Source organism: Microcoleus sp. N9_B4 (assembly GCF_036701635.1).
Lineage (GTDB): Bacteria > Cyanobacteriota > Cyanobacteriia > Cyanobacteriales > Microcoleaceae > Microcoleus.
In genome coordinates, this window is record NZ_JAUBRC010000022.1 from 1 (window position 1) to 57671 (window position 57671).

Sequence of the window (57671 nt, forward strand, 5' to 3'; positions counted from 1 at the left end):
TTACTCTCAAAGGTCACAGCAGTTCGGTATATGCAGTAGCCGTCACTGCGGATGGCAAGCGGGCGATTTCTGGTTCAGATGACAATACCCTCAAAGTTTGGGATTTAACAACTCGAAAGGAACAGTTTACTCTCAACGATCACATCAGTTCGGTAAATGCAGTAGCTGTCACTGCTGATGGCAAGCGGGCGATTTCTGGTTCAGATGACAAAACCCTCAAAGTTTGGGATTTAACAACTGGAAAGGAACAGTTTACTCTCAATAGTTGGGTAAATGCAGTAGCTGTCACTGCTGATGGCAAGCGGGCGATTTCTGGTTCAAGAAACACAACCCTCAAAGTTTGGGATTTAACAACTGGAAAGGAACAGTTTACTCTCATTGGTCACACCAGTTCGGTATATGCAGTAGCCGTCACTGCTGATGGCAAGCGGGTGATTTCTGCTTCATATGATGATACCCTAAAAGCGTGGGATTTAACAACTGGAGAGCAAGAGTTTAGTCTCAAATGTTATAACAACCTGGAAAATGCAGTAGCAGTCACTACTGATGGCAAGAGAGCAATTTATGCTTCCAATTACAACACCCTCAAAGTCTGGGATTTGTTGAGTGGAAATGTCATTGCCAGTTTCACCGGTGAAAGTTCGATCGCCTCTTGCGCCATTGCACCCGATGGAGTCACAATTGTCGCAGGCGACGAATCCGGCCGCGTATATTTCCTGCGACTAGAAGGGGTGGAGGCACTAACATGAATTCCTCACCTCTCTCAACTCCCATCTCTACCGCTGCTTACCCAAAAGAATTTCAGCAACTCCTGCGAGAAAAAACCGAGAATTTTGCAGGGCGCAAGTTTGTTTTTTCTGCCATATCCGACTTTCTGAACTCCCACAGCCGCGGTTATTTCACAATTGTCGGCACTCCTGGCTGCGGCAAAAGTTCCATCCTCGCCCAATATGTCACGGCCCATCCTCGCAGTATCTATTACAACGCTGCAGTTGAGGGCAAAAATCGAGCTGAAGATTTTCTCGCTTCTGTCTGCACTCAACTGATTGACAAATACCTTGCCGCCAATGGGGAAACAGCCGAAATCCTCAATCTCCGATCTCAACTTCAAAATCTCGAATCCCATGATGGGAGTTGGTTTCTGTCTTTGTTGCTTCAGCAAATTAGCGATAAATTAGCCGATCGCCAACGGTTGATAATAGTCATTGATTCTGTAGACGCGATCGCCCGCACCAGTCAGCCTCCCAGCACCAATCTGTTTTATCTGCCGAGATATTTGGGCGATCGTACTTATTTTATCCTCGCCCGCCGCCCGTTTTTGAGAGAGAAATCCGGTTTGTTAATTGAGACGCCCTCTCAAACTCTCGATTTAAGAGATTATCCCGCCCAAAATCGCGAAGATGCCCTTAACTACATTCAGCAATACCTATCAACCGCACCGGATTTGACTCAACCCGAATTCTGCCAACAACTCGCAACTGTCAGCGAAAACAATTTCATGTATCTGAGTCAGATGTTACCTGCCATTAAGGGTAATTCGCACCCCGATGCTAATCTGGGGGAGTCCTCACTTGTCTCTGAACTTCCTCCCGGTTTAGCAGCGTATTATCAAAACCACTGGCTGCGGATGAGAGGTGATGGTTTATCGGCCGTTGACTTGTCTGTGCTGAATGTTTTGGTACAATCAACATCAAGTTTGTCTGTAAGTGCGATATCCAATATAATTGATCAGGATGAATACGATGTTGAAAAAGTGTTAGACAATTGGATCGAGTTCTTAAATAAACAAGAAATTGGAGGAGAAATTTGCTATAGTTTGTATCATAATAGTTTTCGCGAATGGCTGGGAAAACAATCTATTTTAGAATGATGATGAGGACACGGCAGTGTCCATTGGAGTCAACTTAACGTTACACCGATAGTCCGACAGGGGTTGAAACCCCTGCCTCAAAGGGCTCTCCTGAACTTATGGTTATAAGTTTATCTAATCAGAAAAGCAAGCTAATACGCGATTCCTAAAATTATTAAAATTAAAAAAACCATACCCTTGCCGCATTATCAACTTAATCCGATTGTTGATTCCTGACATGACTCCACTTGTGGTGCGATGAAGAAAGTAGTTGCAAATACCCTCAAAATGATTCTCAATTGTTGATGCAGATTCTCTAAAAAATACTTGTGCATGATTTAGCCATTTTTTGATTTTTTTTCTGCCCTTTTTTGATCTTTGGAGGCCGATACTTTATGGGAAATAGAATTTTTTCTTAGTTCAGTGGCCTCCCCAGCATAGAAGTGAATAAAAATGGGTGTCAGAAAGCGTATGTGACAGTTGAGGGTGCGGAAGGTGGGATCAAACGGCAATGACTAACAATTTTAAAAAAAATAGGTTGGGTTTAACACAAGTAAACCCAACCTATTAATTAAATGAGACTTAAGAGTTTAGCCTTGATTCACCACAGTCGGTTTTAAAATTTCCTGTGACTTCGATCGATCTAAACCATTTTGAACTTCCACAGATTCCTTAATCGGTTTCCGGGCTTCAATTAAACTCAAAGCTTTGTTGACACCTTCAGGTAAAATCACTACCAAACTGCCGGCCGGCGCCTCATCTAAAGCTTTGTTAACGGCTGTTGTTTCGTCGAGAATCAACTCGTATTCAACTTTAGATTTGTCTACGGTTCCTGCAGAAATAGCCTCGGCAATTCCCTGACAAATTAATTTGGCCACCGTACCGGGTTCTCGCCCGCGCCTGTCAATATCTTCTTTGACAATAATACGATCGAACATCTCGGCCGAAAGTTTGCCCAGCGTGACAAAATCTTCATCTCGCCGGTCTCCGGGGGCACCTACTACCCCGATCCGCCGTCCCGGCCAATTCAGCACGAAACTGCCCAAAGCTTTGTAGCTGTGGGGGTTGTGGGCGTAGTCGAGCAAAGTGTGATAGCTGCCCAAATTAAACAGATTCATCCTTCCGGGAGTTTGACCGACGGATGCTTGGAAGCTTGACAAAGCCGATCGAATATCTTCTATTTTCAATCCTTGGGCAAAAGCCGCCAAACAAGCTGCTAAAGCATTGGCAATCATAAACGGCGCGCGCCCGCCCATCGTCAGCGGCACGTTCACAGCCTGCTCAATTCGCAGCGTCCAATCGCCTTTTAAGATCGACAAGTAGCCATTTTCGTAAATCGCTGCCAGCCCGCCCGCAGCGGTATGTTTGGCAACCAGTTCGTTATCCGGGTTCATGGAAAAATATGCAATTTGAGCCTTGACACGCTGCGCCATTTGTGATACCAGCGGGTCGTCTGCATTCAAAACTGCATAGCCTTTGGGCATTACCGACTCGACGAGGACGCTCTTGAGTTTGGCAAGTTGTTCCACGGTGTCGATGTCGCCAATTCCCAAGTGATCGGCTGCGACGTTCAAGACGACGCCGACATCGCACTGATCGAAGCCGAGGCCCGATCGCAAAATCCCACCTCTAGCCGTTTCCAGCACCGCCACTTCTACCGTTGGGTCAGACAAAATCAACTGAGCACTCTGCGGCCCGGTATTGTCTCCGCTTTCGACCAAATAATCGCCGATGTAAGTGCCGTCGGTAGTCGTGTAGCCAGTAATCTGACCTGTCTGCTTGACAATGTGAGCGAGTAGGCGAGTGGTTGTCGTTTTGCCGTTGGTTCCCGTTACCGCTAAAATTGGCACCCGGCTGGGTTGAGGCGAGGGGAAGAGCATATCGAAGACGGCGCCGGCGACGTTGCGGGGTAAACCTTGACTCGGGGCGACGTGCATTCTGAAACCCGGTGCTGCGTTGACTTCGACGATGACGCCGTTGACATCGCGCAGGGGTTGGGAGATATCGGGAGTTACTACGTCAATGCCGGCGATGTCCAAACCGATAATTTTGGCGACTCTGGAAAACAGCCAGACGTTTTCTGGGTGGATTTCGTCGGTGCGATCGACTGCAATTCCACCGGTACTCAAGTTTGCTGTCGCGCGCAAAAATACTCTTTCGCCGACGGGCACTACGGAGTCCATCGCGTATCCTTGTTTTTCCAGCAAATCCAGGGACAATTTGTCGATCGTGATCCGGGTGAGCACGTTGTCGTGTCCGTCTCCTCGCTGCGGGTCGCGGTTTACTTCTTCAATAAGCTGTTCTACTGTAGACCTGCCGTTACCCACGACGTTAGCGGGGACTCGTTCTGCAACTGCTATGACTTGCCCGTTGACTACCAATACTCTGTGGTCACGGCCGACGTAATAGCGCTCGACTATCACACTTTTTGTTTTTGATGCCGCGCTGGCTAAGTCGTAGGCTTCTTCTGCTGCTTCCCAGGAATTGATGTCGATCGTAATGCCGCGGCCGTGGTTGCCGTCTAGGGGTTTGAGGACGATCGGATAACCGCCGACATCTTCGATCGCCCCACGCAATTCGTCCAAATAATTAATCACCGTCCCTCTGGGAACCGGTACGCCGGCGCTGGCGAGGATATTTTTGGTACCTTCCTTGTCACAGGCAAGTTCTACCCCCAAAACTCCCGTGCGGTTGCTCAGAGTTGCCTGAATCCGCTTTTGGTGAACCCCGTAGCCGAGTTGAATCATAAACCGGGCGCTCAAAGGTATCCAAGGAATGCCGCGCGCTTCTGCTTCCTTAATCAGTGTTTCCGTGCTCGGCCCCAGGGCCGCCGACGCAGCAAACTCTCTCAGGTCTCTCAAATCTTGGACTAATTCTGCTGCTGGATAAGTGCCTGTCTCGGCAATGCTTTGGCACATCCGCACACCCGCCCGGGCTGCATAGCGACCTGCTTGTTCGTTTTGATACTCGATTACTACTTGGTAAATACCTGGGGTCGCCGTCTCGCGGGTACGGCCAAACCCGACTGGCATTCCTGCCATTTGCTGAAGTTCTAGGGCGACGTGTTCGATTACGTGTCCCATCATTGTGCCTTCTCTGACCCGTTGCAGGAATCCTCCCTGATGGCCTGGAGAACAGTGATGGTCGTTCAAACTCGGAAGTGCGGCGATCAACCCTTCATAGAAGCCAGGAATTTCCGATGTGGTTTTATCTGCCCACTCCTCTAAATCCAGACGCATCAGAACGAGTTTCTGGCGTCGGATGCTCCAGTAGTTGGGGCCGCGTAAGGTCTGAATTTTAAGTATTTTCATGGCAGTTAGAGGGGTATGGGGCGCGAAATCTTATAGATAATTGGAGCATTTATTCAATTTCGATCTAGATTGCTCGATCGACTGTTCGCTGCGAACAGTTTGGGAGTGAATTTCCAGTTATGGGCTACCCAATTGAAAATTCATGTCCATGCGATCGGCTAAAAACAAGTACAGGTCAATGGCTAGCAAAAACTCAAAGCCCGAAGCTAGAATTTTCTGTGCTTCTGCTTCCTGGCGTCAGTCCGTAGCTGCTTCGGAATCTATTCTATTGTGGTATCCATGATTCGGCCGGAATGCCGCCTAATTTCTGCCGAATCAATGACAAGAGATGTTCTACGTTAGTTGGCTGTGCGGCATTCGGGGGGCCAGCCAGACTCGGAACACGCTCCCGATGGCATTGGTTTGCCTAGGGGCATATTGTAGCAATCTCCGTGACACAGAACGTGCAAGCGCATATTGAACAGACTTAAGGGTTCTGTCGCTCCTACCATAGACTCATTGGTATAAAAATTTTCCCTAGAATCAACAATAGTCACAGTGCCTTTACCGAGAATTTTCATAGTATCGTCTCCCTCAAACAAGGCGCAAGTGTCTTCATCAATACCAATAGCGATGCGATCGGGATGGCAAGCCACAGCCGACAGCAAGCGAGCCATGCGGTTGCGGTTGTGAAAATGCTGGTCTACGATGATCTCAGGAATAATGTTAAGTCCGTTTGCCATGTCTACTAAAGAGCGGTTTGGCGGGGCGCCACTCCCACCGCCTGCAATCATGTGATATCCCATTACCGCAGCACCCGCGCTGGTGCCAGCGAGTGTAATCTTGCCTTCGAGGGTTTCTTTGCGAATTTTCTCCATCAGCGGGGTGTCCGCCAGCAGCCCACAAAGTCGCAGTTGGTCGCCGCCTGTAATGAATACGCCCGTACAGTCTTCTAAGTAATCTTTCCAGACGGGGTTTTCGCCTTGTTCGCGTTCGCGGATGTCCACTACCTTGACGGCACTAACGCCCATTTCGTCAAATATGGTGCGGTAGCGGTTGCTAATTCCTTCGGGATCTCGCGAAGCGCACGGAACGATCGCCAGCCGAGCGTTTGCACCCCCAGCACGGCAAAAAAAGGTATTCAGAATCTCTCGCCCGTGAACTTTGTCTTCGGCTCCCCCGATGACCATAATCGAGGTTTTTGTGCGCGGGGGAATATTGTGTTCAAGGGCTTGAGATGTCAACTGCTGCATGGTGTGTCTTCCTCTGTTGGATGTGAAATTCAATTTTGCCGTGGCTGTGGGTACAATAGGGCTTTTTAAGAATAAATATTTGTTTGTGGGAGGGAGGTGCGATCGCCGATCGCGCGATCCCGCAGTTGTTTGGCGGTGAGTTTACTTGCAGTCGCTGTCATGAAAAACTGATTATTGTTGTACAAAACCGGCCCGCCGACACAGGAAGAGAATTTAACTTGCAAAAATTCTCAGAAATTATAAGAAATTATAAAGAATAAAGCAATTACTGAAAACTGAACTCCCTCTAAAGGTCAAACTAGAGATGATGTATCAATGAAATTCCAATAATTGTGCGATTTGACGTTGTTACCCTATTTCCAGAATTTTTCCGGGCTCCCCTAGAGTCGGGACTGATGGGCAAAGCCTTAGCTAAAAAGATTGCCGAGGTGAATTTTGTCAATCCCCGCGATTTTACCACAGACAAGCACCAGCGAGTCGATGATGAGCCTTACGGGGGCGGAGTGGGGATGCTGATGAAGCCGGAACCGATTTTTGCTGCGGTGGAGTCGCTGCCTGTTTTGCCACGGCGGGAGGTGATTTTGCTGACTCCCCAGGGGGAACCGATGCAGCAGCCGATGTTTCGGGAGTTGGCGGCCGATCGCGATCAGTTGGTGTTGATTTGCGGTCATTATGAGGGTGTGGACGATCGAGTGCTGCATTTGGTAACTCGCGAGGTGTCTTTGGGGGATTTTGTGCTCACGGGGGGCGAAATTCCGGCTTTGGCTTTAATTAATGGGGTTTTGCGATTGCTGCGGGGAACTGTGGCGAAGGAAGATTCGCTGAAGTTTGAGAGTTTTGAGGACGGACTTTTGGATTATCCGCAGTACACTAGACCGGCGGATTTTCGAGGATTGAAGGTGCCCGACGTGTTGCTGTCTGGTAATCACGCAGAAATTGCTCGCTGGCGCAGGGAACAGCAAATTGAAAAAACTCGATCGCGCCGATCGGATTTGTATGAAGTTTGGTTGCAAGAGAGGGAAGAATAGGAGAAAGGGCGATCGCACGAGTGGTCAATCGATTTTAGATTTTAGATTTTAGATTTTCGATTGACCCCAAGGATAAATGCGGGGGCTTGAGGAGTTTCCATTTTCGATTTTGGATTGATTCCACGGATAAATCACGTGGCGGGTACCATCAAGAAATTCCTGGTCAGAAACCGGGTTTTTTGCGGTAATACTTCGTTGTAGTCCACAGATTCGGTAAAAAACCCGGTTTCTTTGGTCTTGATGCGTAAATCCCGTATATTTAAGAGCCTAATAAATTTTGGATTCGCGTTTGTAAGTCTTGGAGTTCAGGAGAGCGATCGAGAAGTCCGCGATAATTTTCTAGCGTTTCCAGCATTAACGGTTCTCTCCCCCCTCCAACAGCTTTAGGATTGCCATAACTGCTGAGGAAAGCAGCAAAAAAAAATCTTTAACACTCGGATCGGCATTAAAAGATAAATTCACTTATCTCCCTGAAAATATGAAATAATTGTCCTCTACTATACTTCCAAAACCTAAATTTTACATGAACATCCGCATCGGCAACGGTTACGACATTCACTGCTTAGTTCCAGAACGCCCCCTCATCCTCGGCGGCGTCCACATTCCCCACGAATTAGGCTTATTAGGACACAGCGACGCAGACGTACTTACCCACGCTATCATGGATGCCATGCTCGGAGCTCTCAGTTTAGGAGATATCGGGCTGTATTTCCCGCCGACTGACCCGAAATGGAAAGGTGCTGATAGTCTCGTATTGCTGGCACAAGTCAATCAGTTAATATTAGATAAAGGCTGGGAAATCGGCAATATTGATTCGGTGGTGGTGGCAGAACGTCCAAAGCTGAAACCGCATATTGAGCAAATGCGCGATCGGCTTTCTTCCATCCTCAAACTCAACCCAGACCAAATCGGCATCAAAGCCACCACCAACGAAAAGCTAGGCCCCGTTGGGAGAGAAGAAGGAATCGCAGCTTACGCTGTAGTTTTGTTAGTGCTAAAATAGAACTTTAATCTACGTTTTAGGAAGACCAAAACCATGCAAACTGAAACCTTGGATTTAGAGTTACCCATTGACGCGGATATTATCGCATTGGATAAGGACGATCGGGTAGTCGTGCTAATCGAAGTTAAAATTATTGAAGCTCAAGAACCTGCAGCAAAGCAAAGGATTGCTGACTACATGATATCTTGGATGAAAGCTGCGTTAGCGAAGATGTCCGAGCAGCGCACACTCATTCCCTATGCGATGTTTGTTGACACCGAACAAATTCTGATTTTCAAATGGGACGGAGTAAACTTATCTGAACCTGTTTGTTCTCTAAACACTGGTGAAATACTTCGCCATTATGAGCCGGAATTTGGCAGCAAACGGATCTTTAAGCGATACCTAACTAGACTGGTTGAAGCATGGCTGCGCGACTTAGCTTATAATTGGAAGTCTGAGATTCCCACCGCGTCAGAACAGATAGCAAAAATCGGCTTGCTGCCGCTGCTAGCAGGTGGGACGACAAAATCAGGGGTAGAAATTGGTGGCAATTTTATATATCGAGACTAACTTTCTGATGAGCATTGCTACGGGACGCGATCCAGACGCTAACAACTTGTTGGTGAGTGTACCGACATCAGTCAACATAGCAATACCAAGTATTTGCTGCATGGAATCACTTTCGGCTTTAGAAGACGAAATCAAGCGACGAAACCGTTTTTTAGGTGAAATGGAAAAACAAATCAGTCAGCTAAAGCGAGATAAAACTTCACCCTCGGCCCAGTCTCTTGTCTTCCACTTAGAGGAATCTCTCAATGAGAATGAGGTGTTGCTCAATGATATTAATGCACGTCTTTTTGCTGCTCTTGATTTGTTGGCTATAAAGATAGAAATGCTCCCATTAACAGCAGGCATACTTCGAGAAAGTTTGAATTCAATTTTTATTGAAGAAGACCCGACAGACAATTTAATTCTCCACTGCATCTTGAACCACGCACAGTTACATCCTAATGAAGTCAAGGTATTTTTGAGCAATAATACAAAAGAATTTGGTCTGCCGAAAGTTCGAGATGCTTTGCGGGAAGTAGGAATAATGAAGTATTTCTCGGTCACGGAAGATTTTCTCGGTTGGCTACAGTCTCAGTCGTAGTTGCACTGAAATGGTATAGTTAAAAATTATGAAAATTTCTATGATGGTACATTCAAGACTGCGCTGGCTCGTGATTTTACTGGCCGCAATTGCCACTATAACTATGTCTGCGTGCACTCCGGTGCGATCGAACTTAGTAAACAGACTCATCGTTCCCACCCCCAGCGGCCCAGCCACCTTTAACTACCCGCTAAATCAATCTGCATACAGCGTTTTTGGCTATATGTACGAGGGATTGATCAACGAAAACGGCTTGACATCGGAGTTAGAACCCGGTTTAGCCGAGTCCTGGGAAGTTTCTAAAGATGGCAAAAAGATTGTCTTCACCCTGCGAGAGGGATTGAAATGGTCGGACGGCCAACCTCTGACTACTGATGACATTATCTTCAGCTATGAAAAGATTTATTTCAATGACAAAATTCCTAGCGGTTTGAAAGATATTCTGAGGGTTGGCATCAGCGGCCAATTTCCAAAACTTAAAAAAATTGACAGCCGCCGCGTTGAATTTTCCGTTGCAGAACCCTTTGCTCCATTTATTAGATATGCTGGGGGAATCCCGATTTTACCAGCTCATATTTTACAGGAAGCTGCCGAAAATACAGATGCAGACGGCCAGCCTAAATTCCTGAGTACTTGGGCAACAGATACTGACCCTAAAAAAATTGTGGGGAATGGTCAATATCGAATGCTGAGCTACACTCCCAATCAGCGCGTGGTTTTGGAACGAAATCCGTATTTTTGGCGCAAAGATGCTGAGGGAAATGTCCAGCCTTACATCCAGCAAATTGTTTGGCAAATTATCGAAAATACTGATAATCAACTGCTGAATTTTCGATCGGGCGATTTGGATACTCTGAACGTGGAGCCGGAAGTGTTTCCGCTGCTGAAACGGGAGGAAAAACGCGGCAAATATACGGTCTTTAACGGCGGGCCCGATACTGGTAGCGTGTTTATGTGTTTCAATCTGAATAAGGGGCGCAATGCTCAAAATCAGCCGTTTGTAGACCCAATTAAATCTCGCTGGTTCGCGACTAAGGAATTTCGGCAGGCGATCGCCTATGGCATCAACCGATCCGCCATGACTAACAATATTTATCGCGGACTTGGCGCGCCGCTGCATTCCCCAATTCCGGCGCAAAGTCCGTTCTACCTGTCCCCAGAAGAGGGATTGAAAACTTACAGTTACGATCGGCAAAAAGCCAAAGAGTTACTGTTAAGTGCTGGCTTCAAGTACAATTCTAACGGCGAATTGTTGGATGCAGAGGGCAACAAAGTGCGATTTACTTTGTTGATGGCTGCAGGTAAAAAAGTTCGGGAACAAATGGGAACGCAAATTAAGCAAGACTTGGGCAAACTGGGAATGCAAATTGATACACAGTTCCTCAGTTTTAACACCTATGTGGAAAAGCTGCGCCTGACGCGGAATTGGGATACTTACCTCGGCGGTTTTACGGGAGGCACTGAACCGCACAGCGGCTACAATATTTGGTCTGTTAACGGCACGCTGCACAGTTTCAACCAGGGCCCGCAATCCGGAGAACCCCCGATTAAAGGTTGGGAAGTGTACGACTGGGAGCAGAAAATCGATGACCTTTACGTGAAGGCTTCCCAGGAGCTTGATGAGGCGAAGCGCAAGGAAATTTATGCTGAAACGCAGCGGATTATAGCGGAACAAGTTCCTTTTGTTTATATGGTAAATCCGCTGACTTTTGAGGCGGTGCGCGATCGCGTTTCGGGAATTCGCTACAGTGCCCTCGGCGGTGCTTTCTGGAATTTGTACGATCTGAAAATTGCAGAATAGTCAGTTGTGAGTTGTTATTGGCTATTTGTTAGTTGTTATTAGTTATTTGTTACTAATGACAACTGACAACTGACAACTGACAACTGACAACTAACAACTGACAACTGACAACTAACAACTGACTAATATTTATGGAACCTAAAATTTTACAGAAGTTACTCGAATCTGTGGCTACCGGCGATATTAGCCCGATCGCAGCTTTGGATAAATTAAAGCATTTTGACTTTGAACAAGTCGGGGATTTTGCCAAAATTGACCACCACCGCACTTTAAGAACGGGTTTTCCTGAAGTAATTTGGGGCCCAGGGAAAACGCCCGACCAAATTGTTGAGATTATCGAGGCGATGCGCGGGCGAAATTCTGCGGTGATGGCCACGCGAATCGAACCGGAAGTTTTCGAGCAATTGCAACAAAAAATACCCGATTTGTGCTACTACCAAAAGGCCCGAATTTGTGCAATTTCTCCTAATTCCCCAAGTCCCCAGCATCCGGGTACTGTGACTATTATCAGTGCGGGAACGGCGGATTTGTCTGTAGCGGAAGAGGCGGCAATTACTGCGGAACTTTGCGGTTTTCAGGTGCGACGTTTGTGGGATGTCGGAGTTGCCGGCATTCACCGCTTGCTGAGCAACCGGCACGTGATTGCTGATGCTGATGTGTTGATTGCGGTTGCGGGTATGGAAGGTGCTTTGGCGAGTGTGGTTGCGGGTTTGGCAGATTGTCCGGTGATTGCTGTGCCGACGAGTGTGGGTTACGGGGCGAGTTTTGGCGGGATTGCTCCTCTTTTAACTATGCTCAATTCTTGTGCGGCTGGTGTGGGTGTGGTGAATATTGATAACGGGTTTGGGGCGGCGATTTTGGCTTGTCAAATTCTCAGAAGTGCTGGCAGAGTGGGGAAAATGAAAGAGGGGGAGAAAGGGAGAGAGGGGGAATAGTTAGAAACCCCCTCGATTAGATAAGACTAAGCCCAACTGTCACACGACGATCGATTTTTAGGGTGCATCTTGCACCATTCTCAAGAACAGGCATCTTGCCTGTTCCACAAAGAGTGAGTTTTCTTGTGGGGAGTAGCGGTTGGGCATCCTGCCCGCCCGTAAAAAACCTAATTGAAAATGGTGCAACATCTCAGGTGCGTCAGACTCCGTTCTAGAAAGATTATTGAAGATTTCCGGTAGTAAGTAGTAGTTCTGAATTAATTACACAATATTTCTACTGAAACCCTTGCCTAGCAAGGAGTCTTTATGTAATTAATTTTGTGTGGTTACTTAGAGCACCTTACTATATATGCCAGTGGCGTCCAGGATTGCCAGACTCGGCGGTTGAAACCCCGTCTCAACTTGCTTTTCCTCCCAGCAGAGGAGGACTAAAGAATACAGGAGGTATTATTGCCGGATTTGATCTTACTTGCTGCCCAGCCAAATCGGATAAGCAGAAGAATCCTCAGCTTTCAACTTTTGCGCCTGATAACTCTTGCTAGTCCAACTAGCAACTGTTTCCAGGCTTTCTGTCAAACAACTTTCGCTGCCAAAAGCTTCAAATCCCAAAGTCCACCACGCGCTGCCGTTAATGTTCAACTGAGTAAGTTCCACGGTGCAACCTTGGGGAATTGGGGCTTCCACAGGCACAGACATCAGGACACCAGGGGCCGAAACTTGATAAAGACGCTGCGCTCGCTTTTTCTTGACTCCCACCCACTTTCCTGTCGCCAAAATATCCGCCGGTATCGGCGCCATCGTGTCCGCACAAACCCACTTCAGCCACTTTTCGGCTTTGCCTTCCCAGCGGTTGCCGAACTGCATTGTCCCCAACTCTCCCTGACGCCACTTTACCTCCAAGGTTTTCCCGCGCAGCTTCACTCCCAAGTAGTCGCAGCTTGGTACTAGCAAATATATGTCTTCCCGCTCTTCAGGAGGCGAAAGATACCCGCCGAGACTCTCGCTTCCAAACCATTGATTGATCGATTTTGGCAGTGCACCGCTATAAAACCACCGCATTTCCAGACTGGCCCGCATAAATTTTTCCTCCGTTCCACAATTTTTGTCAAACCCAGACTGGATTTGCCATACACCATCGACTTTTGTGCCTCTCCACTCTATCCTCCCCCCTCTGGGGCCCAGAGTCTACCCACAGTCATAACCATTTTAGATTTTAGATTTTAGATTTTAGATTTTAGATTTGGGAATGACTGACTATATAAGGGTTTAGAGCTTGCCTACAGTTGCATTTTTTTTTAACTGGTGTCAGAGCGAGGTCTTTTAAAAAAATTTCTCACAATCCTTTACATATCTTCACAAGTCTGTTACATTTATTTACAGTACACTAAAAACCATTTAGGAAAAAAAACATGAGTAACCGAGGCTTAATGCTGGACGACCAAGGCAAAATGAACAATTTTGCGATCGAGCCGCAAGTATACATCGATGACGAACCCCGCACCGGCTTTACCCCCTACGCAGAACGCTTAAACGGCCGCCTTGCCATGATTGGCTTTGTTTCTCTCTTGGCTTTAGAAGTTTCGACCAAGCACGGGCTGATTAGCTGGCTGACTCACCTGTAATGATTTTGTTAACAATTAAACTATATGGCTATGGATCGCTGGCGGTACACAAACCGCGATCCATAGCTTAACTATTTTGAGGGGCAAGGTTTGGTGAGACAATTAAAATTAAATATTTTTGTTTTACTCTACCCGTAAAAAGAATGCTCAAACGAATTGCGGCAATACTTCTGGTGGTTCTAAGCCTCACGTTGACCGGTTGTGTGTCTAAAGTCACCGGACTCAAAAGCTACGTTGATACTGGCGATGGCTATCAATTTCTCTATCCTAACGGCTGGCTGCCGATCGCGGTTTCTAACGGGCCCGATGTGGTGTTCCGCGATTTGATTCAGCAAACCGAGAACGTCAGCGTGGTAATCAGTCCAGTCGCCAAGGACAAAACTCTGGCGGATTTGGGATCGCCGACGGATGTGGGATACAAGCTCAGCAAAAGTGCGATCGCCCCGGCTGATTCCGGCCGCGAAGCTGAATTAGTCAATGCAGAAGCTCGTGAATCGCGATCGAAAAACTATTACATTTTAGAATACGCCGTTAAGTTGCCAAACCAAGAACGCCACAACTTAGCGAGTGTAGCCGTCAGCCGCGGCAAACTTTTTACGCTTAACGTTTCCACTACCGAAGAACGCTGGCCCAAGGTAAAAGAAGCTTTTGAGAAAGTGGTTAAATCTTTCTCTGTTTATTAGAGCATGGGGCATGGGGCTTGGGGCATTAGTTGTTAGTCATTAGTCAGCAGTCATTAGTCATTAGCTAAGAGTTAAGGATTGAGAACTAAGAAATACAGAAATTATTAGCTTTTAATTAAAACGTTAGTTGCTAACAACTAAATACCAATGACCAATGACCAATGACCAATGACCAATGACTAATGACTTATTAACTTATGAAAATTCCAACTTTTGTATTAGCTTCAGCTTCTCCAGCACGCCGCCGCCTGCTAGAAAATGCCGGCATTCAAGCTGTGATTTGCCCCAGCGACTTTGATGAAGGGCAAATACAAATGAAAGATGCCACTAATTTAGTGCAGGTTTTAGCAGAGGGAAAAGCTGAGGCTGTAGCTAAGTTTTTACTAGCTAATTCTCACCCGCAAATCTCTAATCCCAAAGCGTGTTTGGTGTTGGGATGCGATTCTATTTTGCTCATAGATGGCGAAATTCACGGCAAACCCAAGGATGCGGAGGAAGCAATATCGCGCTGGCAGAAAATGCGCGGTAAGGTGGGCGAACTCTATACGGGTCATGCTTTAATTGATACTAGATTCGATGACTTTGATCAGGCAATGTCGCGATCGAGCATTCGCTGCCAAGTTACAAAAGTTCATTTTGCGGAAGTTACCTCGCGCCAAATAGCGGCTTACGTCGCTACCGGAGAGCCCCTCGCCTGTGCAGGCTGTTTTGCACTCGAAGGTAAAGGCGGCTTTTTTGTGGAACAAATCGAAGGATGTCACACAAATGTGATCGGTTTGAGCTTACCTCTGCTGCGGCAAATGCTCACCGAAATGGGATATGATGTGGCCGATTTCTGGCAATCTTAAATATTGTTGAATTTATGTCAGGAATCGAGAGGCAGAGCCTCGCTGATATGCCTTCCCAGGCAGAGCCTGGGAACGAGGATTGATAGCCTTGGTGTTGTGGGATGGGCGTCCCGCCCGTCCGTGTTCTGCTTCTTAGCAGCAATGTGTACCGATTTGAATTAACCTAGATCGCCCCGTCAGACACAGAGGTAAACTGAAGTTGACTCGGCAAAACATCCTTCACCAAACCCAAGATATTGCCGGTACTAGCTTCCCGAATCACCGTCGCCTTAGTATTTAAAATTCTAAAATCAGCAGTGCGAGGAATTCCCGGAGGAAAAGGGCCACTGCTGTCATAATCTCTGGCATCACCAATTGTTAAAAACCTTTCGCTCAAAACAATATCATCTCGCGTCAATCCAGACGCCAATCCAATTACATCACCTTCAGCCGGATTGTAATCGAGAATAAAATCGGCAGGCACTTCATCGACATCAAAATTGCCACTAGGAGGCGGTTGAAGCGAACCAATTTCCCCCGAAGTTGATCCCACTTCTGTGCGGAGGACAAACAAATCTGCGCCTTCACTTCCCCAAAGTCTATCAATTCCAGCATCACCGATTATAGTATCATTTCCACTCTCTCCTACTAAAGCATCATTCCCTTTACCGCCGCGAATAAAGTCATTTGCCGTGCCTCCATAAACGTAGTCATCACCTTGATCTCCGCTGACAAAATCGCTGCCACATTCTCCATAAAGAATGTCAAAATCTTGGCCGCCGCGAATTGTATCGCTGCCACAACCTCCGATTAAAGTATCTGTGCCGCTGTTACCGTTCATCAGTTCCGCACCACCGGAACCTCTGACAAAATCGTTGCCAGCTAAGGCCCGCAAACCTCCGGGAGTGTTCCGCAGAATTCCATTTGCTAATTGAAATGCGTCGTCATTGGGAGTTAAGTCAAAAAAGTTGGGGTCGCTGGCTGGATTTGGCAATGGCCCTGTGAGTAATTTGATGTTTGGGGGATCAGCAATAATTGGGTCTGGATTTTCAGCTAATGCTCTAATTTCTCCGAGATTTGTTTCTAACATCCTAGGTTTCTCCTTTTTTGATTGACTTTGTTGATATTCTGATTTTAACAAAGATTCCAATTAAGAAATCTGCGGCAATCAGGGGTTAAAAAAATCAAATTACTGTCAAAATTGCCGTAGATCCTTATTCAACAAGCCTCACTTATTGACACCAATCTGCTCGTCCAAATCCGCAAATATTTTGAACTGTGCACCAATAATTCTGGGGATCGCGTAATCTATTACCCGTCAGCAGTCAGCGTGGGAAAACCCAGAGACTGCTAATTGTCATGAAACCTTGAGTTAAGTCAGGAATAATTAATATGCTAGACACTGCGATCGAATCTATTCAAGCCAGAGAAATCCTCGACTCCCGTGGCCGCCCCACCATTGAAGCTGAAGTTTACCTAGCCAACGGTGTTGTGGGGATCGCCCAAGTCCCCAGCGGTGCCTCTACAGGCTCTTTTGAAGCCCACGAACTCCGCGACGACGACAAAAGCCGTTATGGTGGCAAAGGAGTCCTAAAAGCCGTCGCTAACGTCGAACACAAAATTGCCCCCGCTTTGGCTAATCTAGATGCGATCGACCAAGCGCTGGTAGACAAAACCATGATTGACTTGGACGGTTCCCCGAACAAATCCCACCTCGGCGCAAATGCCATTCTCGGAGTCTCCTTAGCCACAGCAAAGGCGGCCGCCGAAACTTTAGGACTCCCCCTTTACCGCTACTTGGGCGGGCCTTTGGCGAACGTTTTACCCGTGCCTTTGATGAACGTGATCAACGGCGGCTCTCACGCTAACAATAATGTGGACATTCAAGAATTTATGATTGTCCCTGTGGGCGCGCCTTCTTTTAAAGAAGCTTTACGCTGGGGTGCAGAGGTATTTGAATCCTTGAGTAAAGTCTTAAAAGCTGAGGGTTTGCTGACTGGTGTGGGTGATGAAGGCGGTTTTGCACCTAATCTTAAATCCAATCAAGCAGCTTTAGATTTGTTAATTGCAGCTATTGAAAAAGCTGGCTACAAACCGGGTGAACAAGTTGCTTTAGCTTTGGATGTTGCTGCTAGCGAATTTTACAAAGATGGGCAGTACACTTACGACGGTGTGGCTCATTCGCCGGCAGAATTAATCGATTATTTGGATGGTTTGGTGAGTCAATATCCCATTGTTTCCATTGAAGATGGTTTGCACGAAGATGATTGGGACAGTTGGGTAGCGCTGACTGAGAAAATGGGCAGCAAAGTTCAATTGGTGGGCGACGATTTGTTTGTTACTAATCGCACGCGGCTGCAAAAAGGAATTGATTTGAAAGCTAGCAATTCGATTTTGATTAAGCTGAATCAAATTGGTTCTTTGACAGAGACTTTGGATACGATCGACCTGGGCAAACGGAACAGCTATCGAGCCGTCATCAGCCACCGTTCCGGTGAAACTGAAGATACCACAATTGCCGATTTAGCCGTAGCGACTCGCGCCGGTCAAATCAAGACTGGTTCTTTGTGTCGCAGCGAACGAGTGGCCAAGTATAACCGTTTATTGCGGATTGAGGACCAATTGGGCGATCGGGCAATTTATGCAGGCTCGATCGGTTACGGGCCAAAATAACACTCGATAACCGGGCATGGGGCATCGGGAATCGGCAATTTACATCCTGTAGGGGCGGGTTTTACCAGAAATAATTGCCTAAAACCAACAATCTCGTAAACCCGCCCCCACCCATCACCCATCACCAATGCCCAATGCCCAATGCCCGATGCCCAATTACCAATTAAGGATAGAAAGCCAATTGTGGCAAACCCAAAGTTTCTTCCCAGCCCATCATCAAGTTCATGCACTGGATGCCTTGGCCGGCTTGTCCCTTAATTAAATTGTCGATCGCCGACAGCACAATCACCCTGTCAGTACGCGGATCGACTTCCACACCGATGTAACACAAATTTGTGCCGCAAGCCCATTTTGTTTGCGGATAAACTCCAGCCGGTAACACTTTTACCCAAGGACAATTGCGATAAAAAGCAGTGAAAATTGTGATTAAATCTTCCCGTACCAAACCCGGATCGCGCAAAGTTGCGTACACAGTCGCCAGAATTCCCCGCACCATTGGAATTAGGTGAGGAGTAAACTGAACTTTAATATCATGTCCCGCTAAATCGCTGCAAATTTGCTCGATTTCTGGCGTGTGGCGGTGGCGGCCAACGCCGTAAGCGCCCAGAGAACCCTCTGCTTCAGCCAACAAGAGATTAACTTCGGCTTTGCGGCCCCCTCCCGAAGCACCGGATTTGGCGTCGATAATTGCTGTTTCTGGCACGATGAGACCTTGTTTGAGCAAAGGTGCCAGGGCTAATAAACTAGCAGTGACGTAGCAGCCGGCACAGCCTACTAACTGAGCGTCTTTAATTCGATCGCGATACAATTCTGGCAAACCGTAAACAGCCGTTGCAGCTAAAGCAGAGTCCGATCGCTCGCCGCCATACCAAGCTTTGTAAGTGTCCAGATTTTCAAATCTGTAGTCAGCCGACAAATCCAAGACTTTGCAGCCTTTTTCTATCAGCGTCGGTGCCATTTTGCAAGCTAAACCGTTCGGCAGCGACAGAAACACAACTTCGCATTTTGCCGCTATTTTGTCTAGGTCGATCGCCTCGACTGTCAAATCAATGCAGTTAGTCAGATGCGGGTAAAGGCTGGAATAAGGTTTTCCCGCACTGCTATCCCCGCCCAAATAAACTACTTCAGCCGCCGGGTGGTCCGCCAGCAGTCGCACAAGTTGCACGCCGCCGTACCCTGAAGCGCCGATAATTCCTACAGGCACACGTCCAACATCTCCCATTTTCCTTTATCCCCTCAGCCGTTGAAGTCAAAAACGCTTGAACTTTTGCTGCATTGTAGTACCAAACGCCAACTTTGGTGATAAAGAATTGTGTTGTTTTGTTTTGGAGGTGCATTTTTGTTAATTTTGGGCTGTTTGACACCGCCCAAAACCCATACAAAGCCCTGGAACTCCCAAAATTTTAGACCAAAGTTCCATCTTCCAGATTCCAAGCTGCAAGTAAATCTAAAATCTAAAATCTAAAATCTAAAATCTAAAATCTAAAATCGACTGACCGATCGCCAAAACCCTAAAATTAACAAACGGATGTGCGATCGTGCTATAAAAAAAACTTACCTTAACCCATCCACAAACCGGAGATTAACATTTTTCCCTCTTGCCTCTTGCCTCTTGCTTCCTGTATCCTGCCTCTTCCCTCTTCCCTCTTCCCTCTTCCTTCTTCCTACCTATGGGCATAGTTGTAGAAAACGTATCAAAACAGTTTGGCACTTTCCAAGCACTCGATCGAGTCAGCTTAGAAATTGAATCGGGTTCCCTAGTCGCATTGCTGGGCCCGTCTGGTTCCGGCAAGTCTACGCTGCTGCGACTGATTGCAGGTTTAGAAATGCCCGACTCCGGGAAAATCTGGCTGACAGGCCAAGATGCCACCAATACTAGCGTCCAAGACCGCAATATTGGGTTTGTGTTTCAGCACTATGCGCTATTCAAGCACATGACAGTGCGAAAAAACATCGCTTTCGGCATGGAAATTCAGAAAACACCACCCGCGAAAGTCAAATCGCGGGTAGAAGAATTGTTGAATTTAGTGCAATTGGCAGGATTGGGCGATAGATACCCGTCGCAACTTTCAGGGGGCCAGCGGCAGCGGGTGGCCCTCGCCAGAGCCCTGGCTGTGGAACCGAAAGTGTTACTGCTAGACGAACCTTTTGGAGCTCTTGATGCCAAAGTTCGCAAAGATTTGCGCGCTTGGTTGCGGCGACTGCACGACGAAGTTCACGTTACCACAGTCTTTGTGACGCACGATCAAGAAGAAGCGATGGAAGTTGCCGATCACATTACAGTAATGAATAAAGGTAAAATCGAACAAGTCGGCACACCCGCAGAAATTTACGACCATCCCGCTAGTGCTTTCGTAATGAGTTTTATCGGCCCAGTCAATGTATTGCCCAGCAGTTCAAGACTGTTTCAAGACAACGGCTTTGACTCAGCCAACCCAGAGATTTTCTTGCGCCCTCACGACGTAGTAATTGAAACTACAGAAAATAGTGCAACAGTGCCTGCAAGAATCAGTCGCTTGATTCATTTGGGATGGGAAATTCAGGTAGAATTAACCTTAGATGACGGTCAAGTAGTAAACGCTAATTTGACTAGAGAAAGATTCGATAGCTTGCAGTTACAGCCCCAGCAAAGAGTGTTCGTAAAGCCAAAAGATGCCAAGTCCTTTCCACTTTTTTATTCTATCTGATACCAATTCTCAAAACTGGAGCTAACTTTAAAACATAAAATATCTGGGTAAGGACGCGGCAATGGCGTCTCTACCCAGATATTTGCAGGGACACCGCCTTGCCGTGTCCCTACTCTTTGATACTGAAAACTGCGCGCTGAGTTAGTCTTTGATTTTGCTGACAGCTTTTTTGACTTGTTGCTCAAAGGATGTAGCTTTTGTATTGGAAGGATTTTTCATTTTTTCAATGTCAGCGTCTCCCTGAACTTCGTTGGGTCCTTTGCTCGCTTTGTCTTGAGTTTCTTCTAAGGACATCGGATTATCACCGGCAACTTTTTGAGCTTCTTTCTCAATTCCCAAAAGTTTATCTTCACCTTTGGTCGGGCTGCTAGTAACTGCAAAAGCCGGGAAAGCATTAGAAACAAACATCAAAGCACAAAAACAAACAGCTATTAAAGTGCGGACTAAACGCTTGGCAGGGAAGTTAAAGCTGATAAAAGACATACAAAATTTCTCCGTTTTTAGAAGTTTTGATCGCTAAGATTGTTAACAGGCTGAAGCTCACTCATATTCTGCACAATCTTTAACTCAAGTTTGAGAAAAGCAACCGTTGCTCTCTGTCAAATTGAGCTAATATATAATTTTTAGCTGAAAAAGCTGGTATTTGAAATCCTTCTCAGGGAATATTTCTAGATGACTGGCGTCGATCGCCCCAAGACATTTATGTAGAAGGATATGTAGAAGGCACTTGTGGAGAATCAAAAAAATTCTCTATAAGTGCCTTCGGATGGGCCTCACATAGCAGTATCAATGTCCGTAACTGGTTTTATCGTGGGGTGGGGGCGGGTTTATCAAAGGAGTTGGGTCTAAAAGCCCGTCCTTTTAGGACGGCTTTAATTTATTCCTAAGACTTCTGGCAATTCCAGTAATCGTGGTAGACTGCAATAGTCGAGGTTAAACTCCTTTGCCATCGTGAAACGGGACATGAGACACACTTTTAGGCATAAACCGGGGGGCAAAGAGCGGCGAAAACTCTTTAAACAGCTAGAGGCTTAACACAGTCTCAAAACCAGAAAAACCAACTATTCTAGTCTTGTTAAGTAGGGTGGGGCACACCCAAACTCTAGGTCAGTATCCTAGTAAGCTTTTGGAGATAGACCCTCTGGGGTGGCTGCGAATCAGGCTCGTTAATTGGTGGAATTCCCACGGTTAAAAGGTTTGAGTATTGCCGAAAGGACGTAACACTTAAAGGTCAGTCGCTGAATTAAGAATCCCCTCGCCTTTAGGCAGGGGAGTGTCAATTAGCCTGTTTGCAATGTGAGAGGGCGCTGGAGTGAACCCGCAGAGCGGTTTGTTGAAAATGTTGCAAGATATGAGATGCGCCCGACTATCCACTGACTAATGACTAATAACTAATGGCTGCTGCTGTCGCACGGGAACTTGACATTTTGCTAGATAAGTTTTAATTTCTCCTACACTGAGTTGCCCGTAATGCAGCAGGGAAGCCAGCAGGGCGGCTTCTGCTTTGCCCTCAGTCACGGCTTCGTAGATGTGGTGACAGTTGCCTGCGCCACCGGAAGCAATGACGGGAATTTCGACAATTTCGGCGATGCTTCGGGTTAATTCCAAGTCGTAACCTGCTTGAGTGCCGTCAGAGTCCATGCTTGTCACCAGAATTTCGCCTGCGCCGCGCTGTTCGGCTTCTTTGGCCCAGGCGATCGCATCTTTGCCGGTATTTTCTCGCCCTCCGCGCACGTAAACGTCCCAACCCGGATTATCTGCGTCTTGCCGTTTGCGGGCGTCGATCGCCACTACAATGCACTGATTACCAAATCGATCGCTGGCTTTGTCAATTAAACTCGGATCGCGCACCGCCGCCGAATTAATACTCACCTTATCAGCGCCCGCCCTCAACAAACTTTTAATTGTGTCTAAGGATTGGATGCCGCCGCCCACCGTCAAAGGGATAAATACTCGATCGGCCGTTCGGTACACCACATCGATCATAATATTCCGGTCTTCGTGAGTCGCCGTAATGTCCAGAAACACCAACTCATCAGCACCCGCATCATTGTAAACCTGAGCCATTTCTACCGGATCGCCAGCATCCTGAAGGTTGACAAAATTGACACCTTTGACCACGCGACCGGCTTTCACATCCAGACAAGGTAAAATTCTTTTCGACAACATACAATTCTCTTCCAATTTAACTTACTCGGCGGGAAGCGCCCCGCTATAACTGTACTCATCTTAGCGGTGCGATGAAAGCCAGGGTTGTTTTTTGCCGTCCTGTTTGTGGTCTTCACTCCTAGCTGGAGAACGAGTTGGACAGCCAAGAAATAACCAATCTCTCAGCTATCACAAGACGGTAACAATAAATAAAATTCGTTTTAAAAAATTGATAAATCATCATAAATGTCGCAAGGATTGCCACAACTAAGCCCTCAAAAGCGAGATATAGCCATCCTAAATCATTTGTAAATTTCTTACTCCCTCCCCTTAATAAGGGGAGGGTTGGGGTGGGGTCAAAAATTTACGACTCCTGCAAGGATTGCTATATATGGCATTTAGCAGCTTACTCTAGCATAGATGATTTTTACTCTTAGTGGTTCCCTACGCTCCTTACCAACAGTTAATCTCAGAACAACATACCTTAATCAGTCTGATTCGGACCCGGCTATAATTATTAAAATTATTCAAAACGTTTCTGCTGGAATAAACTTTGACACGCCACAGCTTCTTGCTGTTTTACCCGATTTGTTAAAAATCGCTGATGGTCATAAGAATGGGGGATGTCACATAGGCACTTTTCTAAAAATTGTTTTTTATAGTGCAAGTATGAAGACTGGTTTTACTTTGGGAGTATCACTTCTGCTGGCAGTATAAGAGTAAAAGTAGATCCCTTACCAACCTCGCTTTCCACCAACGTATCTCCACCCATAATCCGAGACAAATTTCTAGTAATGGCTAACCCTAATCCAGTACCCCCATACTGTCGTGTAGTTGAAGCATCAGCCTGGGTGAATGGTTGAAACAGTTTTTCCATTCGTTCTGGAGGTATGCCAACGCCAGTATCACTTATCTTAAATAAAATATAGGGAATGGCTGATTTCTGTTCTTCTCCATCGGCCCTTCCAGAATTTCTATATTTCTTTTCTACCTTAATAGTAATTATGCCTTTTTTTGTAAATTTGCTGGCATTACTAAGCAAATTAAATAAGCTCTGACGTACCTTAGTTAAATCCGTTTTCATATCTCCCAAATTCGTTTCACACTTAACTATCAATATATTAGCATTCTTATCCACCAGTGGCTTAATCATCATGATGACTTCCCTAATTAAATCTGAGATATTAACGGTTTCTAAGTAAAGTTCAACCTTCCCAGATTCAATTTTGGACAAGTCAAGAATGTCGTTAATTAGTCCAAGTAAATGTGTGCCTGCACCCTTAATTTTTTTCAGATCTGGGATAAAAAAATTTTGATCTAAATCTTCGGCTTCTTCTTGCAACATTTCGCTATAGCCGATAATCGCATTGAGAGGGGTGCGGAGTTCATGGCTCATGTTAGCGAGAAACTGGCTTTTGGCAATGTTGGCTGCTTCGGCTGCTTCTTTAGCTGCTAATAATTCCACAGTCCGTAATTCAACTTTTTCTTCTAGCAGTTGCTTCTGTTGTTCTAGTTTTTTAGTTAGATTATATAATTTTAAATGAATTCTAATCCTCGCTAAAACTTCTTCACTTTGGAAAGGCTTAGAAATATAATCTACGGCTCCTACAGATAATCCATTGACTTTATTATGTGAATCAGATAAAGCACTTAAAAAAATTATTGGAATTTCGCAGGTTAAGGGATTAGCTTTCAATCGTCGGCAAGTCTCAAAGCCATCAATACCGGGCGGCATCATTATATCTAATAAAATTAGTTCGGGCGGATGATATTCTACTTGTTCAATCGCAGTTTCACCATCAATAGCCACGGAAACTTGATAACCCACGTCGGTCAATATGTGGGCTAGAACTTCTAGGTTATTGGGATTATCATCTACAATCAAAATAGATTGATTGTCTGAGTTTTCAGTCATACATAATTTACTGGGGATGGGATACATAAATTTACAAAATTTTTGGACCTAGGGAGTATTTAGGTATTGCTCTATGTAAGTTCGCACCTGTTTAAGCTTGAAACCTTTAGCAAATTCGCGCAGCTCTTGAACAAAAGGGATAAACTCATGGTTTATTAGTTCAATTCTCGTCAACTCTTGTAGTAAATCCTTAATCAATCCCTTACGACTAAGATTATACAATATTAGCAAGTCATCATGCGAAGGTGGCACAATCTCAACCACTTGTGTTGTCAATTCTCTTGTGCTTTGCGGTTGTAATTTCTCTTCATAGATCCATTCTAATTTCAGGAGAGATTTGATCGTATTTAACAGGCTATCAGCTTCTATAGGTTTTGGCAAAAATTCATTAGCTCCAATCTCTATACTTTTTTGGAGATCTGACTCGAATACACTGGCTGAAGACACGATAACTGCCAAATTAGCAGATAATGCTAATTTTCGCAAACTTTTAACCATTTCATAGCCATCCATAATCGGCATAACAATATCAGTAATAACCAGATCGGGTTGAACCTCAGTAATTTTATCCAGTCCTTCTTGGCCATTTTCAGCCTCAAAAAGTATAAATCCAATAGGGCGGAGTAAATTGACAATAACAGAACGGTTTTCCCAATGGTCATCTACTACTAGAACTTTGGGCTTATCGCCATTAAAACCAATAATAACACCCTGCTCCGAAGTTTTAGAATTTTTTGCCCATTCCTTAGCTTCGGGTAAATCTATCTCAAACCAGAAAACACTACCTTTTCCTAATTCACTTTCAACTTCCAAGGTACTGCCCATCATATCAACAATCTTTTTGCTGATAGCTAATCCTAGTCCAGTCCCTTCTGATTGCTTCTTCATATTACCAGACTGCTCAAATGGCAAAAATATATTTTTAACATGATCGCTCGATATCCCAATTCCCGTATCTTCAACTTGGAAAATAATTCGATATAAAGGTAGTTCCCTGAACTCATCTTCCAATAGTTTTGATGTAATTATAAATTTCACGCTACCTTGTTCCGTAAACTTAATAGCATTGCCTAATAAGTTGATCAATACCTGTCGCAATCGTTTTTCATCCGCAAAAAGGCCAACTGGGAGTTGACCTTCGATGGTAGAGATAAAATCAATTCCCTTTTGATCTGCCCTAATCCGACAAATTTCAATTACTGCTTGCAGAAAAGCGGGAAAATGAAAATCTGTAGCATATATTTCCATTTTCTGGGCCTCGATTTTTGAAAAATCAAGGATATCGTTAATCAGAGTCAGTAGGTGGGAGCCACATTGGTTAATAATATTAATTCCTTTTTTATCTGACTCAACTATGTGTTTCGAGCGCTGGAGAATTTGGGCATATCCTAAGATACCATTGAGAGGTGTCCGCAGTTCGTGGCTCATATTAGCTAGAAACTCGCTCTTAGCACGGTTAGCAGTATCGGCAACTTCTTTCGCGTGTTTAAGCTCTACAGTTCTATCTTCAACTCGCAGTTCCAATTCCTCATTAGTTTTCGCAAGCGCGGCAAAAGATTCGCGGAGTTGCTGAGCCATTTTGTTAAATAAATATCCCAAACGACCCAATTCATTTTGGCGGTTTACATTAACTTGGACATCAAGATTTCCAGCAGCAATACTCTCAGTTGCAGCCATTAATTTATTGAGTGGTGTAGAAATTTCTCGCCTTAAAATTAAGAACACAATAATAATTTCAATCAGTAATGCACTTAGCCCTAGCACTAGAATCATGCGAGCAGTAGCTAAGGCTTCTTGGGTCAGCAGAGATTTGGGGAAAACTGTGACCAAGTACCAATTTGGCTCATCAATTCTAGTCACACCCAAGTATTCATCATAGTCAGGATTGTCAATAATCATATTTTCCTGTTTATGAGTTATGACTAATTCATAAATGCGCCGGAGATGAGCATCTCCTGATTGGGCGATGGAGAATTGTCCATTTCCCTTTTGAATACTTTGCATAAGTTCTGGGTGAGCTACTAGCCGCCCATCGGCTCGAAAAATCATGTTGTATGTGCCTTTCAGTCCTTCATTAATAGTCCGTTTCTGCAAATCATCTATTAAAATATCATGACCGATTGTAGCAATATGCTTGCCATCTACATCTAATGGTGTCACACAGGATGCCATCCAAGCTACAGCTACTTGGTCGTAATAAATGCCTGTCCAGACTGTTTTGCGTTCGGGATCGTAGATAGGGCGGGTAATTTGGAATGACTCATCATCTGTGACGCGGAACGAGTCACTAGAAGGTGCTTTTAGCGACCAGGGATACTGGTGCATATACATGATCATACCATTCTCAGGAATTTGCGTATAGGTGTTAGCAAACCGATTGCGCCATGCTGGGCCATAAGCATTTATTGTTTTATAGAAAGCAACTATTCGTCGCTGCATCTCAGTATCAACATTGACATTTTTTCCTAGGAATAAACCCCCGGTCTTGTCGATTTCAAACAGTTCAGGGCGATTGCGAATTGAGCCATCTGGATATTTGACAAAGTTTTGATCGAATTCAGCTTTTGGATCGCGATCTGCTTCTGCTTTGAGTTGATCTAATAAAGCTTGCTTGAGCAACTTATGGTTATCTTCAGCTAAGGTAAATATTGCTCTTTCGCGTTTGGAGCGTAATTTTATGTATTGCTCTAACTGCGTGAGTGAATTAGCAGTAATCCGTGAGATTATTTGGAAATAGCTAATAGCAGTGGAGGCGACAACAACCATGCCCATGCCAAAAGCTATCTTTAAGAGTGTTTGTTTTGTCAGCGATTCTTGGGAGCTATTTTTTTTATTACGAGTTTGGGAGATGATAGAGTTAGATAATTTTAATTTTTGGATCAAATTTATTTTCATTTTTATTTATGAGAAAATTAAATTTAGCTCTGTCAAACTATTTTTCTGCCTATTATTTTCTAATCATTTTTAATTAATTGTGAGCTTTTTGTAGGGTAATTACCCTGTAGTTTACCCCATGAATGGGTAGGCACAGATCGCTACCCTACAATATTTGCACAAATCATTTAGTTTTACTACATCACAAAAAACTTTGACGACGGAAATAGGATAAATAAGCCTTTAATACGGAATCATTAATGGGAGGACAGAGAATATCAGTACCTACCAGTCCATCCTGAGTGTTGCGGTCATCAAACTTTTGACAGACAAAAGACGTTGTCTCGATAAAAGTTTTTTGGCTATTAGATATTTTCTTGACAAATAGAGAAGCCATCGGAGTTAAAGCATTATCGGGAGACATATTGAGTAGTTTGGCCTGCCACTGCGGGTAAGGAATAGAAGGGAGGATATAACCAAGCGTATTAAGATTCAGGATAAGTTCGTTCATGGGTAATACATGGGGGCTTAATACATGAAATGTCTTGTTAAGAGACTCTGGTTGATGCGATAAATACCGAATCGCCTGAACTATATAATCCACAGGAGCGAGACTCATCTTGATATCTAATTCAGGGCCATACCCTAATTGAATCAAGCCCTTGATTATCAAACAAATCGTATTACTGAGTTGAAAAGCACCTGTTTTGCTATGGCCTGTCACCATTCCCAAGCGATAGATCGAAACTGGTAAACCGCGCTCGCGGGCAGCCATAACTAATTTTTCTGCCGCCCATTTACTTTGAGAATAACCATCTGAATATCCTTCAGCACTAAGTAAATCGTCTGTTTCGGCAATTAATTTCATACCATCATAGTTCGACGCTTGAAAGACATCCAGAGTAGAAATATAGTGGACAGGTGTAATGTTAGTCATGGTGGCTAGACGCAATATCTCCTTTGTCCCGCCCACATTGGCATCCCGTAACGCAGTGTAGGGATAAACCAAATTGACATAAGCACCACAGTGATAAATCACATCAACGACATCTGCTAATTCACTAAAATTTGGTGTCGATAGTCCCAAAAATTGCTTTGATAAATCTCCAACTATGGGGATAATTCTCCTACTAAATTCTTCTTCCCAAATTTCGTAATTTTGTAGAGTGCTACGCAGTCGAAAGGTCGCGGATTCCAAATCATCAGCACGAACTAAACAATAAATAGTCGCTTGGGGATTATGCAGCAACAATTCATGCAATAGAAAAGCACCAACAAAACCCGTTGCCCCTGTTAAGAAAATATGCTTCGGTCTAAATCTGGTAATTGTCAATGGGTGAATAGTTTCATCTAAGACTGCATCAGCCGATAAGTCAGCAATATTTGTTTCAAAAATCGCCGTAGATCCCGAAGACTGCACAGCCTCAATTACTTCAGCTAATCCAGCAATTGTCGGAGATTTGAACAGGCAATCTAAAGACAATTCCACTGGGAAGGCTTGCGATACTCGATTTAGTAATAAGGCGGCGCGTAATGAATTTCCGCCTGACTCAAAAAAGTTTTGATGGATGCCAATTTGCACTCCTAAAACCGAAGTCCAAATTTCAACCAATTGTTTCTCTATTTCCGTGCGTGGAGCAACAAATTTTTCAACATTATCAAGAGTTGGTGCCGGTAGTGCCTGCCGATCTACTTTACAATTAGGTGTTAATGGCAAAGCATCCATAAAGACCACAAGCGCAGGAATCATGTAGTCAGGCAATTTTTCTTTTAGCATTGCTCGGAAGCCTGCTGAGCTCTGCTTTAATACTTGTGAATTCAACACCACATAAGCAACTAAGTAATCGTGTCCATGAGCATCATTACTAACAACCACTACCACATCCTTCACCGCAGGATTATCGAAACAGGCTGCTTCAACATCTTTTAATTCAATTCGGTGTCCCTGAATTTTTACTTGGTAATCACTGCGCCCAATAATGGCAATATTACCGTCTGGAAGATAACGACCTAAGTCACCTGTTTTATAAAGACGACCGCCCGGTTCATTGTTAAAATTATCATCAATAAACCTTTCCTCAGTTATCTCTGGACGGTTAAGATAACCTCTCGCTATTCCCATACCACCAATGTAAATCTCTCCATCAGATCCATCAGTAACAAGCTCAAGATTATCGTTGTGAGAATGGCGTGGATACTTGAACAGATAAATTTGAGTATTTAAAATGGGGCGACCAATTGGTATGGTTTCCTCACCAGATTCTACTTGATGAATGGTTGACCAAATAGTTGTTTCAGTCGGCCCGTACATATTCCAAAGGGAGGAACTTCGCTCTAGCAATTGATTAGCTAAGTGTCGATTGAGAGGTTCTCCTCCACAAAGAATTTTTAAATTGCGATCGCCTTGCCAATTAACTGCTAATAGCATTTTCCAGGTTGCAGGAGTTGCCTGCAAGACTGTAGCGCCAGATTCAGTGATCGTTTTAGATAACTTCATTGGATCGATGGCGACTGCGCGACTAACGATCACAACGCGAGCACCAACTATCAACGGTAAGAAAAGTTCTAAAACAGCAATATCAAAGGAGATGGTAGTTACTGCTAGTAGTACATCTCGCTCTGTCAATCCTGGTTCTTGTTTCATCGAGAGCAGAAGATTGACTACAGCACGGTGAATAATTTGCACGCCTTTTGGTTTACCCGTTGAACCCGAGGTGTATATTGTATAGGCTAAATCATCAGGTGTGACTTCGCTATCTAAATTATCTTGGCTGAATTGCTCAATTTTTTGCCAATCTGAATCTAAACATACCACTCGCATACCATTTCTTTTAGGTAGGGAGCTGAGAAGATGGGTTTGGCTAAGTAGTAGCGGAAGCTGGGAGTCTTCCAACATAAAAGCTAACCGGTCTTCGGGATAAGTTGGGTCAAGAGGGACGTAAGCACTACCGGCTTTTAAGACTCCCAGAAGTCCGATTAACATATTCAGCGATCGATCAACGCATACTCCAATAAGCGTCTCTGAATTAACCCCTAAGCTTTTCAGATAATGTGCTAATTGATTGGCTTTATTATTTAATTCTTGATAAGTTATTTGCTCTGCTTTAAAAATAGCAGCAATAGCATTTGGTGTTTGCCTTACTTGGAATTCTACTAACTTATGAATGCAGAAGTTTTCGGGGGTTCTCATTACAAACCTTGATAAATAAGTTGTTACGAACCTAGCTCACGACGCTCTGTAGGCTTTTAAGCATTGATTAGGTAGCCATTGCTGGTGCTTTACCGTCTTTATTTTGCTTGCAAAGCCAGTAATCAATGACTTGCTTGCAAAGCCAGTAATCAATGACACCAAACTTTCGGGTCGTGGCATAGATTTACATAATTTACTAGAGCTAACTATGTTCATCCGGAATAAAAAAAAAATTTAGGTAAATTTATAATTCCATTCCGCACCCTCAACTGTCACATCGGTTATTTCGAGTTGATGGCGGTGGCTCAATCTCTGATTCTTAAGTAAAAATACTGAGAGAATTAGTTATTTTAGAATGATTATTACTCGCGGCAAGAATAGCGCTCATTATGATCGGACAATGCACAGTAAAAGATATCAGCTCAGAGAGGGTTCGCTTAAACAATTGCCTGCTAAGTTTTCCACCTTGCTTGTTACCCCGCTAGCTCAGTTTTGCTTCATAAAGTGCTATTTACCAGAGGCGATCGCCCTGTCACCCATAACTGCATGAGTTGAGTTCACTAAACCTATGCAGAGCATTCATCAACTTCTTTGAAGGACGGGCATCTTTCCCGAAGTTCTAGTCAACGCATGACAAGCAATCAATTCATTACCCCCCAAAAAGTACAAATTGTTGGTGAGAAATTCCTCAATTTTCCTGGTAAGATGGGGATTATTTTTGCTACAATACACCAGAAAATCTCACACAAAATATAAACCGTAAGCAGCATAAACTATCTCGCAAACATCAAGGTTAAAATCGTCGCCATATAGCCAGTATAGTGGTCATGGCTCACGAAAAGATGGCAAACGCTCGTGAGAAATTCCAGGAAAAACAATCTCCCAAATTGGTGCAGGAAAACTAAGTCATCGTTGTTGAAAATCTGGCAGTTAATAACATGGTAAAAAATCATTAGCTAGCAAAATAAATGAGCCATTGCGGATGGTCAAAATTGACCCTACCGTTGAAATACAAGGCTGAAAGAGACGGTAAAAATTACCTAGACATGGGTCGGTTTTTTGCACCATCGAGTAAGAGTTGCTACGTAGGTCTGAATCAGGTGGGTAGCCTGCCGTTGGAAGTGCGTAGCTGAAGTTGTTCCAACTGCAAAACTAAGCACGATAGAGATGTGAATTCTGCTATCATTATTGGCGATGAAGGGCTTGGATTATTAGCGTTAGGAACTAGCACTACTGCCCATGGACGGAATGTAAGTCTGATGGTTGCAAGGAAATCTTCGGTACGATCGGCTGTTCCGGTTGAAATTGGAAGCTTACACCAGAGGGAGTAGTGCACAGAACTCTGGATCGGCATACCAGACCACACGCCCTACCCCCCCCGCCTAGCTCTACCGTGTACAGACAAGTTGCTCGCTGACCCATATTGTAGAAACTCTGTTTCCTAGAATCTTGATTTCTCGTTTGGCCGAATCAATAACTTAAAATTCATGAAAATAAGCTTCCTTTCTGAGATTCATGCGAAACTTGGGTTTCAGGAATTGTGTTGCAAGATTTCGGACTTGTGTGTACACGGTAGCTGCCTAGCCAGAGATCCATTTTCCCACTTTTTTCTGGCCCATCAAAATAAATAAAAGTTGTCTCCGCTCCGGGGCAGGCAGTATTATCAGGTACAATCTTGGTAGACAGTCTGTTTTTACTGGCTGCTTTGGTAGATTGAATCATAAATACCTTCGCTAGCTCGATCGAATTTATGGTTCACAAATCCTACAGGGGCTAGGTGCATCGACGATGGACTAAAAAATCTAAAATCTGAAGTCTCAAATTTCAAATCGGTTAATTTTGTGTCGTTTCTAGGACTGTTGTGACGAGTGCAACCCAATCCACATATGGTACTTCGCACAGAAGGCGGCAATCGCTACTTGCCGCTCTCCGGCAGCAATTGCTGGACAGTAGGGCGGAGCGATGACAATAATTTTGTACTGACAGATCGCTGGATTTCCCGTAATCACGCGATGTTACAACAAATGGAGACAGGAGAGTTCTACCTGATCGACTTGGGCAGCCGCAATGGTTCCTTTGTCAACGGGCGACGGGTCAGTATTCCTGTCACTCTCAGAAATGGCGATCGGATTATTTTCGGTCAAACCGAATTGGACTTCTACAACCCAACGGCCGGCCACCGGCACGATCCAATACACGAGACAGACTCTGAAGATTTTACGGCGACTTTGACGGTACGTAGCCTGATTAGCGTCATGGTAATGGACATCCGAGACTTTACTGTTTTGACTAGGCAGCTAGACGAAACCCTCCTATCGGAAGTCATCGGCAATTGGTTCCGCAAAGCAGGACAGATCATTCGCGAACACGGCAGTTGGGTGGACAAATACATCGGCGATGCGATTATGGCCGTCTGGTTCCACAAAACCAGCGGTGTCAGCAGCGAGGAAATGATGCGGATTTGCCAAGCTTTGAGCGAATTGCACAAGGCAACAGACGAACTCAGCAGCCGTTACCCCCTACCTTTTCCTTTGCGAGTCGGGGCCGGAATCAATACTGGTTATGCAATGGTGGGAAATTCTGGCAGCAGCGACCGATCGGACTATACCGCCTTGGGAGATACTGTAAACGCAGCATTTCGCCTGGAATCTTGCACCAAGCAACTCGGCAAGGATATCGCTGTGGGAGAAACGACCTACAAATACCTGACACAATTGGGGGCCCAGGGCGCTTTCGAGCAGCACACCGTTGCTTTGAAGGGTTACGACCATCCTAGCGTGGCTTACGGCGGTACTTATGCTGACTTGAATGCTTTTCTCAAAACGAAAGGAAAGAGTTCTCTATAGGTAGAAAATTGGGTGCAGGGCAAGAATTAACCTTTTAAAATGGCAGTCCGAGTTTTTAATTGGGAGTGCCTTTGATAAACTTGCCTGCGATGCTTAAAAGTTGGTCAATATCATATATCGTCAGCGTTGTCAATACCCTAATGTAAAGTTTATAACAGCCCTTTACCTATTGCGGATTTATCTGAAAAACTGCATAAGCAAAATGGTAGTCTCTACATAAATGCTGTGTATGAAATTGGGAGACAAAACTTCATGAAACGATTGGGTCGTCTATTGGCAGTATTGGGCTTAGTGCTGGGCTGCTTTGCATGGGCTGGAGACCAAAGCGCGATCGCGGCATCATTCAGCCGTATCGTCTTGCCATCATCCTCGCTCCTAGCTGTTGAAGCTCCGGCTAGAACCAATCGCGCCGATGAGAAGCTTGCCACAGAATACGGCAAAAAACTTGATTTGAACAACAGCGCCGTCCGGGACTTTCGGGAATTTCGAGGGTTGTATCCCACTTTAGCTCGACTAATTATTAAGAATGCTCCTTACGAAAATGTTGAGGACGTACTCAATATTTCAGACTTGACGGAAGCTCAGAAAAAAGTGCTGCAAGCTAACATGGACAAATTCACCGTAACTGATGTTGAATCAGTCTTTATTGAAGGAGACAACCGGTTGAATAATGGTCTCTACGACTAGGTAGCAGCGGGTCTCTTTTGAAGGCATTCGCAATTGGGCAGAAGGCATTCGGCAGAAAGAAAAGATTTTTTTCTACAGGCTGATGACTTCTGCCTTTAATTTCTCAAGACTTACTTTCAACCACCATTCGGCAAAAGCCGACCCAAATTCGCTAGATTGAAATAAGCGGGTTCCCCTCATTCATCTAAAATCTAAAATCCCTTGACTGACATTAGTTCAAGTCTCCAGATTCATCTGTAGACTCAATTCTAAAATCTAAAATCTAAAATCTAAAATCTAAAATTGACTGGCGGCCGACTTATGACTGACAAATTTGACGTATTGGTAATAGGTGCTGGCGCGGCCGGTTTGTACACGGCACTTTGCCTCCCAGAACATTTGCAGGTGGGCTTGATCAATAAAAATATGCTGCCTGTTTCTGCAAGCGATTGGGCTCAAGGAGGGATTGCCGCGGCGATCGCCCCTGAAGATTCAGTAGCGTTACACGTTCAGGATACACTGGCTGCAGGAGCCGGTCTTTGCGATTTGGATGCGGTGAAATTTTTAGTCGAGGAAGCTTCAGCCTGCATTGACTCCCTAGTGAAAATGGGCGTTGCATTCGATCGCACCGGCCCAGATTTAGCCCTCACCCTAGAAGCAGCCCACTCCCGCCGCCGAGTTCTCCACGCCGCCGACACTACGGGCAAAGCTGTTATCAGTACGCTGACAGCAAAAGTATTGAGCCGCAAAAACATTCAACTCGTATCCCCTGCCTTTGCTTTGAGTCTGTGGCTAGACGAAACCGGGCGCTGTCAGGGGATTAGCTCGATTTGCGGCTCACAAGTCAAGTGGCTGCAGGCCAAAGCCGTGGTGCTGGCGACAGGTGGCGGCGGACAGGTTTTTGCTCAAACGACCAATCCGTCGGTAAGTACCGGCGACGGGGTGGCAATTGCGTGGCGCGCCGGGGCGCTGCTGCGAGATTTAGAATTTGTGCAGTTTCACCCGACGGCGCTGAGTACAGCGGGCGCGCCGAGGTTTCTCATTAGCGAAGCGGTGCGGGGAGAAGGAGCTCATTTGGTTGACAGTAAGGGATATCGCTTTGCTTTTGACTCTCACCCCAGCGGGGAACTCGCGCCTCGGGATGTTGTCAGCCGCGCTATTTTCCGCCACTTGCAGAAGACGGGGGAACCTCATGTTTGGCTGGATTTGCGCCCGATTGCGGTCGATCGACTGCGCTACAGGTTTCCCAATATTATTCAAGTGTGCGCTGATTGGGGAATTGATATTTTTTCCGAACCGGTACCGGTGACGCCCGCCGCCCATTACTGGATGGGAGGAATTGTCGCTGACAAGTTTAACCAAACTTCGATTCCGGGTTTGTACGCGGTGGGAGAAACTGCGAGCACGGGAGTACACGGCGCTAATCGGTTGGCGAGCAATTCGCTGCTGGAATGTCTGGTTTTTGGGGCGCAGATGGGACTTTTGCAGCTAGAAGGTGAAACGCCCGAGGCATTCGCCGATCAGTTCGAGGCGGGGGAAATCTGGGAAAAATCGATTTCTGAACAGGACATTGAGGCGATCGAAAGGTTGCGGGTTGAATTGCGGAATTTGGTGTGGCAGAGTGCGGGAATTTGCCGAGGACAACGCGATTTGGAAAGTGCGATCGTCCAACTTGAGATTTGGCGACAAGAATTTGCTTCTTTGCCTTTGAGTCAAACGCTTGATAATTTACAGCCAGGACAAATTATTAATTTTTCCCCTGCTGAGGCGGAGAATAGCTCAATTTTGCGAAATTGGGGAGAAGTTGGGAATTTATTGGATATCGGCTATTTAATTGTCAAAAGTGCTGCGTTTCGCACTGAAAGTCGCGGCGGTCATTACCGGGTGGACTATCCTCTCACCGATCCGGATTGGTGCAGCCATACTTTAATTAACCAATCCAATTGGTACAAATCTCCGCAAATAAAAGATTGAAAATTTATTGAAAATTTGGGGTCAGCGCGTTCCCGTACCGTCACTTTTGGGGTTCCCGTTCGGGTCTGGTTGGTATTCTTGGGGATTTCCAAACCTAGAGGTTGGTGTAACTGTCCAAACTCTGGGGGTCGATGGCGTCGGGTTCTCGCCGGTGCTACGGGCTTTTGTTAAGTTGCTAGTTGAGTTGCTGGCAAGTCGAGCCGCATTTGCGGTGCCGACTATATTCACTTGCAGGCAGGCCGCCAGGGTTGCCGTTGTTGTGAGCTGAATCAAAGTACGCATAGTATTCACAGCCTTATTCCAATCACCGAAATAGATCCACGTCTGTACCACCTATTATATCTATCAATTTCCGTATTTCCACTGATATATTTACATTTACTTTAATTAACTTTCGTAAGTTTACATATTTTTTTATATTAAAGCTTTTTGGCGATTTGAATTTGGTTTCAGGTTGTGATTTATTTTAATGTTTTGTAACATTTAGATGAGACGGCAAGTTGCTCTCATAAGTTTTATATTTTGCTAAATCTATCTAATGACAGATGACAAATTAGAGAATTTTAAATTATGTGATTTGAGATTTGAGATTTCACTACTTTGGGCATTTTTTTGAACGGTTTCAAAAAGCTTAGAGGGCTTACGGTTTAAGAATCGATCAAGCTATTTTTTTGAAGTTAGCTGCACAGGAGACGCCTGAAAATAATATCTCCCTCACTGCCCAATTAGGATTTGAGGTCTAAAAATTGCTCAAATTTTGTCCGAAATATTGAGATTTTAGATAAAAAAATTAAATAATTATAAATGACTTATCAAGCTAGGGGTGGGAGTTTACCTATACTTTTATTAGGTTTTTCACGGGTATTAATTAATAAAAGTGACATTGATTTTTCCCGCGTTCCTTAGCACGATACATCGCCACATCGGCATTCTTAACTAAAATCTCTGGTTCTTGAGCGTCAATGGGATATAAACTAATGCCAATACTTGTAGTTACAGAAACTGTATGTTCTTCTAAAATAAAAGGCTGCATGATGGCGTCGCAAATTTTTTCAGCTACTTTCGCAGCTTCTTCACGACCTGGAATTGCCGGCAAAATGACTGTGAATTCGTCGCCACCCAACCGCGAGATAGTATCGCTGCCACGCAAGCATTTTTTGAGCCGACTGGCAACTGTTTTTAAGAGTAAATCGCCCACATTGTGTCCGAGAGTGTCGTTGATTGACTTAAATCCATCTAAATCTAAAAACAGTAAAGCCACCAATTCTTGAGTGCTGGAGGCTATTTCTAGAGACCGATGCAAGCATTCGTAGAACATTTGGCGGTTAGGCAAACCGGTCAGAGCATCGTGATAAGCTTGGTGGCTGAGCTCAGCATTTTTTTGTTCAAGGGCATTTGCCCGAAGTTGGCGCTCGGTAATATCTCTGATTGCTCCGACTAAAAATAGGTTGCCGGCAGCATCTTTATGCAGGGATCTTTTAGTCGCAATCAGATGCGTAATTCCGTGAGCGTCAGTAAAATATTCTTCATTTTCTCGCGGCTGGTGAGTTTGAAATACTAATTCGTTTTGCTGCCAAAATATCTCCGCTTCGGCTTGGGGAAATAACTCGTAATCGGTTCGGCAAGTTAAAATTTCTAAAGGATAGCCAATAAACCGACAATATGCCTGATTCAAAACTACGCAGCGGTGATTTCGATCTTTGACAAAAATCGGGTCGGGAATTGTATCGATTAGCGATTGTAAAAATTCTTTAGACCGTTTTAATTCTTCTTGCAAGTGAGCCAGATAACCCACAACAGCAGCACCAGAACCCAAAAGACTGAGGAGTGGGGGAATTAACGGCAGCCACCAACCGGCTAAAAAGGCTAAGTATAAACTGGCACTCAGACATAGACAGATACTTAATAAACAATAAGCCGATCGACCGAGCGATCGCAAATTCCAACTCACATTTGCTCCCGCCCAAGACCACAGTAAAATCCACAGTAACTCCGCAGCCTCTGGCCAGACATTGATACCCCCGCGCCCGTCGAGGGCCGCACTCAAAATTTGGCTCAAGAAATGAGCCTGAAACTCGACTCCCGGTATTTGCTGGGGAGAACCAAACCAACCGGAACTGTAAGCATTTTGGTAAAAGTCTCTGAGGCTGGGGGCATTTGAGCCGATCAAGACAACGCGCGATCGTACAAAATCAGCAGGTACTGTGCCAGAGAGCACATCGCTCATTGATGCAGTGCGAAAACTGCCTCGCGGGCCGCGCAGGTTGGTCAAAATTTGATAGCCGCGGCTGTCCGATCGAACGTAAGCACCGTCATTCGGTTGAAAAGGCCGAAAAACCCCCTTGCCTAACTGCAAGTATTTAGGATTGACTCTTGCTGGTTGAGGCGAAATTCCTTCGCTTTTGAGGTAAAGCAAAGCCAGTCTGAGTGCGAAGCTTTGATGAGTTTTTCCGTCTCCGGGCCAAGCGTAGAGCAAAGTTCGCCGCACTTTTGAGTCAGCGTCGATGACAACGTTGTTGAAACCGATTCGATCGAGCTTGTCAAGTACCGGAGGCGGGCGAACTCCGAAGCGGGTTTCGTCTGGCATCAACTCAATGCCGATTAAGTTGGGAATAGTTTTAAAAGTTTTGAGCAGTTCGGCGTTACCCGGTTGAGTTGGCAAATCTCGGTAAACGTCGAGGCCGATCGCCCGCGGCTTGCCAGCGTGCAATTTTTGCAGCAATTGGGCCAAGGCAGCATCCGAAATTGGGTAGCCGTATTTTTGCAAGTCAGCTTCCTTAATTTCTACAATGACGATCCGCGAGTCAAGGGGTTCGGCCGGCCGCCAGCGCACAAACTGATCGAAAGCAGCCCATTCCCACACCTGAAAACATCCGAACCAGCGCATTACAATGACCGTACTAGCAACGGCACTCGCAGTAATCAATACTCGGCGTTCTTGATCGACCCATTTTTTGATAGTTTCTAGCATATTTGGGGATGTGGCCCTCGCTCTGTGAGCATCTAAACTACTACTACGTATAGGTTTTACCTCTCCGGGGCGAGTCGATTTTAGATTTTAGATTTTAGATTTTAGATTTTAGATTATCCAATTTTTTGGTTTTTCGGTGCGGGCGAGTCGATTTTAGATTTTAGATTATCCAATTTTTTGGTTTTTCGGTGCGGGCGAGTTGATTTTAGATTTTAGATTTTAGATTATCCAATTTTTTGGTTTTTCGGTGCGGGCGAGTCGATTTTAGATTTTAGATTTTAAATTATCCAATTTTTTGGTTTTTCGGTGCGGGCGAGTCGATTTTAGATTTTAGATTTTAGATTATCCAATTTTTTGGTTTTTCGGTGCGATCGGGCTGCAACAGCAGAAACCGGGTTTGGCAACCCAAATATGTCATTTCAACAATCATTCTGGAACCAAAAACCCGGTTTCTTGCATTTTTATGTAAAAGTTTTAGTAGTAATTCATCGATCTAAATACTAGAAACCAACCACTTGTTTTAAAAATTTTTCTTTTCACTGATTCTTACTATTTTTTATTTATTATAGATGCGAGATTTTAGATTAATTTCGCAGCACGAGCCAACGATAAAGTAAGTTAAAAAGCAGGATGTTTCCTGCCCATTAATCTAAAATCTGTCATCTATAATATCCAACTTTCCTGTCAGTTTTGAAAGTTGCGCGGGCCGGTGTAACCCGATAAATCAGCGAGTTTATCCAAAGATTGCGTCCCCGAATAAAACTGGCCATTAATTTCCCAAGTCGGGAAACCTTTAACATTCGCAGCAGCAGCTTGGCAAATTTCAGCGCGGGAATTTTGCCCCCTGGGATCGCATTCAAAATAATCAATTATTTTGGCTGCTTCTTTGCCGAACAGCATTTTTTGGTCGTGGCAGTGGGGACACCAGTAAGCGCCGTACTCTTTAGCGCCAATTTGTCGGAGGTGGCGGGCCAAAGCAATTTGTGCCGGGCCGGAGGTTGTAGTGACGGCAGGGGGTACAATTCCGGGGGTAGAGACAGTAGGACCAGGTGAGTTGACACTGTTATAAAGTCCCAAGGCACCGATCGAACTCACCATTGCCACCAAAATGCCTGTAAACACCAACTGTCCGATATCTTCCCACTCGCGCCCGACTAGCACCAGCACAAACAGCGACAGCGAAAATAAGGCGGAAGTGACGCAGTAAATGCACAGTTCCTGAATTTCAAAAGCCATCAAATACATCAAATAGCTGCTGAAAATTACCATCGCAGCGGTGATGATAAATAGCGCTTGCCAAGTTTTGTTTTCTAGTTGAGAGTGCAGTCCTTTCTTGGTGTCGGGATTTACAGCTTTGGGAGCCAATGCCAGGATTGCTATGCTCAGGTAAGCCAGACCGCCTAACAAACTTAAAGGCACTGTGCCAAAGACTGTAGCGTAGGGACTGTTGAGAACTTGGTCGCAGCCGCTGGTGGGACAAATGACCGAGCCTGTCGTGAATTTAGCGATCGTGAGATAGGCCGTTTCTACGACGCCTATGGCTGCGATCGCTGCCATCAGAGTCCTAGACCAGCGATGAATCCAAGGGGTTGAACGTCGGCGAATCATTTTTTGATTTGGTAATTTGGGAATTGTTGACTGTTGACTGTTGACTGTTGACTGTTGACTGTTGACTGTTAACTGTTAACTGTTGACTGTTGACTGTTGACTGATGACTGATGACTGATGACTGATGACTGATGACTACTGCCAACAGTCAACAGTCAACAATTCCCATTTTACGTTTTACTTGTGACTTTGCCCGGTTCCGGTGTTGGCCCTCTTGAGCCATTAGCATCTCTATTTTCCTGTTCGCGCTCTTTCTGTGACAAGCTGCGGCGGGCGGCTTCTACAAACTGACTGACGCGGATCGGATCGATGGGCTGCTCGATGCGGCCGTTTCGTTTCAGGGAACTCGATACGATTACGCCGTCAGCGGCCTGCATGAGGGTGGAAATGTTTTCCCACGAGGCGCCACTGCCGATGAAAACTGGAATTCCCGCTGCTGCTGCACTCGCGAGTTCTAAGTCTTCGAGATTGGGAGGGCTACCAGTTGTCCAGCCGGAAAGGATTACGGCGTCGGCTAAAGCTCGCCCGATCGTCTCTTGGACGGCTGTGGTCAAGTTGGGGCTGCCTAGGGGTCGCCCGTGCTTGACTAACACGTCTGCTAATATTTTGACATCGCTGCCCAATTCCCGGCGGTAGCGCAGTAGCTGGTGAGCTTGGCCTTCAATTAAGCCTTGGTCTGTAGCCATGATGCCGTTGAGGACGTTGACGCGGATGAATTGAGCTCCTGTGCAGGAGGCGATGGCGATCGCGCTGTGGGCGTCGTTTCGCAGCACGTTAACGCCGATCGGCAGCGTCACGAGATTTGTTAGCCTCTCAACTACCAGAGTCATGGCACTTACCACAGCCGGATCTACGCTGTCTTTGGCAAAAGGAGCGTCGAAAAAGTTCTCGACTATGATACCGTTTGCGCCACCAGAAGCCAGCGCTGTAGCCTCTTGCTCGGCTCTTCCGATAATAGCTTTGAGGTTTCCGCCCCAGCGGGGAGAAGTTGGCAAAGGCTGTAAATGTACGACACCGATTATGGGATTCGGCGTTTTGAATATTTGTTTTAAGTCCACGGATTTTCCTGAAACCACCAAGTTCACTGACGGCTGACGGCGGATTTTGACGGTATATTCTAGAATTCTATATCGACGGGGGCGATTCGGTTGACTTAATCGGGTCGCCAAGTTGCTCAAAGCCCGCAGCCATAACATTTTAGATTTTAGATTTTAGATTTTAGATTTTCCAAGGGCGACCTACTGATTTCACTCAAAGACGGAGACTTGCTTCAAGACAGGAATCCTGGAGAGCAAAAAAGTTGAGATTTTAGGGAGATATCCCAGATTCATCTGTGGAGTCAATGCTTTAATCTTTAATCTTTAATCTTTAATCGACTGACTACAATCGGGGTTGAAAGCTTGACTGCAGTTGCATTCTTTTTTATACCTTGGTGTCGGCAGGGGTTTTTCCTTCTCTATCGAGGTTAAGTGGTGGAAGTTGTTCTCATAATTTTGGCTGTCACCGCAGGATTGGGGGCAGCAATCGAAGTGCTGCTGCGGGTGCTGCTGGGTTTTGGTAATCCCTTGATTTATATTGCCGATGCCGAGTGCGGCTATTTGTTGGCGCCTAACCAGAAGGTGCGTCGCTTGGGCAACCGGATTGAGATTAACGAGTATTCGATGCGTAGCGGAGCGATCGCCCCGATCGCCCCTCCAGAAACTCTGCGCGTCTTGCTGTTGGGAGATTCTGTCGCCAACGGCGGTTGGTGGACACATCAGACAGATACGATCTCGGAAATTATGGCTCGGAATTTGAGACTGCAAGTACAGAATCTGGCGAGCTATGCACAATTAGGTTCGCAAGTCAACTATTCAAATTTTGAAGTTCTCAATGCCTCAGCCAATTCTTGGGGGCCGAGGAATCAACTTGCTTACGCCAAGCGGTTCGGTGTTTTTGGGGCAAGGGCTTTGGTTTTACTGCTCAATACGGACGATTTGTTTGCATCGGCTCCTTGTGATCTGGTTGTGGGGCGCGATCGATCTTACCCGGCTCACAAACCCCGATCGGCCACGCTAGAGTTATTGAGCCGCTACCTGCTACCTGTAGTGCCGACTACGCAATTGGCTGCACCCGGAGCCACAAGCGGCGATGTCGTAGGCTCCAACTTAGAAGCTATTCGCCACATCCAGAAAATAGCTGTATCAGCCAAAATCGAGTTTTTGCTAGCCATCACGCCCAGGCGGGGCGAACTCGGCGGCCCGGGCCCTCGCGACTGGGAAGTCAAAGCTAGAGCGCGTCTCGCCGAACTCGTAGAAACAGAGAAAATTACTTACATAGATTTTCTTCCCATTTTCAATTGTGCGGCCGAAATTCCAACGTTGTATCGAGACAGCATTCACCTCAGTCCTCAAGGAAATCAGCTAGTTAGCAAAACCATCATTCGTCAAATAGTCGCTCTTTTTTTGCATAAATCGTGACCTCACCTAAAAACGTATACTTGCCCACGACTTCTGTTGTCGAGAGCAAAAAAGTTGAAACCTTAGTTCAAGCCCCCAGATTCATCTGCAGAGTCAATCTAAGATCTAAAATCGTTCGACTGAGCGCAACTCGACGCTCGCACTCGCCGAACTTCTCACGCCGAATTGTCCAATCTCAAATCGACTGACATCGAATCCGGTTGCATGGGAACAGTTACCCTCTTCAACAAACAACAAACCCAAACTGTAAAAGCACCCGGAAACGACACGATTTGTCTTGATTTAGCTAACTTGCAAAGTAGACTCTAGCTCTTGCGGATACCAAGCTTGACCGTCGAGAGCCATTTGCTCAATCAAACTCGCAAGCCGCAGAGCTTTGAGAGCTTGTTCTCCTCCCACAGAAGGCTGATTTCCACCCCGCACGCAATTAATAAAATGCTCCAATTCTGCGTGGAGCGGTTCAATATTGCTGGTGTAAACTTTCTCGATCAACCCATCTTGACGGTAAAGCACCTGACCGTAATCCGTCACGTAATTGGCGGTTGTTTGTCGGTGAATCAAGATTTCGTTGTTGAGAAAATCTGCCTCTGTCAGAGAATTCTTGCAGTGAGCCACGATTGAACGGAGTTTGCGGTGCGTCACCTTACTGGCAGTCAGGGTGGCGACAATGCCGTTAGCAAAGTTCAACGTCGCTGTCACGTAGTCTAAATAACCTGAATCTGATGCCCTGCTGCCGCTGGCCGTCAGCTTCACCACTTGGGAATCTGCCAATTCCAAAAGCAAGTCGATGTCGTGGATCATTAAATCCAAAACTACCGATACGTCGTTAGCCCGCTGGGAATAGGGACTCATCCGGTGAGCTTCCAATGCCAGTAACTCTTCAGTTTTCAGCACTTTGCCGAGTTCCTGAAAAGCTGGATTGAAGCGCTCGATGTGACCCACTTGTAAAATCCGGTGGGCCTCAGCAGCCGCGTTGACCAAAGATTCGGCTTCGGCAATGCTAGCCGCGATCGGCTTTTCAATTAAAACGTGAACACCCGCTTGGAGACAAGACATCCCCACAGGGTGATGCAGGCGAGTTGGAACGGCGACGCAAACTGCATCTACGTGGGCGAGCAAATCTCGGTAGTCTTCAAAGAAGCGAACCCGGTATTTGCTTGCTACATCTATTCCCCGCTCTACATTTATGTCTGCAACACCCACGAGTTCGATATCTTTTAGCAAGCTCAGAACTCGCGTGTGATGCTGGCCCATATTGCCAACCCCAATCACCCCAATGCGGAGGGGTTCGGGTTGACTTCGCTGGGCGAAAACGTTTGCGTATCCCAATGACATCCTATCTAGCACTCCTGGATTCTCCTCCACCACCACAGGAATCAAGCCCCTTGGCTTCCCTCAGCTACTCACAGCCATCCAGATAGTACCACAGTCAAACTATTTGTGAAGAATTTCTAAGTTCAGTTGCGATTATCGCATCAGGCAATTAAGCAGAAGCGAATCCTATACAAGGGCAGAATACTGGGGTACAATGCCAGGAAATTGCGTATTGACAAAAGTTGGTAAGTGTGTATACACATTGGGACGATCGTCAGCAGCATCGCAACAACACAAACCCGTCGGAATATTTGGCGATTACGATCAAACATTTTTCTGGTTTCTGTTCAAAAGTAATAGTGAAAGTCATAAATTATACAAAAAAACAGATAACTCATCAGTATTACTGCGGTTATTTACATTCCGCAATCTTTGAATTCAAAAAAATTTACTTTAAGAATGCGGATAATTACGGGCGATCGCTCACTACCATAAACTAGACTTACCTAAAGCCTAATAAAAAAAACAATGTGTCAAAAACTAAGACCCAGATTAGGAAGTGCGATCGCTAGCACAATTTTAAGTTTGTTTTCAGCCGTGTCATTGGTAGGAATAGACAAAGCACAAGCCGCCGTACTCACCTACAATTTGGATATTTACAATGGTGGAGGTAGCGGTTTTTTGAAGGTGGATAACTCCTCGGTTAACCCAATACTTTTTCAACTAATTCCTGTAAGCGAGGGAAGATTATACACTCCTCTCATTCTTGACTCTTTTGGACTAGGAGGCAAAGAATACTACAATTTGGCAGGGGCTATAGCTATATTTTATGAAGGGGTGCTTCGCGGACTGCAAGCAGGCGGCTCCGACACACGGACGAGAGAATTAATCGTTCCTCCAGACGAACCAGGAGGACCTGATTACATCAATATCAGGGGCTACGCATCTTGGTCTATCGACACCTACGTGCAGCATTATAGGGGTATTAGTTTTATTGGGGGATCTTGGTTGTTAGGGTATAAGGAGGTATATATTACGCCCATGAACAGTATGCCATATGTAGATAGACAGACGATCGACTCTGCCGGTGTTGTTTTCACCCTAGTGAATACCGAACCCGAACCAGTTCCCGAACCTCTCACCGTTGGGGGGACAGCTTTAGCATTGGCAGGTTTAAGCTGGTTAAAACAAAAGAAAAAAATGGCAGCTTGAGGAGCCCTGGCATCTCAACAATTAAGCACTCAGAAGTCACTTTTCCAAGAATATTCGAGTTGCAAAATTTTGCTCTCGATTCGGAGACAGAGCTCTGGCTTTCAAAATCGCGGCTACTAAAAACGCATAGGACAAAACTCCCACCAACGCCAGCAAAAGTACGCTGGCTGCTCCCGACGCATTCCACAAAGCGTGAAGTGCGGAAGCACTGAAATAGCCTACGCCCAAAATTTGCCAGCGCTTCCTGGGTTTGAGGGCGCTCAAACCAATAAAATATCCCAAATAGCCGCTGTAAGCCATGTGTCCGGCGGCGGAACCCAAAATGCGGGGAATTAGCAACTGCAATCCTACTAATTGTCCGGCGTCCGGCCCTGCTTGCAGGGTGACATTTTGGATGACATTGGGAACGTACTGCCCCAGAGTTTCTAACAGTGTAAAGCCGACTGCTGAGGCGCTTCCTAACAGAATTCCGTCTAAAGGTTCCCAAACGCCGATTCGATCGCGCCACGGATTTTTTAGCCAATTTCCCAGCAACATCGCTCCCAAAACGGGCAGGGCTTTCAGCAATTCTTCCATCAGACCCGCCCCGAAAAACATTCTGGTCAAAAAAGGCAAAAAACTGATTGTTTCGCCTTCGGTTGGCAGGCGGCCGGGCAAAATTTCTCTAAATACTAATATAAATCCAATTAATAAGGGGCTGATCACAATCAGGACTGTAGCTAAAGCCGAACCAAGCAATACCCACCAAGGCTTATGTTTGCCGCACAGTTGATAGATAAAGTAGTAAGCCGCACCAGCGAGGTAAGCTGACAGCAGCAAGTTGAATGCTGCGGAATTTCCAACCGCGACAAACATCGATACGACAACAATAACTGTGGCAATACCTGGATATAAGTAAGCTTTTTGGCTTAATTGTTTGCCCGTCGAGGCGATCGGGAATAATTGAGTTAAAGTGAGAGCGTCTTTTTCGCTACCAGCAAAATTGCCCCTTTGTGGTGCTCTTAATCCGGGTTGATTTTGGTAAGGGGTTACGGGAGATTCAAATATAAATTCAGGGCCGTCAAGGCCGAGACTGATGCGATCGCCTGTTTCTAAAGTTTGGCAGCCAGAGAGCTTTTTTCCGTTGATATAAGTTCCGTTAGCGCTGTTGAGGTCGCAAATTTCCCATCTTGTCAAAGTACCCTGAGTCAGGGGACGGACTGTGGCGTGGCGGCGGGAAACCATGCCGTGGGCGATCGACTCTAAAGCTATTTGACAATTGCGATCGCGTCCGATGACCAATTCCCCTTCTTCACAAAGTTGGTACTTGGATACTGGGGTTCCCACAGCGTCTTTGGCTGGCAATTGTCGCAGAAATCCGATTTCATTAGTCATGAGTTATGAGTCATTAGTCATTAGTCATTAGTCATTGGTCATGAGCTCGCGATCTGTTAGCTGATGTTATTTTTGAGCAGTCTTTATTCCACAGTTATTGGTTGTTAGCTGCTGACTAATTACTAATTACTAATTACTAATAACTGCTGACTAATGACTAATGACTAATAACTCTGCTTATAGATTTGCCCTGGCATCCTGAACGGCTGCATAGAAAAATATGCCAGTTAGCGGTACGCTCAGGGCGAGAATGATGCCCGTGACTAAATTGCCAAGTTGAGCTTCTCCCGAGGACAGCTCAAAAATTGAGCCGACTGCCGCGATCGCAGTGATGCACGAAAGAGCTAAGAGTAAACCACTTTTCGGAGTTCCTGCCATCATACTGATTTTACTGCCTTTGGCGAAAATTTCTGCTTGACTAATGCTTCATTCAGTGCCAGCTTGTTTTCAACTCTGTCTACAAACAGCACTCCGTTGAGGTGATCCATTTCGTGCTGAATTGCCCTCGACAGTAAGTCTGTTGCTATCAGGGTTTGTGGGCGGCCGTATTCGTCGCGGTAGGAGACTTCAATGACTTCCGGGCGTTTGACTTCTAAATAAACTCCCGGAATGCTCAAACACCCTTCTTGCAAGATGCAGATATCGCCGCTGCTACTTTTGATGGTGGGATTGATCAAAACGATTGGGGGTGTAGCGGGATTTTCCGGGTCACAGTCGAGGACAATTACTTGTTTGTGGACTCCGACTTGGGGGGCGGCCAAACCGATGCCATCGGCACTGTACATGGTTTGCAGCATTTCTCGGACTAGCTGCCGAATTTCTGCATCGATGCTTTTGACCCGCTTCGCTGGCTGCCGCAGAACGCGATCGCCTAATGTGTGTATTGTTAGGGGCGGTTTTTCTAACTTTTTCTTTTCAATCAAGACCTGAGCCGTCATAGAACCTCGTGGGATGTTTGGAAACCCCCAACGAAAGCTGTTGGGGAATGGAATTGGAACCAATACTATTATTTTCAATATTAATCTAATTTTCAGTAGCCATGACTGGAAACGCACCAAACCAACGGCCGGTTATTTCTCTGGGGCTTTCGCCCGTTTTAGTGGCGGTAGAGCTTTTAGCTGCGATCGCGCTTTTGCTGGCTGTTTTGCTCATCGTCAAGTTTTGGGCGGTTTTGCCCGATCGAATTCCGATTCATTTCGGCTTAGGGGGGCTGGCTGATGCTTGGGGCGACAAGGTGACGATTTGGATCGTGCCGGCGGTTGCGGCCATTATTTTTGGGGTTTTAACTGCGGTATCGCGCTATCCCCATACTTTTAATTATCCGGTACGGATTACTTCTGAAAACGCTCGCCGGCAATATCTGTTGGGGCGAGGTCTTTTGGTTTGGCTGAAGGCAGAGATTTGCTGGCTGTTGGCGTTTGTGGTGCGGCAGCAAATTCTTGTCGCTTTGGGCAATGCTCAAAGGTTTAGTATCGAGTTATTTTTAGGGTTAGTTGTTTTGATATGTGGGACGGTTAGCGTGTATTTGCTCAAGGCTTATTCTGCTCGCTAGATGTAGGGCAAAAATCTTACATATACCTAAAAACCAAGTTTTTGGGTCGATTTTTAAGGGCAGTTAATAATATCTAACCTCTCCAAAATAAAGAAACTTACTTTGTAAGCAGGAATAAAATCATAAAAACTTTATGAGGAGTTTAGTCCTCACGACCAACATTTTTGATGGCGGGTAATTGACTGGAGATGAGAGAAATCACAGGCGAGAGGTTTGTGTTACGCTAAACGCCTCTCAACTAACCCATCAGATATGTTTGCTGATTGTTCATCGGCAATACTCGCAACTGTCGATTTTTCAAATCTGGTTCTAAGCCTAGTTCTTCCATTGGAATCACGCCCAACAAAACAGCAGAAACGCCTTCGGGCAATTCTAAACAATCAAATCTGCCTTCTCTCCCCTCTACAATAATTTGAGCGTCGGCAAAAATTCGACCCTTTTTTATGCCCGCTGATGTTTCTACATCTCTTTCTCCTACTTGTATTAAGCCTAACTGGCTAATAATGCGAGCTGGCAAGGAAAGCAGAGTTGCTCCGGTATCGACAACAACGTTATCGAGGATAACAGAGCGAACTTCCTCAGCAGAAATAAATCCCCGTTCAGCCATAACTCGATCGATGCGATTCGTGACGGTGATTGTAGTGATTACTTGACCCATTTGTTTTTCTTGCAGATTGGGGAGTACCAGGGCCATAGTATGTTACCTGTTTGAGTGTAATTAGTGGAGATTTATATTGTAATATTATCTAGAATCATGCTTGGTTGGTTAAAATCGTTTTATTGACCAGCCACAGTTAGAATTTGCCTCAACGCATGACACCCGAACCAAACTCTTCTCAACCCAATCGCCCTGAATCTAACGTGACTGTAGAAAGTCAGAACGGTGCGAGCCCTAATGTGCCACCAGAATCAGGGATAATCGTCGCTACTGCTGAACCGGAAAAACCGCAGCAGCCACCTCCAACCCGCAAGGTTTTATTGCCACAGCAGCCGGAACAAACGACTCCTGAGAAGTCGGGGTCAGTGCTGACGCTGGGGTTGATCGCAGCGATGATTTTTGGGCTGGCCAATGACAACATTTGGCTGGGCTTAATTGGCGCCGTCGGTGCGATCGGCATATCGCTGCGGCTAATGTGGCCGAGTTGGGGCAAAATCTGGGTACAGGTAATTCCGCCAACTTGGCGCACGCTGATCGTCGCTTGCTTTGGGCTTTTAGCTGGGATTGTTGGCTTGCTGATGCTCAGCGGTAGTAATACTGAACCGGGAAGCCGCAACATCCAAATCAACTGGGACGCCATCGGCGCTCTGGGCGAGTTAATCGGCGCTTTAGGCCAAATTTTGATCGCAATTTTGGGCGTTTATGTGGCTTGGCGGCAGTATGTGATATCCAAAGATTTGACTATTCAGCAAAATCGAATTACGCAGCAGCAAACGATCGATGCTTATTTTCAAGGGGTTTCCGACTTAGCCCTTGACGAACAAGGGTTTTTGGAAGACTGGCCGCAGGAAAGGGCGATCGCAGAAGGGCGCACGGCTGCGATTATGAGCAGTGTAGATGCTGAAGGTAAAGCTAAAATTCTGCGGTTTTTGTCGCAGTCGAGATTGGTTACTCCTCTGAAGCGCGATCGGCTTTTAGGCCGCCCCATCCTTGACGGCGACGGCGGCTACGCTGAAGATAGGGATCACGGTATCCGCGTTATCGATCTCAATGTCATGTTAGCGGGTGCTGACCTGGCTGGCACCGATTTGCGGTGGACGGATTTGAGCGAAGCCAACCTCGTCCGCGCCAATCTCAGCAAGTGCGATTTAGTGAAAGCCAACCTCTCGCGCGCTGTCTTGTACGACGCCAATCTCGCTCGCGCCGACATGAGAGCCGCCGCATTATTCTACGGCTCGGCACAAACTGCATCCCCCCGCAGCCGTACCGAATTTCCCAACTATCAAACGGGTGAACATACCGGCGCTGTGGTTGAACGTGTTGATTTCACCGGTGTCAAGCGGCTATCGGAGGAGCAGCGCTATTACTGCTGCGCCTGGTGCGGCTCGAAGTCGAGAGAGACTATTCCCGGTGGCTGTGAAGGGATTCCCAATAAACTCGGACGTTAAAATTAGCAGTACGCCTGTACTTACGTATATATTTGGCGATCGCTCGGGAGCGGACTATACTTTAATTTTAAATCTACAGTCTTGCGCTGTTTTAGCCATGACCCATACTGATTTAGGGTTAGAAGTAATTCCGCGCCTAGAGCGCTCCAAAAGCCGGGACGGATTAATTTTTGTAATGGCTATGTGGTTTCTGAGCCGATCGGTAATTGCGATCGGGATGCAGCTAATTGCTCCTTTAGTCTGCAAAAACCCGCCCGTGTATGCGATTCGGCCACCTCTGGGTTTTGTAAGCGGCTACCTTCCCAAAAGCGGCTGGGAACTGTTTTCGCACTGGGACGGTAAATGGTACGTCCAAATCGCTAATTTAGGCTACAGCTATGCAGATGACGGGCAGCACCATTCTGTAGCTTTTTATCCCCTGTTTCCTTTGCTGATGCGTGGGTTGACGAGTCTGGGAATGCAAGTGGAAGTAGCAGGGGTACTGATCAATAGTTTGGCCTTTCTGGGTGCCTTAGTGCTGGTCTACTTTTGGGTGGAGGAGCGATACGATGCTGGTGCAGCAAAGTGGACAACTGCTGTGCTAGCTTGGTGTCCGTTCTCACTATTTTGCACTGTCATATATACAGAAGGATTGTTTTTGTTTCTGACAGCATCGGCTTTACGAGCTTTTGAGAGGGGCGAGTATATTTGGGCGGCTTTTTGGGGAGCTTTGACGACTGCTACTAGGGGGCCGGGAGTGGCGCTGATACCTACTTTTTTGCTGGCAGCTTGGAGGGAAAAAAGACCTCCCCTCGCTTATGCCGCAGGTTGTGCTAGCGCGATCGGGTTATTTTCATTTAGTTTATATTGTGCTATTCGTTTTGGAGATGCTTTAGCATTTGTTCACGTACAAAAAGCCTGGGTTCAGCCTACTTGGCTGGAGATATTTAAGGAGTTTTTCAGTTTCCGCTTGCAAGCTGTTAGTAAAGTTGCGATGATTTTTGGCGGTGGCTATTTGTTGTGGTATTTGCGAAAAAGGCTGAGCATTACAGTCGTCTGCTTCGGTTTTTGTTCTTTAGCGCTACTGATAAACTCCGGTGCCCTGCAATCGGTTCATCGGTATGCTTACGGCATTGTGTCGCTCTCCATCGGACTCGGTTTAGTGTTGAGTAGTCACCTTCGTTGGGGATATGCTGTTATGACATTATTTGCTACATTCCTGCTGTACATGGCTGTTAAATTTGCTGCGTGGGCGTAGGTAGCTTAAGATACTTCTCCATATCTTTTCCATAAACTTAATTTACTCTATTTCCCAAGCTGCCTGAAAAAAGTCTCTTTCGCACAGAATGGCGTAGCGATAGGTTGCTTCTACTTCTGGCCCAGCCTCTGCGTAGCGATCGACCAAACTTTCCAGCCGTTTTGCTAAAATCTCAAAATCCGGGCTGCTATAGGTGGAAATCCAGTCGCTAAATGCGTGTTCCGGTATATCAGGTTTAGCTAGCTGCTGTCCCAAAAAAGCATACAACCGCAAGCAAGGAGTCATCGCGGCTGCTGTCAAACCTACACCACTTCCCCAGGCTGTCGCTAATAAAAAATCTGTGTAGCGGCGGGTAGCGATTCCCGGTTTTGCCTCTGGCAAGTTTACCCCCCATTTAGCTGCATATCCTTGATGCAAACGAAGTTCTTCTAAAACGCCGCTACCGAGATTGTGGAGAATTTCAAACCCCTCCCAGTCGGGTGCTTTTGCCGCAGCGATACTGTAAGCGCGAGCGAATGCTCCCAGAAAAAATGCGTCTTGTGCAATGTAATATGCAAAACTATTTTGGGGGAGGCTGCCGTCAGCAATGCCTCTGACAAAGGGATGTTGCAGACAAGCTTCGCTTAAGTCTTGATTGGCTTGCCAAAGATAATTGGAATTTGTCATGCAATTTTGAATCGATGGGTTATGATTGTATTTTTTATAGTCTGACTAAACATCTATGATAACAGATATTTTCGTTGGGCGTGCGTCAGTCTTATGGTGTCTTTTATTTTTCGTATTTAAGAAAATAGATAAGTTTTGGTACACTGCTATTTTGTCGGCTGCTGTTGTCTGGCTCAAAGAGCGAAATTACGTGCCGAACCTCTCTCGTGAAGCAGCCAGGGTGTTTTGGGAAAAATAAACTTTTGATTTAACGGTTGAAAAGCCAATTATTAAACAGAAACTGCAATGAACGATACACCTAAGTATTCCTTGGTAATTCCTATCTATAACGAAGAAGAAAATCTCGCTGAATTGTATCGGCGAATTAGGGCCGTGATGGATCGAATGGACGGCCCAGTAGAATTAATTTTAATCAATGATGGCAGTCGCGATCGCTCTCTCGAACTTTTGCGAGAATTGCACGAAAAAGACTCGCGAATTTGTTACCTCAGTTTTGCCCGCAATTTCGGTCATCAAATAGCTGTAACTGCTGGTTTAAACTTTTCTAGAGGTCAAGTTGTAGTCATCATGGACGGCGATTTGCAAGACCCCCCCGAGCTAATTATAGATATGGTAGAACGGTGGCGGCAGGGCTATCAAGTTGTGTACGCTCAACGCACTCAACGCCGTCAAGAAGGTTGGTTTAAGCGGTTGCCTGCTTATATGTATTATCGCATTTTGCGCCATCTTGCTGATGTTGATATTCCTACAGATACCGGAGATTTTTGTTTAATGGATAGGTGCGTGGTGGATGTACTCAACGCCATGCCAGAACGCAATCGTTACATTCGGGGACTGCGGGCTTGGATTGGTTTTAAACAAACGGCGGTTAAGTTTGAACGCGATCCGCGTTTTGCAGGCGAGGTTAAGTATACCTTCAGAAAATCTTTAAGTTTGGCGATGAATGGTTTAGTCTCTTTTTCAAAAGTTCCCCTCCGACTTTCGATTTATATGGGGTTATTTGCTGCATTTGTATCTGTATTAATGGCTTTTTTGATTTTGTATTGGCGGCTTTTTCATCCAAGTTCTGCCTTAACTGGTTTGACAATTGTGATGATGGCGGTTTTCTTTTTGGGTGCGGTACAGTTGGTGAGTATTGGGATTTTGGGCCAGTATATAGGGCGGATTTATGAGGAGGTGAAGGGCAGACCACTTTATACGCTGGCAGAAGTGGCTGGTTTCGATCCATTTCGTCAAAAAAATGGTAAATAAGCAGGACTTTTTTACTATCTTGACGGCTTAAAGATAGCGGTTGTATGGTGCTCTGGTGAATCACCTGAACCCTGAACCACATTCAAAATGCGGGTTGTTGATTCATTATTTGCTACTTAATTTCAGCGGAGATAAACTCCTGATGCCATTGTTGAGCGACTCTATCCCAGCCAAATGAATCTTTAAGAGTTAATGCTTCCTTTCTTAAAGATTCTTGTTTTTCAGGATTTTTTAGCAAGTCAATCACTGCTGCAATAAAAGCATTATTAGTTTCCTCATCGCCAGCAGGTCCCTTAATTCTGATACCTGATTTTACAGTGTCATCTAAACCTGCATAAGTTGTCACCACGGGAACACAACCAGCGGCTTGTGCTTTCCAAGCACTAATACAGAAAATCTCCGCAGCAGTATGACAAGGATAAACCCAGATGCCTGATTTGAATAATTCTTCAACTAACTCTTTGTGTCCAATCCTGCCATGTTCATAGACATTTTCCTGCGCGAAAAGTTGTAAAAGTTTTTGCTTTTTATCTGGTAAGTATGGAAATTTCTCAAGATAAGGTGAATTAATTAAGGCATCAATTCCTTGCCACCCATAAAAAATATGTAATTCAACATCGGGCACTTCTTTGAGAACTTGATCCCATTGAGTCAGTAAATTTTCAATACCTCTTGCATAATCACTAATCGAAATTAGCCTTTTGGGATTTCTAGCAATTCCTGTTAAATTGAAATCTTCGAGATTAATCCCATTGGTTGTTAAAAAAATCTTGTCTTCAGGAATCCAGTCTGGCAGCAGAGATTTATGAAAACTTGACAACATAAAAAGTTTATCAAAACTTGCCAGAAATTCTAAACGCTGAGACTCTTCTACAGGAGGAAATAATTGCGGGTTATCGTGCATCCACACCGCAGTTTTTCGGGCTTTCACTTTCATACGCATAGGTTGTGTCCAAACACGATGAAAGATTATGACATTAAAGTTATCTTGGGCATTGAATTTATCAACTGACTGATAAACTACTCCTTTATATTCCCCTTCCATATCACCGCAGCGATTAAAAACAGTAACATGGTAGCCTAATTTCACTAATTCTTGACTTAAGTAAATGATCGCTTCTTCACTTCCGCCAATACCTTTATTTACAGATAGAGGAGACCAATCTTCTAGATGAAATGGAAAATTGGAATAAATTACAATTGACTTATTGTCCCAGTTCATATTATTGAAGTTTCACAAAAAAATGACATTAATATCGTATAATAAAATTATATGTTTGTCAAATAAGTCCCAAAAATCACCTATTGAGGCTCTCAACCTACACAGGCGGCAACAATATTATAAAAAGTTCCCCATAGGCGATTTTGGAGAGTCTCCATTGAAGCGTAAATCAACGGTTTTCCTGTCAATCAAAGTCCGCCTGCCCGGGCTAATATTTAGGAGTTGTAGCCACCCAGGATTTGGTATTACACATATTACTTCTGAACCTAGCAATGCTGACCTTAGCTGCAGATAATGCTACAATTATAATTGGTGAAATTCTATCTGTCTGTCTGTCTCTCTTTCTTAAGTCTGCGTCCTCTATGTTCTATAGGGGATATTAAACAAAATACTTATGTTTAAACTTTACGAGTATTCCCCCTCGGGCAATTGCTATAAAGTTCGCTTGCTCTTAACTCAACTTAATATTCCCTTCGATCGCACAGAGATTAATATTCTCCAAGGAAAAAGCCGCACACCTGAATTTTTGGTCAAAAATCCCAATGGCCGCATTCCGGTGTTAGAAATCGCACCGGGTAAATTTCTGTTTGAATCGAATGCAATTATGTTTTACTTGAGCGAAGAAACTGAGTTTTTCCCCACGGATAAATTTGAACGTGCTCAAGTCATGCAGTGGTTGTTTTTTGAACAGTACAGTCACGAACCTTTTATTGCTACTTCTCGCTTTTGGTACATGACAGGAAAAGCTGAGGAATATCAGGAAGCACTTCAACAAAAACAAGCACCGGGTTATGCTGCTTTGGGGGTGATGGAACAGCATTTAGCAGAAAATGAGTTTTTTGCGGGCGATCGCTATACTATTGCTGATATCGGTTTATTTGCTTACACTCATGTTGCGGGCGAAGGCGGATTTGATTTAACCAAATTTCCCGCAATTCAAACTTGGATAAATCGAGTAAAAAATCAACCTCGATATATCAGCATTACACAAGTAAATTAAATTTACATGAGGCTAAATATACTATACGTCTATAAGATTACCGTCACATTTCTCAGTTGTCTAAAGTCATAAGTGATTCGCCTTGATGACTAAAATTTTACAGGGCTGTAAAACACTCGTTAAGCGCCCGTCCAAAAAAGACGGGCGGGACGCCCATCCCACAAACTTGTGAAAGTTATTTAATTCTCATTCCTTATTTAAGAATTAAAGCAGAAACAATCGCGACTAAATACAATTCCTTTTGAGTCGCAGTTTCAATATATAGCAGTTCTCAGAAACATGAGGTACGTAGTTGGGCTTTAGCCCTCTTGGTTTAATGGTTATATAAGCTGTCAGTCATACCTCATTTTTTTGAGAAAGGCTATATGGCAACCTTGCATCAGTCAAGAGAACTGGCCGATCGCCACACGATTTATGTTAAAGATTCCGCAGAGTCTATTTTCAAGCAAGGCCATCACCAATGGGAAGCAACTGGCAGAAATGGACGATCGAGAACTGGCGAATGCCAATGTTTCAACACGTAGATGGTTGTTCTTAATCGCTAACATATTATATCCTTGCGGCTCTGTGCAAGCATTTTTAGGCGACGGTCGTCGCTGCAGCTTTCCTCCCCATGTCTAAAGCCAGGGGCTTCTCGCTCGTTTTTCGGTGAATTGCTGACCTTGGATTTGAGATGAAGTCGATCGCTCTCGATGCGATACTAGAGAAACGATAATGTCTATCCAATTATAGATTACCTTTTACTCTAAACTCTTCCAAGCGAGAGATGATATTTAAATTTTTTAATTTTACTATAAAAATACCCTCTCAACCTTAAAAAATCTTTAAAATGATGGGAAAACAAACCGAATAAATTCATGATAAGGAATCAAAAAAACTTTGTCCAGCATAAATTCCATATTTCACTGTTCAATAGTGCCGACAGTTTTCCTACGGCCCAATGGCTGATTTTCTAGGAATGTGAGCCACTGTCGATAATTAAATCAATGTCATCTCCACTCCTGACTTGCATTTAATTCGACTTTTTTATAGTCCTTGCCCTCTCAAGCTTGTAGTATTCTTCTCAAAAAGCCGCAGTATTGATTGAATATTAACCTAGTTCTATTTATTGCATTGACACGATAAACTCATGGAAAACACATTGTTCGATCGCACATTCCGCGACAGCGAAGGCAAAATAGTTATAGCTCAGATGCCAAATCTACCATTGAGTGTCGGGATTGTAGCTAGTTTACTAACGCTGATTGTTACAACAGGTAAAATTAATTTAGGGTTGGAGCTAGTAGCCTTTGGGTCTTTGTTT

Annotated in this window: 48 protein-coding genes (1 of these 48 running past the window's edge); 25 read left to right on the forward strand and 23 right to left on the reverse strand. The window is 45.2% G+C overall.

Annotation, left to right across the window (positions count from 1 at the left end):
* Nucleotides 1-749, forward strand: a 749-nt coding sequence (locus QUA43_RS16025; protein WP_333375175.1) for a WD40 repeat domain-containing protein, incomplete at its 5' end; no start/stop codon positions are given.
* On the forward strand, nucleotides 746-1870 hold the full coding sequence (locus QUA43_RS16030; RefSeq protein ID WP_333375176.1) for an ATP-binding protein: 1125 nt from the start codon (nucleotides 746-748) through the stop codon (nucleotides 1868-1870). The genes QUA43_RS16025 and QUA43_RS16030, both read left to right, overlap by 4 nt.
* 114 nt (nucleotides 1871-1984) lie before the next feature.
* Here QUA43_RS16030 and QUA43_RS16035 read toward each other — a convergent pair whose 3' ends face one another.
* From QUA43_RS16035 to QUA43_RS16050, 4 genes are all read right to left on the reverse strand, one after another.
* Entirely contained in the window at nucleotides 1985-2239 is a 255-nt protein-coding gene (locus tag QUA43_RS16035) for a transposase (RefSeq protein WP_333375352.1), read from the reverse strand.
* 200 nt (nucleotides 2240-2439) lie between these two features.
* On the reverse strand, nucleotides 2440-5160 hold the full coding sequence (gene cphA, locus QUA43_RS16040) for a cyanophycin synthetase (protein WP_333375177.1): 2721 nt from the start codon (nucleotides 5158-5160) through the stop codon (nucleotides 2440-2442).
* 338 nt (nucleotides 5161-5498) lie between these two features.
* Nucleotides 5499-6392: a cyanophycinase gene (locus QUA43_RS16045; protein WP_333268600.1), complete on the reverse strand. Its 894-nt coding sequence runs from the start codon at nucleotides 6390-6392 to the stop codon at nucleotides 5499-5501.
* Between the two features lie 65 nt (nucleotides 6393-6457).
* The gene (locus QUA43_RS16050) at nucleotides 6458-6616 is read right to left on the reverse strand and encodes a hypothetical protein (protein ID WP_333375179.1); all 159 of its coding nucleotides are present in this window, start codon (nucleotides 6614-6616) and stop codon (nucleotides 6458-6460) included.
* 108 nt (nucleotides 6617-6724) lie between these two features.
* On the opposite strand from QUA43_RS16050, the gene trmD reads away from it, so the two are divergent.
* The 6 genes from trmD to larB all read left to right on the forward strand — a co-directional run bounded on the left by trmD (nucleotide 6725) and on the right by larB (nucleotide 12291).
* Nucleotides 6725-7420: a tRNA (guanosine(37)-N1)-methyltransferase TrmD gene (trmD, locus tag QUA43_RS16055; RefSeq protein WP_333375181.1), complete on the forward strand. Its 696-nt coding sequence runs from the start codon at nucleotides 6725-6727 to the stop codon at nucleotides 7418-7420.
* A gap of 523 nt (nucleotides 7421-7943) precedes the next feature.
* Nucleotides 7944-8423 (forward strand): 2-C-methyl-D-erythritol 2,4-cyclodiphosphate synthase, encoded by a 480-nt coding sequence (gene ispF / locus QUA43_RS16060; RefSeq protein ID WP_333375182.1) that lies wholly within the window; start codon nucleotides 7944-7946, stop codon nucleotides 8421-8423.
* A gap of 33 nt (nucleotides 8424-8456) precedes the next feature.
* Nucleotides 8457-8975 carry a hypothetical protein gene (locus QUA43_RS16065; protein ID WP_333375183.1) on the forward strand — a complete coding sequence of 173 codons (519 nt, stop codon included), beginning with the start codon at nucleotides 8457-8459 and terminating at the stop codon, nucleotides 8973-8975.
* Nucleotides 8950-9555, forward strand: a complete 606-nt coding sequence (locus tag QUA43_RS16070) for a PIN domain-containing protein (protein ID WP_333375185.1) — start codon at nucleotides 8950-8952, stop codon at nucleotides 9553-9555. Before QUA43_RS16065 ends, QUA43_RS16070 begins: the two co-directional genes overlap by 26 nt.
* 40 nt (nucleotides 9556-9595) lie before the next feature.
* Nucleotides 9596-11356 carry an ABC transporter substrate-binding protein gene (locus QUA43_RS16075; protein WP_333375355.1) on the forward strand — a complete coding sequence of 587 codons (1761 nt, stop codon included), beginning with the start codon at nucleotides 9596-9598 and terminating at the stop codon, nucleotides 11354-11356.
* A gap of 131 nt (nucleotides 11357-11487) precedes the next feature.
* Nucleotides 11488-12291 (forward strand): nickel pincer cofactor biosynthesis protein LarB, encoded by an 804-nt coding sequence (gene larB, locus QUA43_RS16080; RefSeq protein ID WP_333375186.1) that lies wholly within the window; start codon nucleotides 11488-11490, stop codon nucleotides 12289-12291.
* A 465-nt stretch (nucleotides 12292-12756) separates the two neighbouring features.
* Here the strand turns inward: larB and QUA43_RS16085 are convergent, their stop codons facing one another.
* On the reverse strand, nucleotides 12757-13368 hold the full coding sequence (locus tag QUA43_RS16085) for a hypothetical protein (RefSeq protein ID WP_333375187.1): 612 nt from the start codon (nucleotides 13366-13368) through the stop codon (nucleotides 12757-12759).
* Nucleotides 13369-13700: 332 nt separating this feature from the next.
* Here QUA43_RS16085 and QUA43_RS16090 point away from each other — a divergent pair, with 332 nt between their 5' ends.
* The 3 genes from QUA43_RS16090 (at nucleotide 13701) to QUA43_RS16100 (ending at nucleotide 15444) form a co-directional block, all read left to right on the forward strand.
* Nucleotides 13701-13913 carry a high light inducible protein gene (locus QUA43_RS16090; protein ID WP_333071359.1) on the forward strand — a complete coding sequence of 71 codons (213 nt, stop codon included), beginning with the start codon at nucleotides 13701-13703 and terminating at the stop codon, nucleotides 13911-13913.
* A gap of 143 nt (nucleotides 13914-14056) precedes the next feature.
* The gene (gene psbP / locus QUA43_RS16095) at nucleotides 14057-14596 is read left to right on the forward strand and encodes a photosystem II reaction center PsbP (RefSeq protein WP_333057481.1); all 540 of its coding nucleotides are present in this window, start codon (nucleotides 14057-14059) and stop codon (nucleotides 14594-14596) included.
* Between the two features lie 197 nt (nucleotides 14597-14793).
* Complete coding sequence (locus QUA43_RS16100; RefSeq protein WP_333375189.1) at nucleotides 14794-15444, forward strand: nucleoside triphosphate pyrophosphatase; 651 nt, start codon at nucleotides 14794-14796, stop codon at nucleotides 15442-15444.
* Nucleotides 15445-15607: 163 nt separating this feature from the next.
* On the opposite strand, the gene QUA43_RS16105 is transcribed toward QUA43_RS16100, so the two are convergent.
* On the reverse strand, nucleotides 15608-16513 hold the full coding sequence (locus QUA43_RS16105; RefSeq protein WP_333375191.1) for a calcium-binding protein: 906 nt from the start codon (nucleotides 16511-16513) through the stop codon (nucleotides 15608-15610).
* Nucleotides 16514-16815: 302 nt separating this feature from the next.
* Between QUA43_RS16105 and eno the strand changes: the two genes are divergently transcribed.
* Nucleotides 16816-18096 (forward strand): phosphopyruvate hydratase, encoded by a 1281-nt coding sequence (gene eno, locus QUA43_RS16110; protein WP_445301975.1) that lies wholly within the window; start codon nucleotides 16816-16818, stop codon nucleotides 18094-18096.
* 163 nt (nucleotides 18097-18259) lie between these two features.
* Here the strand turns inward: eno and argC are convergent, their stop codons facing one another.
* Nucleotides 18260-19318: an N-acetyl-gamma-glutamyl-phosphate reductase gene (gene argC, locus QUA43_RS16115; protein WP_333375192.1), complete on the reverse strand. Its 1059-nt coding sequence runs from the start codon at nucleotides 19316-19318 to the stop codon at nucleotides 18260-18262.
* Nucleotides 19319-19766: 448 nt separating this feature from the next.
* Between argC and QUA43_RS16120 the strand changes: the two genes are divergently transcribed.
* Nucleotides 19767-20783 carry a sulfate/molybdate ABC transporter ATP-binding protein gene (locus QUA43_RS16120; protein WP_333375194.1) on the forward strand — a complete coding sequence of 339 codons (1017 nt, stop codon included), beginning with the start codon at nucleotides 19767-19769 and terminating at the stop codon, nucleotides 20781-20783.
* Between the two features lie 141 nt (nucleotides 20784-20924).
* Here the strand turns inward: QUA43_RS16120 and QUA43_RS16125 are convergent, their stop codons facing one another.
* From QUA43_RS16125 to QUA43_RS16145, 5 genes are all read right to left on the reverse strand, one after another.
* The gene (locus QUA43_RS16125; RefSeq protein WP_333375195.1) at nucleotides 20925-21266 is read right to left on the reverse strand and encodes a low temperature-induced protein; all 342 of its coding nucleotides are present in this window, start codon (nucleotides 21264-21266) and stop codon (nucleotides 20925-20927) included.
* Between the two features lie 894 nt (nucleotides 21267-22160).
* Nucleotides 22161-22952, reverse strand: a complete 792-nt coding sequence (hisF, locus tag QUA43_RS16130; RefSeq protein ID WP_006635853.1) for an imidazole glycerol phosphate synthase subunit HisF — start codon at nucleotides 22950-22952, stop codon at nucleotides 22161-22163.
* Between the two features lie 661 nt (nucleotides 22953-23613).
* Nucleotides 23614-24846, reverse strand: coding sequence for a hybrid sensor histidine kinase/response regulator (locus QUA43_RS16135; RefSeq protein WP_333375197.1), 1233 nt, complete (start codon nucleotides 24844-24846; stop codon nucleotides 23614-23616).
* Between the two features lie 48 nt (nucleotides 24847-24894).
* Nucleotides 24895-27741: an ATP-binding protein gene (locus QUA43_RS16140; protein ID WP_333375198.1), complete on the reverse strand. Its 2847-nt coding sequence runs from the start codon at nucleotides 27739-27741 to the stop codon at nucleotides 24895-24897.
* A 181-nt stretch (nucleotides 27742-27922) separates the two neighbouring features.
* Nucleotides 27923-30910: an amino acid adenylation domain-containing protein gene (locus tag QUA43_RS16145; protein WP_333375200.1), complete on the reverse strand. Its 2988-nt coding sequence runs from the start codon at nucleotides 30908-30910 to the stop codon at nucleotides 27923-27925.
* Nucleotides 30911-32796: 1886 nt separating this feature from the next.
* Between QUA43_RS16145 and QUA43_RS16150 the strand changes: the two genes are divergently transcribed.
* From QUA43_RS16150 to nadB, 3 genes are all read left to right on the forward strand, one after another.
* A complete protein-coding gene (locus QUA43_RS16150; protein WP_333375202.1) occupies nucleotides 32797-33756 on the forward strand; it encodes an adenylate/guanylate cyclase domain-containing protein in 960 nt (319 codons plus the stop codon).
* Nucleotides 33757-34008: 252 nt separating this feature from the next.
* On the forward strand, nucleotides 34009-34443 hold the full coding sequence (gene psbU / locus QUA43_RS16155; RefSeq protein ID WP_333375203.1) for a photosystem II complex extrinsic protein PsbU: 435 nt from the start codon (nucleotides 34009-34011) through the stop codon (nucleotides 34441-34443).
* 300 nt (nucleotides 34444-34743) lie between these two features.
* Nucleotides 34744-36396, forward strand: a complete 1653-nt coding sequence (gene nadB, locus QUA43_RS16160) for an L-aspartate oxidase (RefSeq protein ID WP_333375205.1) — start codon at nucleotides 34744-34746, stop codon at nucleotides 36394-36396.
* A 21-nt stretch (nucleotides 36397-36417) separates the two neighbouring features.
* Here nadB and QUA43_RS16165 read toward each other — a convergent pair whose 3' ends face one another.
* The 4 genes from QUA43_RS16165 to btpA form a co-directional block, all read right to left on the reverse strand.
* The gene (locus QUA43_RS16165; RefSeq protein ID WP_333375207.1) at nucleotides 36418-36687 is read right to left on the reverse strand and encodes a hypothetical protein; all 270 of its coding nucleotides are present in this window, start codon (nucleotides 36685-36687) and stop codon (nucleotides 36418-36420) included.
* A gap of 577 nt (nucleotides 36688-37264) precedes the next feature.
* On the reverse strand, nucleotides 37265-39367 hold the full coding sequence (locus tag QUA43_RS16170; protein ID WP_333375209.1) for a CHASE2 domain-containing protein: 2103 nt from the start codon (nucleotides 39365-39367) through the stop codon (nucleotides 37265-37267).
* Nucleotides 39368-40051: 684 nt separating this feature from the next.
* A complete protein-coding gene (locus QUA43_RS16175; RefSeq protein WP_333375210.1) occupies nucleotides 40052-40975 on the reverse strand; it encodes a vitamin K epoxide reductase family protein in 924 nt (307 codons plus the stop codon).
* 170 nt (nucleotides 40976-41145) lie between these two features.
* The gene (gene btpA / locus QUA43_RS16180; protein ID WP_138921119.1) at nucleotides 41146-42033 is read right to left on the reverse strand and encodes a photosystem I biogenesis protein BtpA; all 888 of its coding nucleotides are present in this window, start codon (nucleotides 42031-42033) and stop codon (nucleotides 41146-41148) included.
* 414 nt (nucleotides 42034-42447) lie between these two features.
* Here btpA and QUA43_RS16185 point away from each other — a divergent pair, with 414 nt between their 5' ends.
* Nucleotides 42448-43434 (forward strand): GDSL-type esterase/lipase family protein, encoded by a 987-nt coding sequence (locus QUA43_RS16185; protein ID WP_333375213.1) that lies wholly within the window; start codon nucleotides 42448-42450, stop codon nucleotides 43432-43434.
* Between the two features lie 282 nt (nucleotides 43435-43716).
* On the opposite strand, the gene QUA43_RS16190 is transcribed toward QUA43_RS16185, so the two are convergent.
* Nucleotides 43717-44769, reverse strand: a complete 1053-nt coding sequence (locus QUA43_RS16190) for a Gfo/Idh/MocA family oxidoreductase (RefSeq protein ID WP_333375215.1) — start codon at nucleotides 44767-44769, stop codon at nucleotides 43717-43719.
* 507 nt (nucleotides 44770-45276) lie between these two features.
* Here QUA43_RS16190 and QUA43_RS16195 point away from each other — a divergent pair.
* Nucleotides 45277-45960, forward strand: coding sequence for a PEP-CTERM sorting domain-containing protein (locus QUA43_RS16195; RefSeq protein WP_333375218.1), 684 nt, complete (start codon nucleotides 45277-45279; stop codon nucleotides 45958-45960).
* 36 nt (nucleotides 45961-45996) lie between these two features.
* On the opposite strand, the gene QUA43_RS16200 is transcribed toward QUA43_RS16195, so the two are convergent.
* The 3 genes from QUA43_RS16200 to def form a co-directional block, all read right to left on the reverse strand.
* A complete protein-coding gene (locus QUA43_RS16200; protein ID WP_333375219.1) occupies nucleotides 45997-47334 on the reverse strand; it encodes a PrsW family glutamic-type intramembrane protease in 1338 nt (445 codons plus the stop codon).
* A gap of 177 nt (nucleotides 47335-47511) precedes the next feature.
* On the reverse strand, nucleotides 47512-47712 hold the full coding sequence (locus QUA43_RS16205; RefSeq protein WP_199292547.1) for a hypothetical protein: 201 nt from the start codon (nucleotides 47710-47712) through the stop codon (nucleotides 47512-47514).
* Nucleotides 47712-48272 (reverse strand): peptide deformylase, encoded by a 561-nt coding sequence (gene def / locus QUA43_RS16210; protein ID WP_333375221.1) that lies wholly within the window; start codon nucleotides 48270-48272, stop codon nucleotides 47712-47714. Before def ends, QUA43_RS16205 begins: the two co-directional genes overlap by 1 nt.
* A 101-nt stretch (nucleotides 48273-48373) precedes the next feature.
* On the opposite strand from def, the gene QUA43_RS16215 reads away from it, so the two are divergent.
* Nucleotides 48374-48886: a DUF1648 domain-containing protein gene (locus QUA43_RS16215; RefSeq protein ID WP_333375222.1), complete on the forward strand. Its 513-nt coding sequence runs from the start codon at nucleotides 48374-48376 to the stop codon at nucleotides 48884-48886.
* Nucleotides 48887-49124: 238 nt separating this feature from the next.
* On the opposite strand, the gene QUA43_RS16220 is transcribed toward QUA43_RS16215, so the two are convergent.
* Nucleotides 49125-49580 carry an aspartyl protease gene (locus tag QUA43_RS16220; protein WP_333375224.1) on the reverse strand — a complete coding sequence of 152 codons (456 nt, stop codon included), beginning with the start codon at nucleotides 49578-49580 and terminating at the stop codon, nucleotides 49125-49127.
* 119 nt (nucleotides 49581-49699) lie between these two features.
* On the opposite strand from QUA43_RS16220, the gene QUA43_RS16225 reads away from it, so the two are divergent.
* Together QUA43_RS16225 and QUA43_RS16230 are read left to right on the forward strand one after the other, a co-directional pair.
* Entirely contained in the window at nucleotides 49700-50992 is a 1293-nt protein-coding gene (locus QUA43_RS16225; protein WP_333375226.1) for a pentapeptide repeat-containing protein, read from the forward strand.
* A gap of 97 nt (nucleotides 50993-51089) precedes the next feature.
* Complete coding sequence (locus tag QUA43_RS16230; RefSeq protein WP_333375227.1) at nucleotides 51090-52229, forward strand: mannosyltransferase family protein; 1140 nt, start codon at nucleotides 51090-51092, stop codon at nucleotides 52227-52229.
* A gap of 42 nt (nucleotides 52230-52271) precedes the next feature.
* On the opposite strand, the gene QUA43_RS16235 is transcribed toward QUA43_RS16230, so the two are convergent.
* Nucleotides 52272-52895, reverse strand: a complete 624-nt coding sequence (locus QUA43_RS16235) for a TenA family protein (RefSeq protein WP_333375229.1) — start codon at nucleotides 52893-52895, stop codon at nucleotides 52272-52274.
* A 285-nt stretch (nucleotides 52896-53180) separates the two neighbouring features.
* On the opposite strand from QUA43_RS16235, the gene QUA43_RS16240 reads away from it, so the two are divergent.
* A complete protein-coding gene (locus QUA43_RS16240) occupies nucleotides 53181-54146 on the forward strand; it encodes a glycosyltransferase family 2 protein (protein ID WP_333375231.1) in 966 nt (321 codons plus the stop codon).
* 112 nt (nucleotides 54147-54258) lie between these two features.
* On the opposite strand, the gene QUA43_RS16245 is transcribed toward QUA43_RS16240, so the two are convergent.
* Nucleotides 54259-55368 (reverse strand): glycosyltransferase family 4 protein, encoded by a 1110-nt coding sequence (locus QUA43_RS16245; RefSeq protein ID WP_333375233.1) that lies wholly within the window; start codon nucleotides 55366-55368, stop codon nucleotides 54259-54261.
* Between the two features lie 394 nt (nucleotides 55369-55762).
* Here QUA43_RS16245 and QUA43_RS16250 point away from each other — a divergent pair, with 394 nt between their 5' ends.
* From QUA43_RS16250 to QUA43_RS16260, 3 genes are all read left to right on the forward strand, one after another.
* A complete protein-coding gene (locus QUA43_RS16250; RefSeq protein ID WP_333375235.1) occupies nucleotides 55763-56368 on the forward strand; it encodes a glutathione S-transferase family protein in 606 nt (201 codons plus the stop codon).
* Nucleotides 56369-56733: 365 nt separating this feature from the next.
* On the forward strand, nucleotides 56734-56892 hold the full coding sequence (locus QUA43_RS16255) for a hypothetical protein (protein WP_333375238.1): 159 nt from the start codon (nucleotides 56734-56736) through the stop codon (nucleotides 56890-56892).
* 605 nt (nucleotides 56893-57497) lie between these two features.
* On the forward strand, nucleotides 57498-57671 hold the 5' portion of the coding sequence (locus QUA43_RS16260) for a hypothetical protein (RefSeq protein ID WP_333375241.1). Its footprint extends 99 nt past the window's final position; 174 of the gene's 273 nt are visible here — the first part of the coding sequence; it begins with the start codon at nucleotides 57498-57500; its stop codon lies off the right edge, out of view.

What these genes read in the sequence shown, in the direction of transcription:
- QUA43_RS16030 (WP_333375176.1), top strand. Translation starts at nt 746, where the DNA reads ATGAATTCCTCACCTCTCTCAACTCCCATCTCTACCGCTGCTTACCCA.
- cphA (WP_333375177.1), bottom strand. Translation starts at nt 5,160, where the DNA reads ATGAAAATACTTAAAATTCAGACCTTACGCGGCCCCAACTACTGGAGC.
- QUA43_RS16045 (WP_333268600.1), bottom strand. Translation starts at nt 6,392, where the DNA reads ATGCAGCAGTTGACATCTCAAGCCCTTGAACACAATATTCCCCCGCGC.
- ispF (WP_333375182.1), top strand. Translation starts at nt 7,944, where the DNA reads ATGAACATCCGCATCGGCAACGGTTACGACATTCACTGCTTAGTTCCA.
- QUA43_RS16065 (WP_333375183.1), top strand. Translation starts at nt 8,457, where the DNA reads ATGCAAACTGAAACCTTGGATTTAGAGTTACCCATTGACGCGGATATT.
- QUA43_RS16075 (WP_333375355.1), top strand. Translation starts at nt 9,596, where the DNA reads ATGATGGTACATTCAAGACTGCGCTGGCTCGTGATTTTACTGGCCGCA.
- larB (WP_333375186.1), top strand. Translation starts at nt 11,488, where the DNA reads ATGGAACCTAAAATTTTACAGAAGTTACTCGAATCTGTGGCTACCGGC.
- QUA43_RS16085 (WP_333375187.1), bottom strand. Translation starts at nt 13,368, where the DNA reads ATGCGGGCCAGTCTGGAAATGCGGTGGTTTTATAGCGGTGCACTGCCA.
- QUA43_RS16090 (WP_333071359.1), top strand. Translation starts at nt 13,701, where the DNA reads ATGAGTAACCGAGGCTTAATGCTGGACGACCAAGGCAAAATGAACAAT.
- psbP (WP_333057481.1), top strand. Translation starts at nt 14,057, where the DNA reads ATGCTCAAACGAATTGCGGCAATACTTCTGGTGGTTCTAAGCCTCACG.
- QUA43_RS16100 (WP_333375189.1), top strand. Translation starts at nt 14,794, where the DNA reads ATGAAAATTCCAACTTTTGTATTAGCTTCAGCTTCTCCAGCACGCCGC.
- QUA43_RS16105 (WP_333375191.1), bottom strand. Translation starts at nt 16,513, where the DNA reads ATGTTAGAAACAAATCTCGGAGAAATTAGAGCATTAGCTGAAAATCCA.
- eno (WP_445301975.1), top strand. Translation starts at nt 16,816, where the DNA reads ATGCTAGACACTGCGATCGAATCTATTCAAGCCAGAGAAATCCTCGAC.
- argC (WP_333375192.1), bottom strand. Translation starts at nt 19,318, where the DNA reads ATGGGAGATGTTGGACGTGTGCCTGTAGGAATTATCGGCGCTTCAGGG.
- QUA43_RS16120 (WP_333375194.1), top strand. Translation starts at nt 19,767, where the DNA reads ATGGGCATAGTTGTAGAAAACGTATCAAAACAGTTTGGCACTTTCCAA.
- QUA43_RS16125 (WP_333375195.1), bottom strand. Translation starts at nt 21,266, where the DNA reads ATGTCTTTTATCAGCTTTAACTTCCCTGCCAAGCGTTTAGTCCGCACT.
- hisF (WP_006635853.1), bottom strand. Translation starts at nt 22,952, where the DNA reads ATGTTGTCGAAAAGAATTTTACCTTGTCTGGATGTGAAAGCCGGTCGC.
- QUA43_RS16135 (WP_333375197.1), bottom strand. Translation starts at nt 24,846, where the DNA reads ATGACTGAAAACTCAGACAATCAATCTATTTTGATTGTAGATGATAAT.
- QUA43_RS16140 (WP_333375198.1), bottom strand. Translation starts at nt 27,741, where the DNA reads ATGAAAATAAATTTGATCCAAAAATTAAAATTATCTAACTCTATCATC.
- QUA43_RS16145 (WP_333375200.1), bottom strand. Translation starts at nt 30,910, where the DNA reads ATGAGAACCCCCGAAAACTTCTGCATTCATAAGTTAGTAGAATTCCAA.
- QUA43_RS16150 (WP_333375202.1), top strand. Translation starts at nt 32,797, where the DNA reads ATGGTACTTCGCACAGAAGGCGGCAATCGCTACTTGCCGCTCTCCGGC.
- psbU (WP_333375203.1), top strand. Translation starts at nt 34,009, where the DNA reads ATGAAACGATTGGGTCGTCTATTGGCAGTATTGGGCTTAGTGCTGGGC.
- nadB (WP_333375205.1), top strand. Translation starts at nt 34,744, where the DNA reads ATGACTGACAAATTTGACGTATTGGTAATAGGTGCTGGCGCGGCCGGT.
- QUA43_RS16170 (WP_333375209.1), bottom strand. Translation starts at nt 39,367, where the DNA reads ATGCTAGAAACTATCAAAAAATGGGTCGATCAAGAACGCCGAGTATTG.
- QUA43_RS16175 (WP_333375210.1), bottom strand. Translation starts at nt 40,975, where the DNA reads ATGATTCGCCGACGTTCAACCCCTTGGATTCATCGCTGGTCTAGGACT.
- QUA43_RS16190 (WP_333375215.1), bottom strand. Translation starts at nt 44,769, where the DNA reads ATGTCATTGGGATACGCAAACGTTTTCGCCCAGCGAAGTCAACCCGAA.
- QUA43_RS16195 (WP_333375218.1), top strand. Translation starts at nt 45,277, where the DNA reads ATGTGTCAAAAACTAAGACCCAGATTAGGAAGTGCGATCGCTAGCACA.
- QUA43_RS16200 (WP_333375219.1), bottom strand. Translation starts at nt 47,334, where the DNA reads ATGACTAATGAAATCGGATTTCTGCGACAATTGCCAGCCAAAGACGCT.
- QUA43_RS16205 (WP_199292547.1), bottom strand. Translation starts at nt 47,712, where the DNA reads ATGGCAGGAACTCCGAAAAGTGGTTTACTCTTAGCTCTTTCGTGCATC.
- def (WP_333375221.1), bottom strand. Translation starts at nt 48,272, where the DNA reads ATGACGGCTCAGGTCTTGATTGAAAAGAAAAAGTTAGAAAAACCGCCC.
- QUA43_RS16215 (WP_333375222.1), top strand. Translation starts at nt 48,374, where the DNA reads ATGACTGGAAACGCACCAAACCAACGGCCGGTTATTTCTCTGGGGCTT.
- QUA43_RS16220 (WP_333375224.1), bottom strand. Translation starts at nt 49,580, where the DNA reads ATGGCCCTGGTACTCCCCAATCTGCAAGAAAAACAAATGGGTCAAGTA.
- QUA43_RS16225 (WP_333375226.1), top strand. Translation starts at nt 49,700, where the DNA reads ATGACACCCGAACCAAACTCTTCTCAACCCAATCGCCCTGAATCTAAC.
- QUA43_RS16230 (WP_333375227.1), top strand. Translation starts at nt 51,090, where the DNA reads ATGACCCATACTGATTTAGGGTTAGAAGTAATTCCGCGCCTAGAGCGC.
- QUA43_RS16235 (WP_333375229.1), bottom strand. Translation starts at nt 52,895, where the DNA reads ATGACAAATTCCAATTATCTTTGGCAAGCCAATCAAGACTTAAGCGAA.
- QUA43_RS16240 (WP_333375231.1), top strand. Translation starts at nt 53,181, where the DNA reads ATGAACGATACACCTAAGTATTCCTTGGTAATTCCTATCTATAACGAA.
- QUA43_RS16245 (WP_333375233.1), bottom strand. Translation starts at nt 55,368, where the DNA reads ATGAACTGGGACAATAAGTCAATTGTAATTTATTCCAATTTTCCATTT.
- QUA43_RS16250 (WP_333375235.1), top strand. Translation starts at nt 55,763, where the DNA reads ATGTTTAAACTTTACGAGTATTCCCCCTCGGGCAATTGCTATAAAGTT.
- QUA43_RS16255 (WP_333375238.1), top strand. Translation starts at nt 56,734, where the DNA reads ATGGCAACCTTGCATCAGTCAAGAGAACTGGCCGATCGCCACACGATT.